The organism is Gracilimonas mengyeensis (genome assembly GCF_900182705.1).
GTDB lineage: Bacteria > Bacteroidota > Rhodothermia > Balneolales > Balneolaceae > Gracilimonas > Gracilimonas mengyeensis.
In genome coordinates, this window is record NZ_FXTP01000008.1 from 1 (window position 1) to 57,671 (window position 57,671).

Sequence of the window (57,671 nt, forward strand, 5' to 3'; positions counted from 1 at the left end):
CTCTGTTGGTACTGTTGAGGTTCAACGGCAGAAAAAACCAGCCTGGATATACCTGACGAAGTGCATCTGCCTGCAGGCAGTGCATAGACCAATACTGAAGGTGCCAGGCTGGCTCGATTCCAATAAAACAGGCAGAGAGTAAAGATCACAAGCTACTTATACAACCTTTTGCCTGTTGGTAAATAGTTCTCCCTCTAACATATGAGACCACTTCCTGCCTTATTTCTGCGGTATGTACCTCTACAATTTCTCAAACATGTTTATCCTGTTTGCCCTTTCAGTGGTCGGACGAGATTCCTCGGCCTAAATTTTTTTTGTAGCACATCAAAATAGAAATCTTCTCTAGTCAACCGTCACGCAACTGAGGTACTGTTGACTGTTTTTTAGCAGTCGGTTTCACTATTTTCGTATTTATCTTAGATGTTGCTAACCTTATTAACTATTAATGACTTTCAAGTACATTTCATCTGTATTTGCTTTTTTATTGTTGCTACTGCCCTTTGTTCAGTCAGCCGAAGCTCAGAAAAAAGGAAATCCGTTGATACGGAATTTCAGCCCGCAAGAATACAATGCGCATAACCAGGTTTGGGAAATCACGCAAAATGAGGACGGACATATTTACGCCGCCACCGGAACGGGTATCGTAATATTTGACGGTGAAATGTTTACGCCCGTGCAAGGCGCCCCATTGATGGTTACCAAGTTGTTTACTACCTCAAACGGCAAGATGTATTATGCGGCCAACAATGTTTTTGGGGAGATTGTTACTAACCAACAAGGGCTCCCTTCTTACTCCCATTTGCATCAAAAGCTGGATAGTGTCTCGCAAAATTTTAGTATGCCCTGGAACATGGTAGAGTATGAGGATGCGTTATGGCTTTCAACCCAAAGACGATTGCATCGTTATTCTGATGAACAACTTGAAGGTATAAATCCCATAGAACATTCTTTCAGGGGCGTATTTACCGTCAATAGTGGCCTGTTTGTGGCCGAGGCTAATACCGGTTTATTACGCTTAAATAAAAACAAAAGACTTGAGATGGCCGCGGGCGGAGAAGCTTTTGCCACCGACAAACGGCCTGACTTCCTGCTTCCTTTCGACGATGAACGCGTGTTGGCCGGTTCTGTGCAAAACGGTCTGTATTTGTACTATATCGAAGCTGCAGACGGTAAGCCGAGAGGAACACTGGAGCCCTTTTCGAATGAAATCAACGAGCAGTTGAAGTCGGCAGCCATCTCTGATGGCATCCAGCTAAAAAACGGAGATTATGCCATTGCAACAGCTACCGATGGAGTATTCATTCTTAATAAAGCGGGAGAATGGGTACAAAAAATCGACAAGCAGTCCGGGCTACAATCCAACGCCGTTCATTCTTTGTTTGAAGACCGGCAGGGTAACCTTTGGATAGCACTCGACTTCGGTTTTTCCATAGCAGAGACAGGCTCGCCCATAAGTTATTACAATACCCAAAACGGCCTGGACCGGGTGGTTATTGAGGCTCTTGAGGCGGATAACCAATTATATGCAGCTACCACCACCGGGCTATATCGGAAAGATGGGAATGGCTTTATCCCGCTGCCCGGAATAACGGCGGCTGTCTGGGATATTACCAAATTTACCGATCCAAGCTCTGGAAAGGAATCACTACTGGCAGGTAACAATTTTGGATTATTTTGGGTTGATGAAGGCAGAACCCGAGAACTTCAATCTACCTTTACCAGCAGTCTATTGCAGTCTTCTGTGAAGCCGGACCGTATTTATGCCGGTACTACATCCGGGCTTTATTATCTTGAAAAAAATGGAGCTACATTTTCTGCATCGAAAACTTTTTTGGAAGTAGGAAACCCGGTGCGCCAAATACTGGAAGATGAAAACGGAGGCCTGTGGGTAGCTACACAAAGCGACGGACTTCGTTATGTTTCCCCGGATTTTGACACTTCTTCGGTAAAAACGTATCGCAAAACGGAAGACTACTTTGTGGCCTATAACGCAAGCATGCAATGGATTGAAGGAGAGCTTTTTGTTTCTACGATTACCAATTTTTATAAGTATAAGAAAGCAGAAGATACTTTTGTAGAATGGAGAAGCCCCGGCCTGGACGAGCAGCAGATGTTGGGCATCTATCGCTTTCATTATGAAAACGGCACACTATGGGTTGGAGCCAATCGGCAGCGGCAGCATACCACCCGGATTGATTCTGTTTTTTCCACCTCGGCAAAAGCCTCAAGTGCGCCTTTTACGGCCCTACCGTCTGGCAACATACTTAGCATTAATGAAACTTCTAATGGCATCCTCTTTTCAGGCTTATCAGGGATTCTACAGTACTCTGAATCCGCCAATAGTACATCAAAAGTCTCTCTGCCATCGCCACAAATTCGATCGGTTGAGGTTTTTGCCGACAGCACCTACTCCATACCCCCGAATTTTAGCGGCCTACCAGAAGTGCCTTATAACCGCAAAACCCGCTTTCGCTTCAGCAATGCCCTGCCCTGGTTTGGCAGTCAAGGTGCGCTAGAATATCGCTATCGTATGCAAGGGCTGGATTCCGAATGGTCTGCCTGGACAGATAATCATGTCGTGGAATACACCTCCCTTTGGGAAGATGAATATACTTTTGCCGTACAAGCCCGCAACCGCGAAGGCGAGGTCAGTGCTGTTGCAGAATATGCCTTTGTTGTGAGCCCTCCCTGGTTCCGTACCACCTGGGCGTACATGGGCTTTGCTCTTTTGTTTATGGGGATGTTTTACGGGGCGGTTAAATCAGTGAATCAAATAAAAACCCGCCGGCTTGAAAGTTTTAATCGCGAATTGGAGCAAAAAGTAGAAGAGCGGTCGGCTGAGATCACCAAGCAAAATGAAGAACTGAAAAGGTTGAATGAAGAGAAGAGTGAGTTCATGAATATTGCCACTCATGATCTGCGGAGTCCGCTTACGGGTATACAGGGTTTGAGCCAGCTTTTGTCATCTCCTGAGCGTACTCTTTCGTCCGATGAAGTCCGCCAGTACGGGCAGTTGATCAACGATAGCTCCCGCCGTATGTCTGCCCTGATAAACAATTATTTGAACGTACACCGCATTGAGCACGGAAATATCCAGCCAAATCCGCAACCCATTTCGTTAGGGCACACCGCTGAAAAATCAACAATACGATTTAAGCTCCAGGCCGAAAAAAAGAAAATGGAGTTACAGGTACATCATGCAAAAGAAGAGGACCCAGTTATCCTTGCCGATCTATCATTGACCGAACAAGTACTGGATAATTTGATTTCTAATGCTATCAAATATTCTCCCCTCTCTTCTTCCATAAAAATTATAGTAGGGAAGAATGGTGAATTTGGAACCGTAACAGTGCAGGACCAAGGACCGGGAATTACTAAGGCAGACCAGAAAAAACTCTATCAAAAGTTCAGCCAAATAAATACCAAGCCTACCGGGAATGAGGTATCAACCGGACTGGGCTTATCCATCGTAAAGCAATTGGTTGAAATCATGGATGGAGATATTTGGTGTGAAAGCGAGCCCGGAAATGGGGCCGCTTTTACGGTGAAATTGCCTTTGGCATCTAAAGTGAGCGCCTGACTTTCTTAAGATTGTAACATTCTAAAAACTTTAGTCTTATTCTCGCTCTAATGATTCCAGAAATTTTTGAGAGGAACTGAAAATCTTTTCTTTATCCTCTTCTGATTTCTTATCAAGCATATTCACCATAAAACTGGAGCGCTGGTTATTGGCGAATGTATCTCTCTGCTTGTCGATAAAATTCCAATAGAGGTAATTAAAAGGGCAGGCGTCTTCGCCGGTTTTTTTACTGATCTTATAGTCGCAGTGTTTACAATAATCGCTCATCTTGTTGATGTAATTACCACTGCTTACATAAGGCTTGGAGGCCAATACGCCGCCATCTGCAAAAGTAGACATCCCCAGCACGTTTGGCAATACCACCCACTCCCAGGCATCCACGTAGGCCAGGTAAAACCAGCGATTCAGTTCCCGAGGATCGGTTTCGGTGAGATTGCTAAAGTTACTCAGTACCATCAATCGCGGAATATGATGGGAGTATCCTTCATTAATCACCGGTTCAACACATTGTTGCAGGCAATTCATTTTGGTTTCGCCCGACCAGTATAATTCCGGCAGAGCATTCTTGAAATCAAAATGATTGGCTTCCCGGACTTCCGGCATCATGGCTTCATAATACACCTTAACATACTCCCGCCACCCGATAATTTGCCGGATAAATCCCTCTACTGAATTCAGCCGGGCCTTTCCTTCCTGATACGCTTTCTCCGCCTTATCGCAAGCTTCTTTGGGAAGTATCAACCCATTATTCAAATAGAGTGATAATTGGGAATGGAAAAGCTCGTGTCGGCCATGTGCCATTGCATCTTCATACGGACCGAATTCATCCAGCCGTTGATCTATAAACTCGTTAAGGCGATATAAAGCCTGCCGGCGGGTAACCGCGTAGCTGAACCCTTCGCTTTTACCAAAGTGATCTTCATATTCTTCCTCAACCAAAGCAATTACCTCATCGGTAATATCTCCCGTTTCAGTTTCTGCAATTTCAGGTACCGGATGATCCTTGGGAAGCTTCTCCCGGTTCTGCTCATCATAGTTCCATTCCCCACCTTCCGGTTTATCTCCATCCATCAGGTAACCGGTTTGTTGGCGCATCTCCCGGTAAAAGTACTCCATCAGCCAGCCATCTTTTACCCGGTCTTTATAAGCTTCTGCATCTGCCAGAAAAAATGTGTTCGAGGTTTCATTTACACGGTCTTTGAACTCTTTCTTCAAATCACGAAGTTCTTCCCGTGTGCTCCACTCAGAAGGTGTCATGTAGGTTAGCTGAAGTTGCTTATTCGCCTTTAAAAGTTCATTCAGTCCACTGCCAATGTTTTCTTCTGTGGGGTGATAGTAGACCGGAAATCCCGCCTCTGGGCACTCCAGGGCAAAATGGCGCAAACTGCTTAGCAAGTAAATCAGCTTCTTTTTATGAAAAGGCAGCGAGCGCAGGTAGGCTTCGGATTCTACAAAAATGAGCACCGGTTTTTCATCCTGCACCCATTGTGGCCAGCTTTCCAAATTCAGCTGATCATGTAAAATGAACACCGCTTTTTTGTGATTGCTCAGATCTGCTTGATCTGTGCCTGATTTGATAAGGGATATAAAAGATTGTTTACTCATGTGCTATAAAAGTGATTTGAAGGGGTAGAGCGTTCCCATAAAGTGGTCATTGCCCTCTCACTGAAGGTGGCTATTAGCTGAAATCCTGGCCAGCCTCGACTCTTTCTTCCTGAACTGTTATAATCCGGCATGAAGAACAAAACCATTATAGGCATTATGGGGCCTGGAAGTGGGGCAACCAGCAGCGACCTGGATACTGCTTATATTCTTGGCAACGCTTTAGCACAGGAAGGCTACCTGGTTTTGACCGGCGGACGTGCTTCTGGAGTAATGGAATCAGCTATGAAAGGAGCTAAAGCAGCCGGAGGAACCACCATTGGAATATTGCCTTCACCGGATGGCGCCAATCAATCTGAATTTGTGGATATCGCAATTAAAACCGACACCGGAAGCGGACGTAACAACATCAATGTGCTAACATCGGATGTTGTTATTGCAGTGGGAGTAGGAGCCGGAACGGCGTCAGAAATTGCCCTCGCTATAAAAAACGACAAGCCTGTAATCCTGATGAATCAAACTGACGAATCATTGAAATTCTTCTACTCTCTTACTCATCCGCGATTGTATCAAGCCGGAGAAGTGGAAGCGACGCTGCAACTTATCAAACAAGTTTTGAAAGAAAAGTAAGACGTACAGCTTGTAAGCTTGCGAAAAGAGACATTACTTTTTGCGATTTACTCTAATACTATTATATTAGTACTAACTAATTCATAAGCCATGCGAAAATCACTGACACCACTTGGAGAATCGGAAATGGAAATCCTGCACCACGTGTGGGAAATGGGTGAAGCTACGGTAGCCCAGGTTAAGGACCGGATCCTTATGGACCGCAAGGTAGCCTATACCACGGTCATGACCATCATGAAGAATTTAAACGATAAAGGATATTTAAAGTACCGTAAAGACGGGAATACCTATGTGTATAGTGCCCGCAAAGATCCGGAAGAGGTGCAGTCGAGTTTGGTTTCCGGAATGATTGACAAAGTTTTTAAGGGCTCAACCTCTGCATTGGTGCAAACGCTGGTAAAAGGAGAGAACCTAAGTGAAAAAGAACTACAAGAGATACGAAAAATGATTGATGACATGGAGGATTAACGATGGCAGACCTGGTATTTACACTTAAGAGTTTAGGGAGTACAAGTCTGGATGTATTTTGGTTTCCATTGGGGATATGGACTGTATTTTGCGCGCTTACCTTTTTGATTTTACGCTATTGGGATACAATGAACCCGCTTTTTCACTACCACTTGCGGGTGGCAGCTGTCCTTTCTTTGCCACTTGGAATTGGTGCGGCCGCCTTGCTGCAAAAAGTACCGGAGTGGTTTTCCTCATCAAACATTGAAACAGCTTTTTTTGTAGTTCAAAATCCTATTGAAATAGTAGTAACGGCAAATAGTTCGGTAAGTGAAGCCACGACTATGGATTGGATAGACCCCTCGCTTTGGATAGGTATTGTCACTTTATGCCTTTTAGCAATCTCTTTGTTTATGACCGGACGGCTTATAAATAGTTATTTGGATCTTAGATCACTGTATAAAACTTTGTCCATAGTTGACCTGAAGGACATTCGTTCGTTACCCCAAAAAGCCTATCAGAATGTTAAAGTGGCTTTTCATGATCATCCGCTTGTGCCCTTTACCTTTGGATGGAAACAACCGGTGATTGTTTTACCCCGTGTTTTGCAACAGCAGCCAGACAAATTTGAAATGGCCCTTCAGCACGAGCTTACGCACATAAAAAGGGGCGATTACCTGCTACAATTGTTTTTATCTATGATTGAATCGGTCTTTTGGTTTCATCCGCTGATACAGTACGGGAGCCAGGAGATTGACACCTACCGGGAAATTTCCTGTGATCAGGAAGTACTTTCCAAATCCGAGTTCTCCATAAAATCCTACGCTTCCCTTTTATATGAATTAGTTCCTCTTTCAGGGAGTGCGGGACGGTTGTCAGTGAGCATGGCTGTTCAACAATCAACCTTAAAGAAACGGATTAAAACCATGAAGTATTATAAACTACACAAAGCTTCTTTCCGGCAAAGCATCGCTTTTCTATTGCTGATGATTGTGGGTATTACCTTGCCCATTGCCTGTTCTGATTTAAGAACACCGGAATCATTATCAATGGAAGAGCTGGAAAGCTCAACCTTACAATTACAAGGTCCTCAGATTAGTATTAATGGGTTAGCTATAGAAAACATAAAGGGAAGCGACCAAGTGGAAGTATCTGGCTTGGGAGCTTTGGTGCTAAATACCACAAAAGGAGTGTTTAAAATTGCTCCCAGAAATTTTGAAGGTAGCAAAAGGGCTGGTCAAGTGAGTGGTAATACATTAAGCTTCTCAATCAATGAGATGGATGTAACTGTTTCGTCTTCCGCAACCATTATTAACAACGCCGATGAGTCTCCACTTTGGATACAACATCTGCCTTATGAGGTTCAAACAAATACCATAACAGCCATACCGGATGCATTTAAACAAGCACCTCCTCCGCCTCCAGCGCCAGGAACTAAAAGCGATGATGGCGACTATTTTGTGGTTGTAGAAGAAATGCCCAAACTTATCGGTGGGATGCAAGCCATTCAAAGTAAAATTGAATACCCTGAACAAGCCCGCAAGGCAGGGATTGAAGGCCAGGTCGTGGTACGGTTTGTTGTGGATGAAAACGGAGATGTGATAGAACCGGAAGTAGTCCGTGGCATCAGCAGTGGAGCAGACGCAGAAGCCCTTCGGGTGGTAAAAGAAGCTCAGTTTGAACCGGGCATGCAACGAGGCAAAGCTGTTCGTGTGCAATACGCCATGGCTATTAATTTCAAACTGCAAGACTCTGATTTTGCTGCACCCAATCCTCCAGAAAAACAGCAAAGCAAATAAAATGCTTAGATAACAGCGACCTGATGTAGATCACTCCTACTGCAAATTTTTACCTAAGCGGAGCCTTGTCTCCGCTTTTTTATTTGTTTGATGCTGAAACATCTGCTATTCTCGGGCGTAGCAATCCACAGACTGTAATCTAAAAAGTTAGCACTATGTCATCAAAACTGAGAAAATCACGCACTGATAAAATGCTGGCCGGTGTATGCGGCGGCTTTGCCGAATACCTTGGCTGGGATCCCACCCTTGTTCGAATCCTTTTTGCTGTTATTCTAATTTCAAGTTTTGGAACGGCTGTACTGGTTTATTTCATTTTGGCCATCATCATGCCAGAATAAAAAGCGCTCTATTAGTACTATTCGCCTTCTTGTTTAATTGGCAGGTACTTAGCATCTTGGACACTCACAAATCTTTTGCTTATGAAAGTCGGAATTGTCGGAGATGCAAAACGTGCTGCTGCCTGGGAGCAACACTTGCGCCCGCACCGTATTGTGGAAGAAGTGGAGCTTTGCCCGAAAATTAACGAAGTAGGAAATGTAGACGCCTGCTTGCTAATTGATGATACACCCGACAATCTGGATATCCTGCTGGAAGGCATACGGCTTGGACTTAACTGTTTCCTGATTGCCCGGCAGCCTACTCACACCAAAAAGCTCGAAAACATACACCGGGCAGCCGAAGAAGCCGGCGTTTGCGTACAATTTTCTCACTGGCCTACCCTGGCACCCGCTACGCAGTGGATGATGGATCAAATCAATCGCCCTACCTTGCTAAGCATTACACGGGAAGTAAACTATTCCCAATTTTTAAACACCGAAGAAGAATTCCGGCATTTTTGGATTGATGAACTTGGCCTTTGCATGAAATGGATTGATAGCGGCATTCACCATGTGGAAGCCAAACAGATAACCATGGAACAAACTCTGCCGGTTACCATCCACATTTTTCTGCGGTTTGATAACGGCTCTACAGCAGATATAAAGATTTACACCGGGGCATCCGAGAACAAACACCTTCGCGTTGCCTCTTCCCGCCAACAGCTTCTGGAATGTGATGCCCCCTCACAAAAAGTTAGAGTAGGTAAAACCAACTCAAGCGGACGCCTTTATTTCGAGAAACAAAACTTCGACCCATCCAAAGCAGCCGAAAAGGCAGCTCTTATGTTTCTCAAAGCCATCCAAATGAAGCAAGAACCTCCCTACAATACATATGATGCCTACCAACTTGCTGTTCAGGTTGACCGTATTCAGCAAAGGCTAAAGCAATTTAGTTAATCCTCTCTCTTCGTTTGCAAAAAAATCACAAACTGCTTGTGTTAAGATCAAGGAACAAACATAGCTCTACACTGTTGCTATAGTTATAGCTTCGGGGACCGATAACACCATTCCGTAACAATAAATTAACAAGCAGGTAATAATAGATTTACTTTTTGTTAACAATTCCTTAACATTGGAGCAGAAACTGAACGGAGAGGACTATGAAAACAACGTTTTTTACCCTTGTATTTGCACTGATATTCTCATCAACACTTTTTGCACAACAAACAGTGACGAATGAAAAGCATGAGCGTGTTCTAACTCATGTTTCACAAAATATCTTTGATGTTACATTCTTCGATAGTAATGGAGATATCGTGCAGGAAGGACAATATTGGAAAGAAGACAAGAAATTTAAGCCACATGGTACGTGGGTTTTATACGGTTACCAATCAAATGAAGTGGTTACCGTTGCAGAGTTTGATAAAGGAAAACAACTCTCTATCCAAACGACCATTGATGGTGAGTTAATCAGTGCAAATAAATCTTTGCTAACAGCGAAAAAATAAAGGCTGTTAGTTTTTTAATTAATCAACAAAAAAATAGCACCAAATAAAATGAGGAGGTGCCGTTATGAGAGCAAAATTATATGAGAAGTATTACAAATTAGGATTTGATCACTACATCTTTAAAAACATCTTCGGGCTGAATAAACCCGACAGAAAAGTAAAACGATTTTATTACGCAGTAATGTTTACTGCGTTAATGATCGGCTTCCTGATTTCTTAAGATCATGAACCGGGCTTCATGGCTTTGAAGATTTTTTTTAGTTTACTTCGTGGCATTAAACCGTCAATGAAGTTAAACTGACCAGCCTGAAGTCGCTCACCTCCATCAATGACCACACATTCTCCGGTCATATAAGATGAGAGGTCAGACATTAGAAATACAGCAAGGTTGGCGAGCTCTTCGGGCTCGCCAACTCTTTTTAAAGGCACTTTTTTGATAAATTCTTTTTCCATTTTCTCTTCAGGCACCAGTCGAGACCAAGCCCCTTCTGTTGGAAATGGTCCCGGAGCGATGGCATTCAATCGTATCCCATATTCTGCCCACTCAAATGCCAGCGATTTGGTCATAGCCAATACCCCTGCCTTTCCACAAGCAGATGGCAACACAAACGCACACCCTGTTCCTTCGGCATAGGTGGTAACCATATTCAGGATATTTCCTTCTTTATCATTATCGATGAGGTAATTGCCGAATACATGGGTACAGTTAAAACTGCCATGTAGCACAATATCCACTACCGCTTTAAACCCGCCTGGACTTAAATCTTCGGAAGCTGATAAGAAATTTCCTGCTGCATTATTCACCAAACCTTCAACTGACCCGAAATCTTCAATCATATGTTTAAACATCGATGTGACCCTATCATAATCCCGAACATCACACTGATAGTATCTTGCAACAGCTCCAGCCCGTTCTTTCTCAATTTCTTTCACTGCGTTCTGGAGTTTCTCCTCTGTACGACCACAAATGGCTACATCAGCTCCAGCCCTGGCAAAAGCCTTCGCCATTGCCAAACCAAGACCACTTCCGCCGCCGGTTATTAATATAGTTTTTTCAGATAGCGTGTCTTCTTTAAACATGATCGATGTTTGGATTGATAATTTATGAATGTTGATTGATGATTTGCTTGATGAACGCAATCATTAACTCAGGTTTTCGAAGATTCCGGCTGCGCCCATTCCGCCGCCAATACACATAGTTACCAGGCCGTATTTGGATTTTCGGGCGACCATTTCATGCAATATTTGGGTAGTTAGCTTGGCGCCGGTGCATCCAAGTGGATGTCCCATTGCGATTGCACCGCCATTTATGTTTGTAATATCCTCATCCAAATCCAGTTCCCGAATAACGGCCAACGACTGGGAGGCAAAAGCCTCGTTCAATTCAATCAAATCAATTTCTGAAAGCTTGACGCCCGTTTTATTCAATACTTTTGGAACTGCTTCTACCGGACCTATACCCATGATCTCAGGAGCAACCCCTGCAACCTGGAAGCCTACATAACGAGCCATAGGTTCCAGTCCCAGTTTCTTCACCATGGCTCCGCTCATCACCACTACACCTGCGGCAGCGTCATTCATTTGTGAAGAATTCCCTGCCGTCACGCTACCTCCATTCTTAAAAACAGGTCTCAGGCCTGATAAAGCTTCTACGGATGTATCCTTGCGAGGCCCTTCATCTTGTTTAAAAGTAAAGCTTTCTTCCTCTACTTCTCCCTCAGCCGTTATTTTCTTTTCTTTGACCTCTATCGGTGTGATCTGATCATCGAATTTACCTTCTTCCCAGGCCTTGATGGCACGCTGGTGGCTGCGATAGGCAAAGGCATCCTGATCTTGCCGGCTCACTCCATATTTATCTGCCACATTCTCTGCCGTGATCCCCATGCTTACATATACACCGGGCTTTTCATCCATAAGCTGTGGATTGGGCTGAACCGACATGCCGCCCATGGGCACCAAGCTCATAGATTCAACTCCCCCCGCGATAATAACATCCGCACTGCCGGCCATAATACGCTCGGCGGCCATCGCGATAGTTTGCAAGCCAGAGGAACAGAAACGATTTACGGTGACACCGGGAACAGCATCCGGCAAGCCCCCCAATAGGGCAATTTGCCGGGCTACGTTCAACCCCTGTGAAGCCTCGGGAAAGGCGCAACCCATAATGACATCTTCAACCTGTTCAGGCTCCAGTCCCTGCGTTCTGCTTAAAAGATCTTTCACCACGGCCCCACCCATTGAATCGGGACGAGTAAAGCGGAGCGATCCCTTGTTAGCTTTTCCACACGCGGTTCTTGCTGCTGCTACAATATATGCTTCTCGATCATTCATAATCTTTAATCTTGAATTTTTAATTCCTTAGCGGTTTTCCCTTTTTCAACATATGCTCCATCCGATCCAGGGTGCGCTCGTCCTGCAGGCATTCCAGGATAGCTTCACGCTCCAACTTCAGCAGGTATGATTCGGGCACTTCCTGTGCTTCGCTTAAATCTCCCCCTGCCAATACGTAAGCCACTCGTTCTGCAACCACTTTATCATAATCCGTGATATAATTGCCTTCGTGCATCACATGCAACATAAGCTTCATAGCGGCCAGCGCTGTTTTGCCCAATACCTTGATCGATGTTTCAGCAGGCGACCGGTAACCGGCATGCACCAGGTTAAGCGCCTCTTGCTTGGCTGTTTTAATAAGCAGATCCCGGTTCATCACGATCGTATCTGAAGGCCGCAAGTACCCCAATTCTTTAGCAAGATGAGCACTTTCCGAAACCTTGGCCATACCAATGGTTTTGAACACTTCCCGGATGAAGGGCAATGGATCGGCCTCTCCCTCTAATTTATTCATGGCTCGTCGCAACAATTCTGTGGTACCACCTCCGGCTGGAATCAATCCAACTCCTATCTCAACCAGTCCCATGTAGGTTTCGTGATGGGCTACCACTTTATCTGAATACAGGCAAAATTCAACGCCTCCGCCCAGGGTTTTGCCAAAGGGAGCTGCGACCACAGGAAAAGGAGCATAGCGCAAAGCAACCGCTGTTTTCTGAAAGTTGTTGACGGCATCCACCACACTATCCCAGTCATCGTTCTGTTTGGCAACCAGTGCTTCTTTTAAATTGGCTCCAAAGGCAAAATTATCGCCATCGTGACTGATCACCAAGGCTTGAAAATCGTGCTTTACCTTATCAAGGGCTTTATACAGAGATTGAACCAACTCTCCACCTAAAGTTGCATTTTTAGTTTTAAACTCAAACAAAGCCACCCCGTCTTCCATATCATGCAGGGCTACACTGTCATTTTCGATAACGGGTACATTTTGTTTTCTCAGGTGCGATACTTTTAACTCGCCTTCGGCTTCTGGAGGAATATCCACCATGGTTTTAGAGCCTGGATGATATACCTCACCATCATCATAAAAAGAGTGGATTCCCGCATCCAGCATTTCCGTAATCAAAGGCGGCACCTCTTTGCCTTCTTTCTGAATTCGCTCGGCGGTTTCTTTAACTCCCAAAGCATCCCAACGCTCAAAAGGCCCCATTTCCCAATTGAAACCCCATTGCATGGCACGGTCAATAGAAAGGGGAGAATCGGTTATCTCAGGGATGCGGTTGGCTGCATACATCAACAAATCACGCTGCACATTCCAAAGAAAATCCCCAATTTTCCCATCCGAGTTTACCAAAAACTTCAGCCTTTTGGAGGTATCTTTAATCTTCCGGGCATCCTCCAACACCGGATCTTCCAGCGTCTGTTGGGATTCATACTCCATGCTTTCCGGATTGATCACCAGGTATTCGCCATCCTGTTTACTGTAAAAACCTTTGCCGGCTTTATTGCCAATCATTCCGTTCTCTACCATCTCTTCAAATTTATCCGGCAGATTGAAAGTTTCCTGCATCTCGTCATCAGGAATAGAGGGGTAGAGGTTTTTAGCCACATGATTGGTTACATCGAGCCCCGCCATGTCGGCCGTCCTAAAGGTTGCGGCTTTGGAATAGCCGGAAATGGTACCGGTAAGCAGGTCAATATCTTCAGCCCGGAAATCACCATAAAAGAAATAGGGCATAATATTAGCGATGGAAAAAATACCCACCCTGTTGGCAATAAAGTTGGGCGTGTCATTACAGATCACCACGCCTTTGCCTAATACCTGCTCACAAAAACGGCGCATATATTGGCTCACATCACTTGCCGTAGAATCGGTGGGTATTACTTCCAACAACTTCATGTAACGGGGAGGATTGAAGAAGTGGGTCCCAAGAAAATGGGTTTTAAACTCCTCACTGCAATCTTCCCCAATCTCTGAGATTGGCAGTCCGGAAGTATTCGAACTGACAATGGTTTTGGGTTTACGAATCTTGTCGATGCGGGCCATCATGTCTTTTTTGATGTCCATTTTTTCGACAATGACCTCGCAAATCCAGTCTGCCTCTTTCAGTAAATCAAAATCGTCCTCAAAATTACCAACTTGTATTCGATCTTTGAAAGCAGGCTTCGCAAAAGGCGCCGGATTCATCTTTGATGCTTTTTGCAGGCTTTCTTCAGCTGTTTTATTTGGACGGTCGGGATCATCGCTCTTCAGGTCCAGTAATATCACATCCAGCCCCGCATTTACGCAATGGGCTGCTATTTGACTGCCCATCACCCCAGAACCTAATACCGCAACTTTTCTGATCGAATACTTTTTCATAATCTTATCCTCTGATTTTCTTTAACCGCTAAGACACAAAAGAGCGCGCAACATATTTTTGTACTATTGCACTACTAGCATATTCGCGGTTTGTTAATCTTCATCTGCATAGATGGAGTCAATCTCTTCCTTATATTTTTCGTTGACGACATTCCGCTTCACTTTAAGCGTGGGTGTAATCTCCCCATCCTCAATGGAAAATTGTTCTTCTAACAATTTGAACTTCTTGACCTTCTCCCATTTTGACAGCTCTGCATTTACCTTATCCACTTCTTTCTGAATGCGTTTGATCACATATTCATTTTCAGTGGGGTTTTCTTCTGGAAATTTATGATGCGTGGTTTCAAACCGTTTTCTCATATTCTCCCAGTTGGGCACAATCAGTGCGCCACAAAATTTATGCTCATTACCTACCACTACGGCCTGTTCAATAAAACCGCTGTTCACCAGTGCATTTTCAATGGGTTGAGGCGCCACATATTTCCCGGTCGATAGCTTAAACAGCGATTTTTTACGATCCGTAACAAACAACCATCCATCCTCATCAAGGTGACCAATATCTCCGGTATGAAACCAGCCGTCTTCATCAATGGCCTCATCTGTTTTCTCGGGCATTTCATAATAGCCCTTCATGATATTCGGGCCTTTAGCCAGGATTTCCCCGTCTTCTGCGATTTTGATTTCAACATCCGCAATTGGCTTACCTGAAGAGCCAATCCGAAGCTCTCCAATAGGAGGGCCGGTAAGCACCGGAGAAGTTTCTGTAAGGCCATAACCCAGTCCGCAGTAAATACCGATACCATTGATAAACCGAGCAATGTTAGGTGATAAGGCGGCTCCGCCCACATTAAACCCAACCATACGGCCACCAAACAGTTCTCGAATTTTGGAATACACCAACATATCGGCAATTTTCCACTTCCATTTTGCAGGAGGATTTTCGGGATCATAATTTTCTGCAAGATGCACGGCCCAGTAGTAGAGCTGCTTCTTAATCCCACTCATTTCCTGTCCCTTAACTTTAATGCCTGTCACAATTTTCTCGAGCAAACGAGGAACCGTAACCAGGTAAATGGGTTTTATAGAAGCAAAATCATCACGTATACTTTCTACTTCTTCAATATAATATGGCGGCACCCCACAGTGGGCGTAAATATAGGAGGCTGTCCGTTCAAACATGTGTGCCAGCGGCAGGTAAGATATCACCTTGGGTGTTTCGTAATCTTCTGGCTCAAAGGGGAACAATTCATAGGCCCGCAGAGCATTACCGGCAATATTATCGTGCGTGAGCATTACACCTTTGGGTACGCCGGTAGTTCCCGAGGTATAAATCAGGGTAGCTAAATCATCAGGCTCAACTTGGTTCCGCATTTTTTCAAATAAAGTGGGTTCTTCTTCTCCCTTCTTAACACCCATTTCTAATACATCTTCAAAGGTGCGTAACTTTCCATGATTTGAACCGAGAATGGAGATAATAGTTTCCACGCTTTCAATCTCTTTAATCAAAGGCTTGGTTTCGGAGAAAACCTCATCATCAGAAACAAAGTGAATCTTAGCTCCTGAATTCTCCAATATGTACTTAATCTGCTCGCCCGGTTGGGTAGTGTATATAGGCACCAATACCGCACCCAATGAAAGCACCGCTTGGTCAATTACCATCCACTCGGTTGAGTTTTCTGCATGAAGCGATACCTTATCGCCTTTACGAACCCCCAGTTCATATAATCCAAGAGCTAAATCCTGAACCATCTGTTCAAAATCCTGAAGCGAGGTCTCAATCCATTCTCCATCTCGCTTTACGGCTGAAAATATCCCGGTTTCATTTTTCTGCATACCTTCAGAAACCAGAGATAAAATTGTAGTTGGTTCGTACTTCATAATATTTCCCTATTATGATTTATGAGAGTTTCGGATATTTTTGAGCCTGATTTTTATATCACAAGGCACTATCCACTTTTATATCTAATTTGAGAGGATGATATTATCCATAAAGCGTTCATCTGTTACTTTCGATACCAGAACAAATCAAGCTTTTAGCATCGCAGCAAAATTATCTTCATACCAACCTCAAAGCAATCTTACTTTCATTAAAATACTGAAAGCGATTCCACCCTTTATTTTAACAACTTAACACCGTTAATCAAACTGTAATTTTTTTATGTTTATTGAGGAAAGTCTAAAATCCAAAGCCGAAGCCTATTTCAATTTTTCTCACAAGCACATGGGACATGCTTTGGGAATTGAATTTACCCATATAGCTAAGAATAAGTTAACGGCTATCATGCCTGTAAATGAAAATTCCGTTCAACCTTTTGGGATACTGCATGGGGGCGCTTCGGTGGCCCTGGCCGAAACGTTGTGCTCTGTAGGTGGTTGGTTTTTACTGGATGACAATGAGAAAACAGTGGTGGGCGTTGAGATCAATGCCAATCATATCCGGTCGGTTAAAATGGGGGGAACCGTTACTGCAACGGCCAAACCGGTTCATGCGGGCCGTAAAATTCAGGTATGGGAGTGTGAAATCAGGGATGAAAAAGAGAAGCTCGTATGCTCTTCACGGTGTACTTTGGCGGTTATAAAGGCTGGAAAATAAGCCTGAACACCTGCCAAGCCACTCTTACACATTTACCGCTACTTGAACACATCGCGAGAGCACGTTTTATTTGTTGATCAAAAGTAGCACCCCGAAAACCCAATCTGTTTTATAAAAAAAAAGATGCAGCTGTATAACTTCTCCAGCTACATCTCTCAGATATGAAATTGAATAAAGGCTACCGAGAACCCGGTATCATATCATCAATGTAGCTTCTGCTACCAAGCTGTAATGCCAAATGAAGTTACCCCAAATGACCCTTATTGATGTATGCGAATTCTCTTGCGACAGTACTGTTTGAAATTCAGAGTCCTGCCTGTTGAAATAAAAACTTACCTGTAAGTTAGGATATCCACAAAATTTTACAACTGACTTTAATCCCCCATTTGTGCTTTTTCTTAAATAGAAATATCAGCTAAAGATGCTGAAAACAAGTTCTCCTGATGTACCAATTCTTGCGGTGCCCCTTGAGAGGTTATTTTTCCTTTTTCGATGATATAAATCCTGTTAGCAAGCTTGGCGCTTTGCACACGATGTGTCACTAAAATAATGCCCATTTCCTCTCTCCTTTTCATGAGCATTTTCAGCATCTCTTGTTCTGTATCCCGGTCCATGGCAGAAGTAGCCTCATCCAGTAATAATAAATCCGGTTTTTGATAGAGTGCCCTTGCAAGGGCTACTAATTGTTGCTGCCCCCCCGATATATTCACTCCTTCTTCGCCCAGCAACGTACCATATTGTTGCGGAAAGTTTTCGAAATACTTACTAAAACCAAACTCTTTGCAGAATGCCACTACCTTTTCGGCATCTTCTGCATTGCCCAGGCAGATATTATCCAATAAACTACCGTTGAATATTTTAACTTGTTGGGAAACTGCCGCCATGTGACCTCTCCAGGATTCCAACGACAGGTCTTCCATCTCAAGACCGTTATTGGCAATTATTTTCCCTTGTTCAGGCTTATAAAATCGCTGTAAAATTTGCAGCAAGGTAGTTTTACCGCAACCACTTTCTCCCAGTAAAGCTATCATTTCTCCCTTTTCAACACTAAAAGTTACGTTCTGTAATAACTGGGAGCGGCCCGGAAAACGGAAGGAAAGACCTTTCACTTCAAGGCGGTTAAATTCTTTAAGTGATTGTACTTCTTCTTTGATTTCTCCTTCAGGATCCAGAGAAGTAAATTCATACATGCGATCGAAAGCAACCCTCGCTTCCTGTATTTGTATGTTGGTAAGCGCCAGCCGGTTGGCCGATGGCATAAGCTGATTGGTCATTTGAAAAACGGCTACCAGCACGCCAATCATAATATCTCCGCTTAGCACCAGCATGGCGCCAAAAAGCAGTACGCAAACGGTGAATACCACTTCTATAATATTGGCCCAAAAGCTAAAATGAATGCCAATTTTACCTAGATCAAAAATCTGATCCTGGAAAAACCCATATACCGTTTTCGTAAGGTTGGAAAAGAATGACTGCCGGTTTCCTGTTTTGATAGTGGCTATGCCCTGAATAGTATCCACATAATTGCTTTCATTGGCAGAATGCGCCGCCATCACCTTCTTCTGTCCATCCAGAATAGAATCATGAAAATACCAGGTGAGCAGGAAGTACAAAGGTACACTGAGTAACACAAAACCACCCAATAAGCCCGAATGGTAAAAAATGTATCCGGACGCGACTATTATCATCAGCACATCAATCATCACATCTGCAAAAAGATAGGTCACCGTTTGCTGCAGCCTTCGGGTATCGTTCATGCGGGCAATCAAATCCCCGGTTTTTCGGTTGAAAAAAAAAGGCACGGGCAGTTGCAGAAGAGCATCGTAAAAGTTATTGATTACGCGGTTGTTAAAGTCCCGGCTTTGGCGAATCAAAAATAGCCGGCGAATGTAAATCAATCCGCTTTGAGCCAGCAGCAAAAAACCCAAAAAAGCCACCCCAATAAATAGACGGGTAACATCCCGGTCTGGTAAAATATCATCAATCAAAGTTTGGGAAAATATAGCTGTTGACAGGCTCAAAGCGGTAATAAAAATACCCAGCGCCAAAGCCAGCCCCAATATTTGAACATCTTCTTTTACCAATCGCTTAATCCAATTCCAGCGATCCTTATCCCTTTCCCTTTTTACTACCAGCTGCTCTGTAGGCTTTAACACTAGCAGCGCCTTGCTTTGCCACTGTTCTTGTAGTTTCTCTTCCGGCATCCACTGGACGGTACCTTCAGCCGGATCCCCAATTAGCAGCTGATTCCCTTCACAACCATAATACACCACATAATGCTGAAGTCTTTTATCTTTTACGATGTGAAGTATGGCAGGGTGTTCCAACTTCTTCAGGTTTTCAAGGTCGCCCTCAAAAGCCTGCGCATCCAGGCCAATCTCGCCGGCCGCCTGATATAACCCCAATAAAGTAGTACCCTGCTGGTTAGTTCCGCTCATTTCGCGCAGCCTTTCCAGCTTGGCCTCACTATCATAAAAGTGCATAACGGAAGCAAGGCATGCTACGCCACAATCAGACTGGTCTTTTTGCCTCACAAAGCCTTTATCTGCTTGTTTATGAATAGATGAAATCGTGCTGTTATCTGCCATCGTGGCTTTTATGAAATTCGAGAAGTTAGATTAGAATGGTATATCTATTTTATGAGGCTGTACAGAGCGTCTGCCCTTACCTGCCCTTTAAAGCGCTCCGTTAGCGTACTATCTGTAGTATACACCATGGTAGCCGGCACCACTTCTACGCCAAAGAAGTCCCTAACGCTGCCGGAATAATCCCTGGCAATAGAAAAACGTGTGGTATCGATAGGAAATGACTCTGTGAATTCGTTGATTGCTGAACTACTCTCGTTAGAAACTAAAATGATCCAAGCCTCTTTAGTAAGATCAGCATGATCATGCATATCTTTTATTTCTGCCTGACAATATTGGCATCCCGTATTAAAGTAATTGATGATTATGGGACGAGCTTCAGCTTGATTCATTGCATGAGGGCTATATAAATATTCAAGCTGCATATCTTCAGGCAAGGTATCGGTCCGGTCTCTTACTTCTTGCTCTTCAATCATCCCCTGAAACAGAATATATCCCATCACACCAATGGCAACCAGCACCAGGATTACCATAATAAAAGCAATTGTTTTCTTCATTGTAGTTAGCTTACCTGAAAGGTTAAAAATGCCACGAGAACCAGCCATAACAGAAGTCCTAATCCATAAGAAGGAATAACGATATTAAGACTGTCCACAAAACTAGGCTTCCATTGTTTAGAGAGCAACCAAGCTATTAATCCAATATACATTACTTCAAATACATTGATGATTTGAAGCGGATATACGGCCCATTCCGCATTTATATTTTCGATACCTATCAAGCTGAGTGCGGATAGCGGATAATACCCGGCAATACTTTCCACCGTAAGGGTATCCAGGTTTTGAAGCAGACTATACAAGAATATTATCTGCGCACATATAAAAACAACCTCGCCTACCAAAGCCATTTTAAAAACCCTGTTGAATTTAAGATCTACCGATGCCAACACTGCCCCTATGCTTATACAAACAGCAGCAAACGATGCTTTTAGAGCAATCATCAGAGGCGTGAGAAGATAACTTAGCCACCAGTATTGGCTTTGGGCATCCAGGAAAGCCTGGAGATTTTGCTGTCCTAATTGTTCAGAGAAGCTGCGGTAGTAGAGTTCATCACTAAAAATGTATTGCTGGGATATGAAATCAAATATCATATAAATGATGGATATGATGACAAACAAAACCCAGCCATTCCACTCATTAACAGCAAAACCACTTTCATTTTTCTCACTGTTGCCAGCATCAATTGCTAATTCATGAGCTGCCATATATTTATCCTGCAAACCATTTTGCAACGGTAACAGCAGATACATAGACTGCCGTTGTAATTATGGTAAAACCAAGGGAAAAAAGGATATGCTGAAAAGAAGTTTTTTGAGGATGCCCTTTTTTGGAAGCATACCAGCCATAGGCACCAACAGATAGCATACCCAACACGCCTGTTGTACTCAAGGTAAAGCCTCTATATTCGAGCAATGTGACGGAATGATCAACAAGAAAAAAGATGCACATAAAAATAAGAAAAGAGATACTAAGCCAATACGCCATTTGCGTGGATGTAATCGAAAACTCAGACTTTGTAGTGTTCATAACCCTGTCTTATCATTTTGTATTAATTATAATAACTGAACATGGGATATTCCCACATTCAGTCACTTATCAGATTAGATATAATTAGCTAAGTGCATAGCAAACACCGCCTGCAATGGCACCGCCTACTGCTCCTACGACTAGTCCTTTAACACCTAATCTCCATGTTAGTTTAGCTCCGTTTGCAACAGCACCCCCCACAGCAGCTGCCCAGCCTCCGCCAGCAGCTCCTCCAGTGACCACAGCGCAAACATCTCCACCTTGAATATGTTCCATTTCGTTGAATTCTAATGCGTTCATAGCTATACCTCTAATGATTAGTTATGATTTTAACTGAAAAATGGCTGAATTGGAGGCATTGGAAAACAATCTTTAATTGCTTTACATGCTTCGATATAAACAGCCAAATTTCAATATTAAACTATAGACTAAAGCAAAAAATCCAATATTTTCTATTATCCAATTTGTGACATAAACCTGATTTTCCAAACCTCCTAAAGTTTTACACCTTAGCTTTTCTAACTGCAACTAATTCAGCCATTCCATAGAACTTAGCTCCCTTTTCTTCGTGATAAGGTTTTTGAGGCTCTCTTCCGGGGTAACATCTTCGGGCAAATCTGCTTTTTTAACATCATGAATGATGCTGCCTTCATCCAAAATTACATATCGATCGCAAACATCCGCACATAGCTTCAAAGAGTGCGAAGTTACCAGTAGCGTTTTGGAAGAGTTTAGCTTTTGAAGTATTTCCTTAAGCAGTTCACGCGAATCAGTGTCAAGATGTACAAAGGGTTCATCCAGCACCAGGAATACCGGGTTATGGATCATGGCCGCAGCCAGGCTAATTTTAATGCGGTTACCGGTTGAATACTCACTGAGTTTTTTGTTTCCATCTTCGACTTCAAAAGTATGAAGCAAGTTATCAATCCGATCTTTCACTTGTTGTTTATCCTCTAGCCCATGTAAACCGGCCGCAAACTGCAGGTATTCCCTTGCTTTCATTTTCTCAAAAAAATGAGGCTCGCTCAGGCTTAAACCTATCTTATGTTTATAGCTATGATCTTCTGCTTTAACTTCTTTGCCCTTAAATTTCAGCAACCCCTCAAAAGATATCAGGTTACAGATTATGTGAATAAGAGAGGTTTTACCACTTCCGTTGTTCCCGATCAGAGCCACCTTTTCTCCCTCACTGAGCTCCAGGTTCAAGCCCTCAAATAACAACAGGTTTTTATACTTTTTGGTGATGTTTTTGAGTTCTAAAAGCATTGTATTAACTCCAAAGAATCAAACCATTTTCAATACATAAAAGTACAATAAGCAGTATGACTTTGGTGCAAGAAAAATGCAGCTTATTAATGTTATGCATTTTAAAAAATATTGAATGCTGCTGATAACTTAGTCTCATAAAACCAAAGACCAGCACCACGTTTATAAGAAGCAAAGCATTTAATAATGCACTATTTAACCAAAAGGCCAAAGCGAAATAACTGCCTAACAAAAACAGGTTTAAAGGTAAGGTGCCATCCAATATCAGTAATCTAAGGATGAGGCGGGTTAGCATCACTTGTTTATGTAGCGCAGTTCCTTTCTCCATAGAAAGTAGGTTCCATATAAACTAACTATAATAGAACATAAGGCAAGAGCCTGTACAATAGGAGCCCCAAAAAGTACCATCAGAAAAGCGGAATTAGGCATAAGAGCATAGATGATGTGCAGAATACTCTCATCCACCAAATAGGTGATATCCAGCTGCAGCATGATGGCAAAAAATGCGACGATAATAACATTCTTAAATTGCTCTTCATACCGGTATTTGATGGTATTTGCTACCACTAATAGCAGCAGCATTAGCAGACAGTAAAGAACTTGAATAGCCATCACATATAAAGTTTCCACCTCAGTGGCAAGGCTGGTCCACGTAATGGCGGCCAGACAAAGCAAGACCGGTACCAGAAAATGTGGGTCTCTTAAAGTATGTCTCAGTTCTTCTTTCAGTAAATCCCTTGGGGCGACAGGAAAATTTTGAAACCGTCGCTGAGATTGATATCGGTAGTCTTTCTCACGGTTTATACTGAATATATAGAGTATAGGCGTGGTTGTTGATACGATATAAATAGCTCGTAAAAAGTCGTAGGTATACAGTTCTTCCGCATCTATGAATATCACAATGACATACATCATTGCGATCAATAAGGGGATAAGGTATGTCCAAAGTCTGTTTTTCATGAGCTTTTAATATAAAGCAAAGCCACCACAATGTAGGATGGCTTTGCGTTTATAATTTAGAGTAGATGTATTAATTGGCACAAGCATTAATCAAGCCGGCTGTACTTACAACACGGCTAAAAGCCCAGGCTCCAAGAGCCAGACCGGTGCCTCCTGAAGCCACCAAGAATGCAGTACTGCCAATTGCAGCAACTGCAAATATTGCAACACCGGCTGCACAACTCCCGGCTTGTATTTCTTCCATTTGATGAAGTTCTAACGTTTGCATAATTGTACCTCTAATGAATTAGTTAGGGTTGGGTGTACCTTTGACTCCTAATTGACAGCATAGAAGAATTTATAATCCAACTTTTAATCTTCCGGCAATCAAAAGTACACGGCACAATTAATTACCGCGGCGCATTAAGTACAACAACATCTATTCTCCCATTTGTGCCAGCTACAAATTCATTCAGGAAGCTCATATTTGCATTTTTAAGCCCTTTTATACTGGTAAATCTGTGACTTTGCAATGACCTTCAAATAATCTTCTCTCCACCTTATCAGGATCTCCAATAACTAAAAATCTTCAGGAAAAATCCTCTGTTCTCTCAAGAATAATTCCAGTATAAATGAGTAGCTAAAACAACAAACCGCCGGTTAAAATAAAAAGGGACAGGAACCGCAGGTGTCCATTACCCATACGCTACCTGACCCCATTAGTGTTTTGGAATTATCACTCCGTTAAAATTTTAAAGTAATTATCCTTTTTTAGGAAAGTGATATAAAGCAATGGCAAAAAATACACCAGTAAGGCAGTTAGCATAACTCCCGTGCCTACAAACTCAAAAAATGTAAGAACGGATAGTATTATAATAACTGGTATTCCTAACAGGTAAAAAGCATCAGGAATGCCATGCTTAACTTTGATGACTGAATTATTTGCCAATGCCACATTAACCTTTTTCTTGATCCAGTAGGAACTTGCTATGATTTCATATTCGCCTGATTCGGGAAGGGTTATTTTTTTTAACTCTCCCGGACGCAGTTCATAGTCTCCTAGCCCCACTGTCAGGAAGAACCTTGTAAGTGGGAATGTGCTTCTTTCTACTGTTACGGTTATGTCATCCATATGAGACAGATCTTATCTGTATCAGGAATATGCACAGCTACAGCGCTACTCCCATACCAAGTGCCGTAGGACCGGCAATAGCTAAACCAATGGGACCAAAGCTGGCTCCGATACTAGCCACTAACCCAACAGTTGCGATGAATTTCTCGGCATCATCACACCGGTCGCCACCATTAATTTTTTCCATCTCTGTTATATCCAAAGCATTCATAATTGTACCTCTATTTGTTGATATTTTATTTTCAGGATACACTCTCTATCAAAAAGAGACTCATTTATAAAACCTGGTAAATGTAGTCTTTTCCTTTATATAGAAATTGCATCTCCCTTTATTGTGGAGAACATGGTAAGATATAAAGGGTTTTCAATATCTAATCTGTGAGGTTTTCAAGCCGCCTGATTTTCTTCCCGAAGTATCGTCAGGTTTTTATCGAAGTGATTGGCCAGGAATTTATGAAGGGCTTTCTCATCAGGCAGGCCGGTTGATACTGCTATCTTGTAGCCAATTGCTTCAGGGTCTTTCTTGATTTCATTTTTAATCAGACGCAGCCGGTACAGCTTAAGATGATCTTTAGGATTAATGCCAAACTCTTTGGTAAAACACCTGCAGAAATAGGACCTCGAATACCCCATACACGTAGCCCAGTCTGACACTGTTCTTATTTCGAGGTAATTTTCTTCCAATATTCGAATTGCTTCTGCAACATCACACCGATCAACTGCTTGCCCCATAGTAGTAGTATTTTATATGATCTGTTATATCTCTTCCTACATGAAAGAGTAAACAAATCACTATTTGTTACAAGAAAGGCAGATCAAATCAATTTGATAACTTTAAATGCACTGAATTATTCGAGTATATAAACCTTATTTTCTTCTATTGAATAAGCAAAGAAAAAATCTGAATTTGCTGTAAGGCGCTCTATCGCAAATGGTAACCTTGTTACTAATTGGGGCGATTTTTCGGATGAAAGAGTATCCGAAAAATAGTAAATGGATTTATTAGAATATTTTAAACTTCCGCTATTATCTTCCAAAACCAGATACACTTCCTCACTCCCCTCTCTTTTCGCCATGTCTTTGGCAAGCATTAATTCCTGTGGATTTAAGCGATAATTAGAACCACCATTTGCCGTAGAAACTGATTCGAGCCCCAGGTCCTGAGGTTCCTCAAAAGCCGTAGTACGTACCTCTACTTTCTTTTGCTGCTCACCAACTTTGAACCGTGTTATCGCATTTTGATACTTCGAAAGGTGCAGTAGCCCATCACTACTTAAAAGTAAATTTCCTTCCCGGTTAAACATGCGTTCCATGCCTTTGACCTTGTTAAAAAATCCATCTCCAATATCCAGGGTTTGTTGCTCTCCTGTCTCCAGGTTTAGTTTCGAAAGTGGCTGCTCCATATGCATCCCCTGTATAAACATTTCATAATCATTTCCTGCTATTCTGAAAGGAGGAGAGTTTAGTACAATATCTTCTTCAAATTCAGATTCTTTCACATCCCAAACCAATAGCTTAGCATTAGGATAGTCGGCCAGGTAAATTTTATCATTTTTGGTAATGTACAAATCTGATATCATCTGAAACTCTGCTGGACCGCGTCCCCTTGCCAGTTTCATTTGCTCTAGTTCATCTGTTCTTAAATCATAGGTAAATAAAATTCCTCTAGTGTATTCAAACCAAACCAGGTAATCATCATTAGCATCAAAAGAATCGTAGGTATTCTCAGTCTTGAAGGAGTAATCTATTTCTCCAATTACCTCAAAATCATGCGCTTGTTGGGCAAATAAAGAAGTGCTTATTAAACACAGTATAATAATTGCTCTCATGCCAAGTATTGAATAAGGGGAGAGGTAAATCCTCCCCCTGTTATTGTTTTTTTAGTTACCTATTTGAAGAAATTCTATAGGCGGATCAGGAAAAGTAGGAGAAACCCCGAAGCTAATAGTACCACCAGGGCCTACTGATACGCAGCTCATTGTTGGACTCGCCATACAACTGGCTACCATACTGCCATCAGCCATTTCTATAGGCTGGCAAGCATTGAGTGCTTCAGCTTCCGGCGTTTTTTTAATATCGGCATCTGTGCTCCCCATCGTCATAAAAGCAACAACGATTGGTAGTAAAAACATCTTCTTAATCATAGTAATCTCTCGTTTGTTAGGGTTTTGATGATGCTTTTGAAGTGCCTTTCAAAAACATTTTATCTAACAAATAAGAATTACGCCTTCCCTTCAACCCTGAATACTATCCGATTTGTGTGGTTTATTTCAGATAGTTTTTCTGTCAAATGCACACAACAGCAACCCCATTTTAAGCCTCTTCCTGTCATCCCTTAAAACAAAAAACCCGAAAGCTACTGCCTCCGGGTTTTGATAAAACTTAACTAAATAAATCAGAAGGAAAACTATTTTCCTTTTGCCTCAATAATCTCCACGGCTTTATCCATGTCCACATCCTCGGGCGCTTCGCCTTTGGGCAGACTGATATTCTTTTTGCCGTGCTTGATATATGGGCCATATCGACCAGTCATAACGCGTACTTGCTTATCCGTATCAGGATGCTTGCCAAGATCTTTGATCTCATTGCTGCCGCGATTAGATTTCTTTTTCTGTTTCAGTAATTCCACGGCTCGGTCTAGTTCAATATCCAGTACACTATCGCTTTTGGGGATGGACTTGAACTTGCCATCATGTACTACATAGGGACCATAACGTCCAACACCGGCTTTAACCACTTTGCCATCCTCAGGATGTTCTCCCAATTTGCGTGGAAGTTCCAGTAGCTGCAGTGCCAGATCGAGGTCTACATCTTCCGGCTTCATATCTTTCAACAACGAAACCCGCTTGGGCTTTTTGTTATCGTCGGTTACCTCACCGAGTTGTACATAGGGGCCATATCTTCCCGAAAGTAAAAATACCGGCTGACCGCTTTCAGGATCTTCCCCAATCGGCTCATCTTCTTCTTCAGACAGCTTAATCAGCTCTTCCAGTTTTTCGGAGGTGATATCGCTCGGATCCATATCATTCGGCAAGGAAGTGGTTACCTCTTCGCCATTGCGTTGCACTTTGGCATAAGGGCCAAATCGACCTACCGCAACCTGAATGCCATCCAGGTTATCCAGCGGAAGATCCAGTAGTTTTGCTTCCTGTGGATCAATTTTATCTTCCTGGGTGTCAACCTTCGACTTCAGCCCGTTTTCGCCGTTGTAATAATCTTCGAGGTATTTAACGGGATCTTGCGTACCCTCGGCTACGGCATCCAGCTTATTTTCCAGCGAAGAAGTGAAATCACTATCCACTAAATCCGGAAAGTGTTTTTCAAGCAAGGTTGAAACGGCAAAAGCCGTAAAAGTAGGTATCAGCGTTTTCCCTTCGCTTTTAGCATAGCCGCGATCCTGTATCGTACTGATAATGGAAGCATAGGTACTTGGTCGACCCACCCCTCGTTTTTCCAATTCTTTCACCAGCGTAGCCTCGGTAAATCGGGCCGGCGGCTTGGTTTCGTGGCTTACAAAGTTCAGATCATCCAGTTCTGTGGAATCGCCTTCGTTCATCGCCGGCAGGAAGTTTTCCTGGTTCTCCAGCGCTGCTTCCGGATCATCGCTGCCTTCTACATACGCGCGGAAATATCCGGGAAAAAGAATCTTTTTACCGCCCGCACGGAAATCGGCGTCGGTGCCGTTATTGGTTGCGCGGATAGTCACGTTAGTGAACTCGAGCTCGGCTTCCGCCATCTGGGTGGCAATGGTACGCTTCCAGATTAAATCGTATAGTTTGAACTCCCGTCCGCTAAGACCCGCTTTTTCCGGTTTCACAAATCTGGAACCCGCGGGACGGATGGCCTCGTGAGCTTCCTGTGCGCCTTTGCCTTTTTTGTTGTAATTACGGACGCGCTCAAACAAATAATCTTCACCGTACTCTTCCGTAACCGCATCACGGGCCGCTCCAATGGCTTGTCCCGAAAGACGTGTGGAGTCTGTACGCATGTACGTGATGAACCCTTTTTCGTACAGCTTTTGAGCTACGCTCATGGTGTCTCGTGCAGAGAACCCAAACTTTCGGTTGGCTTCCTGCTGAATGGTTGAGGTGATAAACGGAGGCGCCGGATTACGCTTCTGTGTTTTCACATCCACATTAATAACCGACCAGGATGCATTTTTCAGGTCATCCACCAAGTCACTGGCTTTGTCCTCATCCAACAGCACCACGGATTTCGGCTTTTTCAGCTTGCCGGTGTTTTCATCAAAATCTTTACCGCTGGCTAAACGCTTCTCATTCAGGTGTGTGAGATCGGCTTCAAACTCATCATTTTCGCCGGCCTTGTGCAGCTTGGCTTTCAAATCATAGTAGGTTGCGCTTTTGAATTTCATGCGCTCTCGTTCGCGCTCCACCAAAAACTCAACGGCTACTGACTGTACACGTCCGGCGGAGAGGCCGGGCGAAATCTTCTTCCATAATAAAGGAGAAACGGTGTAACCGGCCAGGCGATCCAGAATGCGACGTGTTTCCTGGGCATGAACCAGGTTCATATCGATGTCGCGGGTATTTTCCAGCGCGTTTTGAACGGCTTCCTTGGTAATCTCCCGAAAGGCCATTCGTTTCACCGGGATTTTCGGTTTCAGGATTTCTTTCAAGTGCCATGAAATAGCCTCGCCTTCACGGTCCTCATCCGTCGCCAGAATCAATTCGTCGGCGTCCTTCAACAATTTTTTGAGCTTGGTAACCACCTTTTTCTTCGAGGAAGGAATCACATACAACGGGTCAAAACGGTCATCTACATTGATGCCCAAATTGGACCAGCTTTCCTTTTTATACTTGGCCGGAATTTCTTTGGCCGAGGAAGGCAGGTCACGAATGTGCCCCATGGAAGAATCCACTGTGTAGCCTTTGGGAAGGTATTTTTTGATGGTTTTAGTTTTTGTAGGAGACTCTACAATTACGAGACTTTTCATGCAGTAAAAATGATATTAATTCAATTGTTCGACCAGCTCTTTTAACTCTCCGGCGTGGTCTTTGGTATTCACTTTTTGGATAGTCCCCAAAATAGTACCATCTGTATCAATAACAAAGGCCGAACGTGAAGGGGCTTCATACTCGTTTCCGAACATCTTTTTTTGCACCACAGAATCGGTGGCTTCGGCAAATTTGTAGTCCGGATCAGAGACCAGGGTAAAGTCGATGCCCTGCTTTTTTGCATAGCGTTTGTGCGAGCCACAAGTGTCTTTACTAATAGCCACCAGATTGTATCCTTTTTCTGTGAACCATTCAGATTCATCAGCGAGATCTTTAGTTTGTAGGTCGCACCCGCTGGTGTTGTTTTTCATATACACCGACACGATGGTAGGCTTATCCAACAGGTCTTTAAAGTTAATTTCTTTTTCTTCTCCGTCTTGCACGGCTTTTACGGTAAAATCAAAATCCGCTTTGGCTCCGGTCTCAATCATTTGGCTAATCTTTTTTGTTTGGGTTGATGTTGGAGTGGAATAACTGAATTTACGGCTGTTATCGTTCGCTTTCAGTTAATTCTGGTTGAAGAAGTGTTCACTACTGCAAACTTGCTCCATTAGGAGCATTATGTTTATACATAGTCATTCAACATAAGTTATTCTTGCCGTAGGTACGATATTGTGGGAATGAAAAGCATGTAGTGGACCTCTGGCACTCAAGCTCTTCCTATATACTCTTTTACAAACATACTGTCTCTGATGGGAAAAACTGATATCCAAATAACCCAGAACCAGTATGGACGCATGGAAATACACTTTACCGTATCACAGGCGCTTTGCAGAGTACATTCTTTATTTTAACAAAATCATCCTACCAGATTTAACTGTTTCACCCGCCTTCACACGGTATAAATAGACACCACTTGACATATTACTACCATCAATACTCAACTGATGAGTTCCAGCAGATTTAAAAACATTTTCGACAGTTTTCACTTTTTGGCCAATCATGTTATAAATATTCACTCTTACTTCCATCGCTTTAGGAATAGAGTATTTTATTGTAGTTGAAGGATTAAACGGGTTGGGATAATTTTGATAAAGCTGAAAATCATTGGGAATATGATTAGATACATTTTCTTCATTAGATACTACAACAGCATTCCACTCTGGTTTAATGTGTACAAAATTTGAAGCTTTAATGTAACCTATTCTTGAAAAATCACCTCCAGCATATACCCCATTATCAGTAACGATCATAGAATTCAAACATTGATTATTATCGCATTCAGAGCTTTCAGAAGAATATTCACTAAATTGATATAGTTTTGTTGGGCTTTCTTGCCAATGCCCGTTGTTCCATGAAGCGATTGATGATTGATTCTCAACAACAGGATAGCCAGATTCAAAATACCCCCATCCCATCAAGTAGCCTCCATGACTTACCAACCCTTTTACATGCTTGGCATCACTACTAGAGCTAGGATTAACGAGCCTCCAAATTCCGTTTGATAATACTGCTATTTTTTCAAAACCGGCTATTCTAACGGCTCCATATATATCCCCTTGATGCTCAAAAACAGCTGTTAAGCGTGGCGCTATGCCATGGTTATTGAAATCATAATCCAAAAAATCTGTAGACATCTGTTGCCAATCTTCTCCATCCCATTGATATATACATGAACCATTATCCACCAAACCATCCCCACTAGTAATTAAATTACCACCACTCTTAGAAAGTGTATTCAAAGAACCCAGCCCTACCTCAATTTCTCCTTGTCTTTGCCAAGTCTCTCCATTCCATTTAATAATATTATTAAACTCTCCATTTTTTCCCTCGATTCTACCTACCGCACTTAAAGTATCTTTGTATGATATAATTTTATTGATTATATCTGTATCGGCAATATTCAAACTTAGTTCTTTCCATTGGTCATCAATAAGTTCAAAAACTTTTTCTTTTTCTTGTACCGCTACCAACCTTCCCATGTGTATCGCAATATCACTTACGCTACCGTTGAGTCCATTACCAAGCTGGCTCCATGTTTCACCATCCCACTGTGCGATATGATTTAATTCTTGAGTGGCAGTGCCTGAAAATTTTCCTCCAACTATTATCTGGTCTTTAAACTCAAGCACTTTAGCTACTGTGTTATTTAGACCTAACCCATTTTCATCATCTTTTCCTAATGTACTCCATTGACCCTCTTTAAAAACATGTATTCTTAAATGATTTGGTCGTCCTGAAATTATTTCTGCTGCTACAAAACTATTTTTATAGCTACTCACTACAGCAATTCTGCCCCTAAATTGTTTGCCAATTTGTTTCCACTGACCTTCACTCCATTCTGCAATAAAATTCTCAATAGGTCCATCTTCTTTTTTGAATGAATAAGAAGCAATCAGACGTTCATTTACCTTACTTAGAAAACCTACCTGTAAACCTATTGTTGAATCGTCAGGCTCAATTGTAATATCTTTTTTTGTTTTACTTTCATCATCCCATTCAAAAATTCTCCCAAAATCTGACTCATTTCCTTTTGAACTATAATAAGATTCATAACCGTATAATTTTTCATTGAAAGAAACTAAATGATCAATCCGAATCGTCGTTGAATCTATCAAATTAGAATGGAGATTAATCCATTTTTCCCCATCCCAAGCTTTAACTGCTTTTTTGTAATAGGCAAACTCGCCTCTATAAAAAACATTAGCAAAGCCAGATGCCAATAACTGTCCCTTAAATACCTCTAAATCAATTACATTCATATCATCAAAACCATCCCCCATTCTATGCCAATTATTTCCATCCCATCTGGCTACTCTATTTATATACGTATCACCAATCCTATGAGAAGTACCCCCAATATTAAATCTCCCTCAAATGACTCTGTGTCACGAAGCCACCCGTAATAATTATCTGAGTTTACTACCTCCCATTCTTCACCGGTCCACTTAGTTAATCCCTCATTATTATCTAAATCACTATAAGAAATTTTATGTATTTCATCATTATAGAGAAATAGAAACGAAGTATTATCTAAGTTCTGCTTTTTTCCGGCAGAAACCCACCGCTCCCCGTTCCATTTAAGGAAATCGCTAATTGAATGATCACCTCGATAAGTATGAAAACGGCCGGACATGTATAGCTCTCCATCAACCTCAAAAAGGTTTTCTACACTTCCACCCAATCCTCCCCAATAAAACCGATCATCATAATAACTTTCGTTTTCTCCTACCTGAGCAATGGCCATTGTATGCAACACGAAAAGGATGATCAATCCACTAAAAAGAATTTTTTCTCTCATAATTTCTCTCAGCTTTTTGTTTGAATAATGATTAGAAACTAATAGTTAAAGTTTAACTATTCCACAGCAAATACTTAGCCACCGCCGCTACCACCAGAGAGTGATGCACCGTACCGCTCTTCACCAATTCCAGAAATTCATCCATCGGCATCAGGTGCACATTGATGCGTTCGTTGCCGTCCAGTTCCTGCTCCTGAATTTTACGGCAGCCCTTTGCGAGATACATGTGTGTTTGATTGGTCAGGAAAGCCGGATTGGAACTTACGCTGCCCAAAGAAATCAATTCTGTTACATCGTATCCTGTTTCTTCCAGCAGCTCACGTTTGGCTGTTTCCTCCGGCGTTTCACCGGGATCTACCATGCCGCCGGGCAGCTCCAGCGTGGGTTCTTCTATGCCGTAGCGATATTGTTCTACCAGCACCACTTCATTATTATTAGTTAGAGGGATGATATTCATCCAGTCGGGCGCCTCAATAATGGAGAAACTGACCTCGTGATCTTCTGATTCCAGCCGCATATCACGACTTAAAAGTTTGAAGATATTCGTCGTATATTTGAGCTCTTCATGAGTGGTGCGCCACGGCTCAATTGTAAATTTAAAATCTCGGTTATTCATAGATGTCAGATACGCTCAAATTAGTTAACGATCAGTTTTCTTCGCAGGCAGAACTTAAAAAAGCTATCGATAAAGCGTTGGACCTGATGGAGGAAATCTACCGCGGCGGAAAATATCCCCAAATGATAGTAGAGCGCAGCTGGAGCAAACATAACCCTGTGATCGATGGTGAACTGGCTCAACCAGCCGCTTATCGCTGGTACCTGAGACGTGAGATGCAGCGCTTAGTAGAAAATGACGCTACCGTCTTCATCAAACCCTCTAGAGACGTACTGCCCCTTAACAATCCCGATTTATTTGATAACCTGGATGAAAACGACTGGGACATCACCCAAAAAAAACTGTTCCTGTTCCGAGCCGAGCGTATTGATATTTCTCTGGACCGACTGCAACATTACACCGGTACCAAGCCAGAAGATTTCCAGCGTTATATCCTTTTTACCAACTACGACATGCACGTAGAGGTTTTCCTGGAAATGTTTCCTGATTGCGAGAAGCCGATCCGCGAAGGCGTGCAGATGCCGGCCTATCACCATAAAATAAAAAATAACTCCGGCATCACTTTGGTGAACATCGGGGTGGGGCCTTCCAACGCAAAAACCATTACCGATCATGTGGGAGTGCTACGTCCCGATGCCATGATTATGGTAGGACACTGTGGCGGCTTGCGCAACCACCAGGATATCGGGGATTTTGTGCTGGCCAATGGCTACTATCGTGCTGATCGTGTGCTGGATGATCTTTTCCCCATCGGCATACCCATTTCCCCAAATTATATTTTAAACCGGTACATGCAGGAAGCCCTCGATCAAAATGATATGAAACACCGCATTGGCACGGTGTATACCACTTCAAATAGAAACTGGGAGTTCTCAAAAGCTCGCACAGTGGAGGAAATTCACATGAGCCGGAGTGTGGCTATCGATATGGAATCTTCCACGGTAGCTACCAACGGATTTCGGTATCGCATCCCACATGCCACCTTACTTTGCGTGAGTGACAAGCCCCTGCACGGAAAACCTAAGCTTACCGATGCCGCTCAATCTTTCTATCAAAATTCCAAAGAGATGCACCTCAAATTGGTAGTAGATGCCTTACAAATGGTTAAAGACAATTACCCGGAAGGTCTGCCCAATTCCAGCATCCGTGCGTTTAATGAACCTCTTATGAGCGGGACAGAATAGGGAATATCGAACAAGGAACATTCAACATTGAATGTAGAACTTGTTTGAGCTTTTTATCTTCTATATTCGATTTCTCTAGTTTATCCTGATTCAAGCGTCCGCTTGGACCAAACCTATAGTTTTTACTATACATACACTTCGCCACTAAGAACAAGATTCCTTCCCGCCTCAGACCATTTCCCAATAACAATTAACCAGATTTCTCTGTCATATCAGAATAACCTTCTACCCAAATAATTAATTACTTTACGGCAATTATTTATTGTTTATCAATAAATTTTAGTTGATGTTCGGTAAATATTTTATAAATATTACATGCGAATCGAAGTAAATACTTAGATCTATGAGATTAAAAAAGGACTGGTCAATAGCATATTTCTTGTATTACATCTCTCAAATAGGAATCTGGCTCACCGTAATTAACATCGCCGTTTTGTTTTTTGTGAATGGCAGCAGTTATATCGGGTCAGATAGCAACTACCTGATTCATGATATCCCCGTTACTTTAACTATGGGAGGAAGTGAATCACCTGGCGCCTTCGAGCAAGATAATTTCAGCGTAGATATTTATCCAAATTTGGAAACAACGGCGGTTATTCAGGGCAACTTTAATGATCACCTTTCTTCCTTTTTCTTCTACAATAGCTTAAGGCTATACCAGGCAATACTGATAATTGTGGTGTTGTACTTTTTTGGCAAAGTATTGAAGAATGTAGCGGAAGGGAATCCATTCGAACGGTCCAGCTCCACCTATTTCTACATTATTGGGTGGACACTACTGGGAGCATCAATACTGAATATTATGATTCAATTTATCCCCTTACCACTTCTTAATGAGCTTACACTGCCAAGCGGGTATACCTTTAGCTCTATTCAGCCTCACTACGATTATCTCCTGATTGGATTATTCGTCCTGGTTCTGGGATATGTATTTAAGGAAGGCACCCGCTTCTATGAAGAACTAAAACTGACGATTTAGTTATGGATCTTCAAAAGAAATTCATGAGCGAATCACTTTTCCAACGAACAATCATCGGATTGATGACAATACTCGCACTTTTTATGATTTGGACGGGTGTTCATGAAATCCGTCAATTTCATTCAGTGCTCCAGGAAGCACCTGCTGAGGTTGAAAGTCAAAATACCTTTGAAGTCGGGCCCCTTATGCTTACCAAAACCTCCGCTGGGGATGATCTCTATCGCTACGTCACTGTAACTGATTTAAAGCATACCCCATCACCAACAAAAGCGGACGAAATGCTAACTACCGCTAATTCAGATAGAAAAGTGCTTGGCCTGGTAAGCTCGCCTTCATTCAAGTTAAGCAAGGAGCATCTTGGATTTTGGAAATCACAGTTTTACCTGGAATTGGGCCTCAGAGTCGGAGGCTGGCTAATGATTCTGCTTTTCTTCATCGGAATGACCATTACCAACTTCCGACAAAAAAAGAAACTTTTCACCCCAGCCATATACCGATGGTTTTTAGGATTATATTTTTTTACTTTTGCCGGCTTTTTGGCCAAAGCTATTCTTTATGGCAGGCTCATGTATTTTCTGAATCATGAATTTTATCTTCAGGAATCCCTCACCGCCGGAATTTCAACAAACATGGCATTAGGACTTGCCCTGTTTTTCTTTTTGATACTATTTCTTCAAAAAGCCATTCCCATGCAAAAAGAACAAGACCTGACGGTATAATTATGGCCATTATTGTAAACCTGGATGTGATGTTAGCCAAACGGAAGATGAGCCTGACCGAGCTGTCTGAGCAGGTGGGGATTACCATGTCGAACCTATCTATTTTGAAAACCGGCAAGGCCAAAGCCGTTCGGTTCTCCACCCTTGAAGCTATTTGTGAAGCCCTCGATTGCCAGCCGGGCGATATCCTTGAATATTCAGAGGATGGCGATATGAGTTAACCAATATTCTCTGGCCCGCTCCATGACCCGGCTCATCTATAAGCCTACATTTTTTACCTATGCCGGCCGAGCCAAAAAATGGAACCTCCTTTTCAACATATTGCCTTATTACCATATCACCTATTCAACTATCCCGAAAAGGCTGGTTGCAACACTCGCTCAATATTAATCTTCTTGCCCGTCATTTCTTTTAAAAGCTGACATTTCCGCTCGGCTCCCCAGATTTCCAGGTAGGGTTCACCTTCTGTACGAATGTTTATCTTGATTTCATTCTCCTCTGAAAAAACATCCAAATCCTGCACATTCTGGTAGTGGCTCCGATCCAGTCCATCAGCCACACGTAAAATACCCGATAGCTTTTTAATTCGCTTTCGGATGGCCGGTTTCAGCTTCCAGTATTCACCATGACGTTTTTTGGGAGTTGACCGGCGGTGGTAGCGGGCCACATTGGCAATAATCTCAATTTCTTCTTCTTTAAAACCCTTTAAATCTGCATGACGGATAATGTAGAGCGCATGTTTGTGATGCTTGGAATGGGAAATATAGTATCCTATATCATGCAGGTACGCCGCATATTCCAGCAACTGCCGGTCCCCTTCCTCAAGCTCCATTTCTTCTTCGAGGGCATCGAAAATTGTTAAAGCCATATTAGCCACATGACGGGAATGCGTTTCATGCCAGTCGGTTTTGCGGAGCAGTTCAAACACACTGCGTCGGCGCGGATCGGCAAAAGCACCGCTCCAAGGCAGGCCAATCATTTCCTTTTTCAGATAACGGATCACAATGCCCTCACGAAGCGCTTGTGATGAAATCCGCACATTTTTAATCCCAAACTTCCGGATCATATAATCCAAAAGCACCACGCCGGTGTTAATAAACCCAATGCGCTTGGTATCCAGCCCGGACACTTTTTTACGCTTTTTCCGGTCCAGCTTGATGAAGTAATCATAAAACTCGCGAAATTCTTCTGCCGAAAACTCCAGCTCGTTCACCGTCACATCAGTGGGTTTCTTCTGGCGATTTGCGATCATCTCGGCGATATTCTCCATGGTGCCGGATGATCCGATAATGGTATCCGTCCGATGTTGGGCAAAAGCCTGGGCCACATCCTGCAGCTGTTCTTCGTAGTGGTTTTCCAGGGTTTCAATGTCTTCTTGGGTGATAGGGTCGGCCGGCTTGTACACCTCGGTCATCCGCGACACCCCAATCTTTTTACTGGTCGTGAAAAAGAATTCTTTATCATTCCCCAAGATAAACTCCACACTGCCACCGCCGATATCTGCAACCAATACCGGTTTCTCTGTCAGCTTCACCCCGTGACGTATAGCATGACCAATTAACTCCGCTTCCAGTCTCCCCGGAATAGCATTGATCTTGATGTTCAGGTCATCAATGCTTTTTTGGATAAACTCCCCCCCGTTTTCTGCTTCACGAATAGCGCTTGTGGCATAAGCCAGAATCTTTTCGCATTCGTAACTATCCGCCAGCCGCTTGATGTTACGTAAAGCTTTCATTCCTCGCTTAAAAGCACCTTCTGACAAACGTTTCCCTACCCCCCCTTTGGCCAGTTCTACCATTTCCTTGAGTTTGTCGAGGGTTCGAAAACTGCCATCGGAATACACATCTACAATAATGGCGTGAAAAGAATTAGTACCAAGGTCGATGGCAGCAATTCGTTTTACTGGGACGACCTGGTTGGCGGAGTTGCTTATTATCACGGACTGAAATTTATTGGAATTTCTCCAAGCATAACGAAAAGATGGGAGTTATGACAGAGGAACTCCCAGCGCAAATCGTTCTATCGGTCCCTCGGTTATTCGCATTTCTGCCTAACACAGCATTTGATAACCTTTTGCCATAATCACACAGTACGTTCCAACGCAGAGCGTGTGGAACGAGCGGCTCGGAAAGGTCTCGAAAAAGCCAAATCCTATACATGTATCTCGAGGACCGGGTGGTCCTCAGTAGCGTTCCCAACGAGGACGTTGGGAACGAGAGGGGGGATGTTTATCCTTGCCAAAGAAAACAATTCCTGTCCCAGATGGGACAGTATGTTTATAGCTGATAGTTATCAAAAACCAGTGTGCCGTAGGTACACGACCCTATTCCGCAAAATCAGGCAGCAGCTCGAAGAAACGGGCGGAGGTTTTGATACCGCGGTAGAAGTCCTTAACCGAGAAGTTCTCATTTGGGGAATGGATCGCATTGCTGGTCAAACCAAAGCCCATCAGGATAGATTCCACACCCAGTACACGCTTAAAGTCAGCAACGATAGGAATGGAGCCGCCTTCGCGAGAGAAGAGTACTTCTTTCTCGTAGACCTCTTCAAAAGCCTTGGCGCCGGCTTTCAATCCGTAGAATTCCAGGTCGGTTACTGCGGCATAGCCTCCGTGATGTTCGGTCACTTTAACCGTCACGGTATCAGGTGCAATGGAGAGCACATAATCTTTGAACAGTTTTGCAATTTCTTTGGGATCCTGATCCGGCACCAAACGCATACTCACTTTGGCATTGGCTTTGGAAGGAAGCACCGTCTTGGCTCCTTCACCCTGATATCCGCCCCAGAGGCCGTTCACATCCAGTGTAGGCCGGCCGGCAGCTCGCTCAAGGGTAGAGTATCCCTTCTCTCCGTGAACCGCCTTAATATCCAGTGTTTCTTTGTATTCCTCTTCATCAAAAGGCAAAGCAGCAAAAGCTTCGCGGTCGGCTTCGGTAAGCGGAACTACCTTATCGTAAAATCCGGGAATTTGAATCACGCCGTCTTCATCTTTCAGCTTGGCAATAATTTCACATAATACATTAGCGGGATTTTCTACCGCACCGCCGTACACTCCGGAATGCAAGTCACGGTTCGGACCAACTACTTCCATCTCCATGTAGGCAAGTCCGCGCAGACCGTAGGTGATGGAAGGCTGGTCTTCAGCAAACATAGCGGTATCGGAAATCAGCACCATATCGCATGCCAGCATATCTTTATGTTCTTCGATGAAAGGCACCAGGTTAGGCGAACCAATTTCTTCTTCTCCTTCCAGGATAAACTTTACATTTACCGGCAGCTCACCTTTGGTCTTCAGCAGCGATTCCACTGCTTTCACGTGCGTAAAAGCCTGCCCTTTGTCATCGCTGGCACCGCGTGCATAAATCAGTCCGTCTTTGATGGTGGGCTCAAAAGGAGGGGTATCCCAAAGTTCTTCAGGATCCGGTGGTTGCACATCATAATGTCCATATACCAGCACAGTAGGCTGATCTTCGTGCGGAGCATGCTCGGCAAATACAATAGGATTACCCGGAGTTTCAAAGACTTTTACCGTATCCAGCTCCATTTTTTTAAGTTGATCGGCCAAAAAACCAGCTGCCGATTTAATGTCTTCTTTCTTTGTAGAATCGGTACTGATGCTTGGAATCCGGAGCAAATCGAACAATTCTTCTAAGAAATGATCTTTATGCTCATCAATGTAATCTTGGGGCGTGCTCATTATAAATCCTCTTTAAATGTTAGGCTGTTTCCTCTTTAAAATCGGCCTCGGAAAAATAGGAAAGATGCGCTTAAACTTCTTACTGCATTTAGCACATAAAACTCGAAAATCGCATATCGCTAATCGATCATTCGTATACCTGTTTGAACCGGCATTCAGTACCCATCTGTTGATTATTCCTCTCCAGCCCATATTATATCACGACATTCCAATGCAGAGCGTGTGAAACGAGGCGTGTATGGGAATAATCAATTTCAACAGAGGATGGAGTTTTGGAATAAGCAGGTACTTTTTGACCCACTTCCCCATCATCCGGCTCGTTTATATTGATGCATTTATACCTATTCCAGGGGAGTTACAGCACTTCTTAAAGCACTTTTACGCCTTCTTGAGGAATCCATCCGTATTGACCGTTCCCCAACCTGATATAGTACCAGTTCTCTCTCTCTTCGCTTAGAAATTGATCTATGGTCAGCTCATATCCCTCATAGGCAATACTTACAAGAGCGGTCTCAGGATCAGGGGACTCATACACGCGACTTGAGCTGTGCGTGAACACGGCCTCATCATACCGCTGATCTACATAATCGGCATAAAAGGACAGCAGAGCGATAGCTGAACCGGTCACAAGAAGGGTAGCTACTACGGCCGGAAGTTTGGAAAAATTTAGTTTATTGAACCATTTCAGGTACACCATCACCAGACCGCTCAGCGTGATAAAAAAACCAAGCAGGAAAAGGCCTGAGGTCTGAGGCACTTCAATAATCCAGTCTACCGCCCGGTCCCAGGGCAGCTTTGGTAACATCGCCGATTGCCGGCTAAACTGACTGTCCACATATTCGAGCGCCGTAGCCGCTTCCTCGTAGGTTGCTTCAAACTCCTGCGCCTTCATAAAATAGTATTTAGCCAGCCCCATAGAATCAAGCTGCACAGCTGTAATGCCCATATTCAGGTACAACCCGCCGGATACAGCCCCGCTTTCTACAATGCTCCGATATTGAGCCATGGCAGCATTAAGCTCACCCTCTTCCAGCAAATTATTTGCTTCATCAAACATGGCTTGAGGTGCCTGCCGTGCAAACAACTGTCCGGCTGTGGCTAAAAAAAGTATCAGAAGGGTAAGCGTTAAACTTTTCTTCTTCATGCTCATATCAGCTTGCCAATTTTTTTAATCAAATCCCTTGTTTTTTGGATGTCACTATCCAGCGTCTTTTGTGTGGCATTGGGCGCATAAGCGATGGTCTCACACTTATCCAGCAGACGTTTCAACTCTATAGCAATGCCCTCATCACCATGGCTTTTTACTTCTTCAATAACTTGTTGGTGTGATAATCCTGCGGGGGGCAAGTTCAGCTTATCGGTGATGTACTGCACCAGTGCTTTTTCAATCAGGTAATAGCCCTCTTTAATATCGGATGCTTCATCTGCTTGCTTCAGAGTCGTTTCAGCTTTATCGGCTGCCGTGCGAGAGCGCGCAAAAGCCACATCAGTTTCCATTCGGTTGGCGTACACTTTATAGCCATATACGCCTGCTGTGATCAACAGTGGAAGTACGATAAACACCCACACCCAAAACTTTTGATACAAAGGACGGCTGCCTGCATTATGCCAGGCGGTTAAACCCGTCACCGGCTCCACATTAAGGCGCAAATTATTATGTGTGATGGCTTCGGCATTCGGATCACGCTCTACGTCTATGGCAAGCTCCTCAAGTTCTACAATTTGATATTCATCCCCGGAAGGATCATAAAAAGCGAGACGTGCAGCGGGGATAGTGAAAGTGCCTTCATTCCGGGCAATCAGCACATCTTTAAAAGTTCGGGTTCCAGAAATCCGACTGCCGGTTCGAGAGATGTTGGAGCTTTCTTCCGGGCTGTACTGCTCCAACGATTCGGGATATTCATACTCGGGTTTATTAACAAGCGGTACATTGCCTCGGCCCCTAACCGTTGTCGTTACTTCAATGCTTTCACCCACCAATGCCTCTGTAACCGACACCTCCCGTGTGATAGTGAAATCACCAACCGCCCCAATGAAATTGGCATCATCAACCGGCGGTGGTGAGTCTACATTAATGGTGACAGGTATTGTTTGCAGGTTCATACGTTCCTGTCCAAGCCCAAACCCGAATGGATCACGGGAACTACGCTGTTTGCGTACCGCTACCGTAATTTCAAACGGACTCAGCGTCAATTCTCCGGATTTGGTGGGAAATAATGCATATTGCAGCAAACGCGCTCGCTGGTATCGTACGCCGTTTATAATGGATGAGCTGGTTTGGGCGCGCTGCGGATATTCAAGCTCTTCTTTCCAAAAACCCTCCGCTTTCCAGCCAGGGGTAGGTTGATAGGAAGATACCTCCACGCCCCTTTTAAAATACAGCACTACGTCGGCGATAACCTGTTCACCCACCACGGGATTTTTAGTGCTTGGCTCAATCCGCACATAAATATCCGGCGAACGGTCAGCTTCTCCCCGGTCAATAGTAGCCGGGTCCAGCACCTCAAAACTCAAAGCCTGAGTTCGATAAGTAGTACCATCCACTGATACATCAAAAGCGGGCACCCGATAATTACCAGGATCCTGTGCAATCAGTACATAACCAAAAGTGTAGGTAACCGAAGGCTTGCCATTGATGAGCGAATACTGTGTACCGCGCTGGGTGTTGCCTCGCAGCCATCGCAAGCCATCTATTTCGGGCAGTTCAGGTTGGGTTACCGAGCCCATAGATGTTCCGGAAATGCTAAGCTCAAGCCGGACCTGTTCTCCTGAAAAAATTTTGGTTTCAGAAAGATCTATCTCAACTGAAATATCCTGAGCCGATGCGGTAACCGATAATCCACCAGCCAGAAAAATCACCCATATTAACTGAAGCCAGCCTTTACCAGTCTTTGTCATGCTTGGCGCTTCCTTGTGTTCTTTTCTTTTTAAACTCTTTCAACAGTTCTTTCTCTTTCTGAGCCAGAGCCTTGAGAATTTTCTCGGCTTCTTCCTTACTAATTTGTTGAGATTCCAGGGCTTCAGCATCTACCTCTTCGGGCTGTTGTTCGCCTTGTTGCTGGCCTTCACTTTGCTGCTGTTCCTGCTCTTTCTCTTGTTGCTCTTGGTCCTGCTGGTTTTGCTGTTGATCCTGGTTTTGCTCTTGCTGCTCCTGATCCTGTTGTTGCTGATCTTGCTGATTCTGGTTCTGATTTTGATTCTGCTGCTGTTGCTGGCGCTCCTGCTCTTTTTGCAGCTGCTCCATCAATGCGTTCAGCTTGGGATTGTCGGGGTATTGATTCAATCCCTCCTGCACTTGCGAAATCGCATTTTGCAGATCATTATTAATAAAAGACTGTGCTCCGCCGTGGAAATATTCCTCGGCCTGTTGCTGGGCCAGGGCCGACCCCATCATACACAGAACAAATAAAAAAGCACTCAGAATTTTCATGGCATCAATTTTCGTTTATGTCAGAAACATTTTTAGTGCGTTCGATAAAATCATTGAAAGCCCGCACGGTCTCATCGGCTTCCAGCGCTTGCTGCATCAGGTTGTAGGCTTGATCGTATTTGCGTTCAGCAATTAGTTTTTCAGCTTGCTTCTTCATCGCCAGCGCATACTGAGAGGGCTCGGGTGGCGGCTGATTTTCCTGATTCTCTTGCTGATCATCGCCTTCCTGTTCTTCTTCTTTCTTCTGCTCAGCCATGGCCCGCTCAAAATTATGCTTGGCCTCAGGGTCTTCAGGATTCAGCTTTAAGGCATTTCTGAAGTGGGTTACCGCTGGCTTCCACTGTTGGTTCTCTGCCAACATGGTACCGATGTTGTATTCGGCTTTCGCTTTTTCGCGGGGTGATGATGAAAGGCCACGGAATTCCATAAAAGACTGTATGGCTTCTTCCACCTTTCCTTGCTTAGCCTGGGCATTCCCCAGATTAAAATACAGCCGTGCATCTTCCGGCGTCTGCTCTATAGCCGCCTGATAAAGCCGTTCGGCCTCTTCATAATTACCGGCTTCATACGCCTTATTGGCTTCGCGGCCGTCATTGGCTACGGCAGCCACGCTAATCATCAAAAATAATATGTAAACAAAAAGTTTTTTCAATGGTTTAAAGATCTTCAGCCAATGCAACGGTTTCTTCATCCATTAGCATGTTGGTAAACACGTTGTTGACATCATCATTGTCTTCAAATTTCTCCATCAGCTTTAAATTCGACTTGGCCGTGTCCTCATCCACCTTGGTTTCGGTAACCGCCTCACGAATCAGCGTAGCCGATTCAATCTCATAATCATTTTCTTCCAGCTTCTTACGAACATCAAAAAGCTCTTCGCGCGCCGTGTATACCACAAACATTTCGTCGTCGGTATCCACATCGGTAGCGCCGGCGTCAATAGCTTCCAGCATAAACTCTTCATCGTCCAAACCTTCAGACGGCACCTGTATCATGCCCTTCTGCTCAAACATGTAACCAACGGAACCATTCGTGCCCATATTACCCCCAAATTTGGTAAAAATGTGACGGATCTCTCCAACTGTGCGGTTGTTGTTGTCGGTGGTTACCTCAATGAAGTAGGCGATACCACCAGGTCCATATCCTTCAAAGGTGGTTTCTTCATAGCTGGCTCCGCTGTCGTCTTCACCGGTTCCGCGCTTAATGGCACGCTCAATGTTATCCTTGGGAACATTATCAGCTTTGGCATTATCAATAGCCAGCGACAGGCGGGGATTTCCCTCGGGATCACCACCACCCTCGCGGGCTGCTACGGTAATCTCTTTAATATGCTTACTGAATATTTTGGACCGCTTTTTATCTTCTTTAGCCTTCTTATGCTTTATGTTGGCCCATTTCGAATGTCCTGCCATAAGTGTTCCTGATAAATTACATTAGGGTTATTGGGGTAAATATAAAAAAATGATACCACGGTTGGTAAACGTGCTAATATACTGAGATCGCATGTTTTAGTACCATCTAAGATGCAAAATTATTAAAAGCCTTACCCCGTCTTCAAATTTCACCTTTTAGGCTGAATGCAAACCTTTCAACAACCGACTTCAATTCAGCTTTATCTCGGTTTGAGAGCTAAACGCCACATCTTCATCAAATTTCTGATTTCCAAAGGATTCTTCCATCTCAGCCCGCAGTTTCTGAATGGTGAGTCCGCTGGTCAGCGCCCCGTTGCGTGCCACTGAAATCCGGCCGGTTTCCTCTGATACCACCACTACAAACACATTATTGGTTTCACTGATACCTACCGCGGCCCGGTGACGGGTTCCAAATGAAGTGGAAATATTGGGGTTCTGGGAAATAGGCAGGTAACAACTGGCTGCCACAATTCGGTTGCCGCGAATGACTACAGCGCCATCATGTAGAGGAGTGTCTTTTTTGAAGATGGTGACCAAGAGTTCATTTCGCACTTCGGCGTCAATATTTACCCCGGCATCCACCAAATCCTGCAGGGAAGAGGTGCGCGCAAATACAATCAGGGCCCCAATTTTATTTTTGGACATATCCTTCACTGCATCAATCACCTCATCTATCGTCCTATCGGAATTCGAGGTGGAGAAAAAACGATCCAGGCTGGTATTGGTTCCTAACCGGTATAATAATTTTCTTATTTCGGGTTGAAAAAGAATGATGAGTGCAATTACCCCAACATCCAGAATCTGACTGAGAATGGAATTGATGGTATTGAACCCCAGCAGGCCAATCACCACATTTATAATCACCACAAACAAAATCCCCAGTGCCGCTTGTATGGCAAAGGTACCCTTCACCCACCGATACAGGTATACCAGGACGAGCGCAATGATGAGCGTCTCGACGAAATCTTTAATTCCGAACTCGAGAAAACCGATAGGAAACAAGGCCGCCTTATTTTATTGTTGGGATTGAAGTGCCTGAAATATACGAATTGAATCGTAAGCTTCCCGCACATCGTGCACACGTAATATCCGCGCCCCTTTCATCATCGCGTGATAATGCAAAGCGACGGTTCCGGTAAGCCGGTCATCTGCAGAGCGGCCGTCTAAGACCGAGCCAATTACGGACTTACGGGAAGCACCGATAAGTATAGGGAAACCAAATTTTTGAAATTTGTCAAGATGAGCAATCAACTTAAGATTGTGCTCTGTAGTTTTCCCAAAGCCAATGCCTGGGTCCAGAACTATACTGTGAACGCCTTTTTCCTGAAGGGTGACAATCTGCTTTTCCAGAAATGCCGATACATCCTCAACCACATTATCATATTCAGGGTTTTTCTGCATGGTTTTGGGATCTCCCTGCGTATGCATGAGCACATAAGTAGCCTCAAATTCGGCGCATAACTCGGCCAAACGCGGCTCTTTCTGCAGCCCGCTTACATCATTAATAATGGAAGCACCAATCTTTAACGCCTCTCTGGCCACCTTATATTTGGTGGTATCTACTGAGAAAATAGCATCAGAAAAAGTATCAACAGCTCTTTCAAGCACCGGCATCACCCGGTCAACCTCTTCCTGTACACTGACAGGATCTGCGCCCGGACGAGTAGACTCTCCTCCTATATCAATAATGGAAGCACCGTTTTCCAGCATAATGTGGATGCGGTCCATAGCCCGCTGCACTTCCATGTATTGCCCGCCATCACTAAAAGAGTCAGGCGTAACGTTTAGAATCCCCATAATTTGGGGTACACCTGACGAGCTTATGATGTGTGAGGTATCGGGCAAATTTTCAATAATTACAGGATTGACAATTGAGAATTAGCGAACTCAAACGTGACTTGGGTACCGCAATGCAAATTATGTGGTATACCGCTCAATATATTTTTTAGCTAATGGGAGAAGGACTTACCAGTCTTCTTTCAGCTGATCGCGCTTATCATCCTTCGTGGCCCATTCGTCGGCATCGGGCAGCGCCTCTTTTGTTTCGTTGATGATATGATCCGCCCACATGTCGGCCAGACGTTCGTTGAGATCGATATAATCTTCCCATTCTTCGGGCACTTCATCATCTGGATAAATTGCTTCAACCGGGCATTCCGAAACACAAGCATCGCAATCGATACACTCCATAGGATCGATGGTGAGGAAATTAGGGCCTTCTCTGAAGGCATCTACCGGGCACACCGCCGCGCAGTTGGTATATTTACATTGAATGCAAGGTTCGGTTACTACGTAAGCCATATTTTCTTGGTGTTATAAATCTTGTGTTACAAAGTAAGTGAGACGGTTTTTGCAGGCCGGAATATCCCCTCACTTTTGGACAGATGCAATCTTAATAAGTACTCAGCCCGAATTTTCTACTTTTTCAGACATTATTACCCAACTCAACAAACCCGCTCTTTTGTAATACCTGCTAAAAATAAAAAGCCCCACTTTTTGAAGCAGGGCTTTTATACTAAATCTTATGTCAGCTTAGCGATCTTAGTTTTCGCCGCCATTATCGTCTGAGTTTTGCTCGGCAGGAGCATCAGACTGCTGTTGTGGAACCGCAGATGGGGTTTGAGCCGGAGCTTCAATAGGAGCATTTACTCCAGGACCGCCTTCCTGCAAAATACTTCGATCAACGGTTTGCCGGTCAATAGCAAAGTTAGCCAATACACAAAGCACCAGGAAAGCGGCAGCCAGTACAGAAGTTGATTTTGAAAGTAAATCAGCTGTGCGTCGGGCACCAAGTCCGCCTCCGCCACCACCGATGGCGCCGGCTCCTCCCATTCCAGAAATTCCCTGACCTTGACCGGGTTGCAATAGCACTACCACAATCAATAGAAAACAAATAATCGCAATTACTGCAACAATTATATTATAAAGCATGTTTGTAAGATTCTTAACTTTTCAAAGGATGCAAAGATATCCATTTTTGCCTACTATCCCAAGTTAAGAGTTCTAAAATAATTCACTCTTTTATGGAAAGCCTCCAAGACCAAATTGCAGACGTCATCAGCAACTCCCCTTCCCTTGCCCTGCAAATAGTTGAAACCCTCGCCGTAATTTTCCTGCTTTGGGGATTACGCCTGCTGGCCGTCAGGCTAGTTCAAAAAAATGTAGAAGACCGCCGCACTCTGTATAAGTGGAAAAAGAACCTCACTTACATTGCATTTTTTGTTGGTTTGTTGGTGATAGGCCAGATATGGTTTGCAGCAATTGGCTCATTAGGCACGTTTTTGGGATTACTGTCTGCCGGACTCGCCATTGCTTTAAAAGATCCGGTTTCAGATATGGCCGGTTGGCTTTTCATCATCTGGCGCACTCCATTTGATGTGGGCGACCGCATTCAGATCGGAGATACCAAAGGGGATATCATTGATATCCGGGTATTTAAATTTACCATCCTTGAAATTGGGAACTGGGTAGACGCCGACCAAAGCACCGGTCGTGTAATCCATATCCCCAACCATATGATTTTCAACCAAAATATTGCCAACTATACCGCCGATTTTGAGTTTGTGTGGAATGAAATTTCTGTGTTGGTAACTTTTGAAAGCGACTGGAAAAAAGCGAAGAACATTCTGCAGCAAACGATAGACGATAAGACCAAAGAGTTTGTTGAAAAGGCCCGGGAAGAAGTTAAAAGAGCAGAAAAATCCTACCTCATTCAATATCGCTACTTAACGCCTATTGTATATACGGATGTAAAAAACAGTGGCATCAATCTGACCGTGCGCTACCTGTCCAATCCCCGAACCCGCCGAAGCACAGCCCAGGCCCTCTGGGAATCTGTCCTTGATGAATTTGCCAACCATGACGATATCGACTTTGCCTACCCAACCATCCGCTATTTTGATAATACCACGGAAGGCAAACCGGGCGCTTCTGCCAATCCAAAATCATAGCGAAAAAAATTAGTTACTTAAGGATAAAAAACGAAGGAATAGCTATTAATCTCAACTAATTTGTAACAACGTGTAAACTTTTCACTCTTATATACACAGAGGCAGTTAAAAAAGATCGGTCTGAGAATTTAGCTAAATACTTAATTGCTGTTAAATAATAGAACAACAATTAAAAGAGGTTACGTATGTCAAGTAACAACATGAGAAAGTATTGCTCATTCCTGATAATAGCTGCAATAATAATAGTTACAGGATGTGAGCCATCAACGAGTGTAGATAAAAATAAAGATCAACTCACCAAACAAGAGAAGGCCGAACAAATATTAGCGAAGAACGGCCAGCCTATAGAAGGCCAATACATCGTGATTCTAAAAGAATCCGATCAGCAACAAGTGGACCGTGCACAAAAAGCGAAAATGGCCGATCTGCAAATCAACGCCATCGCACGTGACAACCAAATTGAAGAAACCAACATTAAAAGCCGGTACCGTTATTCCGTCAGTGGTTTCTCGGCAAAACTGGATAACCAGCAAGTTCGACAACTATCCAACGACGACCGGGTAGAGTATGTTGAACAAGACCGGGTTGTGATGTTATCACCACCGGTAGCCACCCAGTCTTTCTGGTGCGTCTATTTTGGTATTGGCTGTGATTACGGCGGAGGCGATCCCCAGGTAACGCCCTATGGTATTACCCGTGTAGGAGGAGCCTCTAACGGTTCTGGTCTCACTGCCTGGGTTATTGACTCCGGAGTAGACCTGGATCATAACGACCTGAATGTAAACACCCAATTGAGTGCGTCTTTTGTATCAAACGAAAGCACAGCTGACGATGGTAACGGACACGGCACCCATGTAGCTGGTACCATCGCTGCTCTGGATAACGACATCGACGTAATCGGCGTGGCTGCCGGTGCTACCGTAGTAGCCGTTAAGGTCTTGGACAGTAACGGAAGCGGAAGTTACTCCGGTGTCATTGACGGCATCGATTATGTAGCTGCTAACGGTTCTGCTGGTGATGCCGCTAACATGAGTCTTGGTGGCGGAACTTCTCAAGCCGTTGATGATGCAGTTCGAAATGCTGCCGATCAAGGCATTTATTTTGCCGTAGCTGCCGGTAATGACGGCGATGACGCCAACAATTACTCCCCTGCCCGGGTCGAATACCCCAATGTATGGACTGTTTCTGCCATCGACGACAGCGATGCTTTTGCTTCCTTCTCAAATTATGGCAACCCGCCTGTTGAATATGCCGCACCGGGTGTAAATGTACAATCACTCTGGAAAGAAGGAGGTGTGAATACCATCAGTGGTACTTCCATGGCTTCCCCACACGTAGCAGGTGTACTTTTAGTCACAGGGGGAAATCCTTCATCCGGTGGTACTGCTTCCGGCGATCCGGATGGAAATGCTGATCCCATCATTACACAATAGGGTTAAACATTAGTGCTTCATAGTAGCTAACAAAGAAGCAGTTCGGATAAGGGAAAGCACCTGCTAATGCAGCAGGTGCTTTTTTTGTATCTGTTCCTTCACCAGCACATAAGTCAGATGGTGTTACCTGTAAATATTCCCCATTTTTTTGCTGATCGTTTCTCCTGATAAGTAACTAGGCGAGAGTAGAAGTTACTAAGAACTTTGGCAGACCATGTAAGGTTGTCCCTCTCGGACGAACTCAGCACATAGTCTTCAGTAGTCTGCTTGTCGGATTCATCCACAGCAAAAGTGTCCTTTTCTTTTCCATAGTGTATGTGGCACTGCAGGCGAACGCCAGAAATATGATTTAGTGCTTCAATCACCTGTTTTCCCAAAGTAGAATCAAGGTAACCTTTATGAACCAATTCACGAACCCTGTCAAAAGAATTGGTAGATTTCAACCCGCAAACCTGCGCCAGATCTCGAAGAGCAAGAGTTGGCATTCGTAAAAATTGGGTTTTAATGTTCATAATACCTTCGAGTGATGGAGGAGGTCCGAACTCGTTGAGGATTTCCTTCAATTGCGCCAATCCGTAACTCTCGTTTATAAGCTCATCCCTTGCCTTAAAAAACCTGTCGCCAAGCCCCTTTTGTTTTCCTCCTGCGGTATGGGTAAGAAATTTTGCATCCTGCCCCGTATTTTGCAGGTTTAAGCTATGTTTTGCAAGTAATTCGGGAGAGTTTTTAAATCCAAAGACGCCTGTATCTGGTCCAAGGCCCACCTCATCTGATGTACGGCTGGTTAGCTTATGAGACATCACCTGCACCGTCAACTGCAGGATTTTTTCTACTTTCTGCATGAAATCAAATACTTCTACAACATCTTTACGTTCTTGAGCCTCGGTAACAGCCGCTAAATCAAGATCTGAGCCAGGAAACATTTCACCTCTTGCACCTGAACCCGCTATAAGTACGGTTAATGGAACGGACGGCAGCCCAAAAGCATTCTTTGCTGCACGCATAATAGCCACTGCGAATTCCCTTGTCTTGCCTGTAAACCATTTAAGTATTTCTTCGGGTTCTGCACTTCTTTTTTTTACCATATCTGAAAGATCACGATATACTTCACCCATCCAACGTGCCTGTCCTTTTATCTCTGAAGCCAACACACGCTGTGCAACTGCCGGCAAGGGAACTGATTCCAGCATTTTTTGAAACTTTGGATCCAAAATAATTTCCGCGTCCTCGTCTTTAATAAGAATGCTGCCCGTTTCTGGTTCTTCTTTGCGAACATCCATATCCAGCGTGACGGCGAGATCGACTATATCATCGAACACCCGATCATCCTCATCATAATCATCCAGTAAATCGATGATATACCCGCGGGTTTCTCTCGACAAAGAATCATATCGGATTATTGGATGCAGCCGTTCCAAGATCTGTTCCACTTCCAGATCTTTAGGTAGCCCGGATGGAGGCGTACCAAGGTGAATCTGTCGCTGAATTACCGCATTGCCCGGGGCCACCTGAAACAATGTTTTAAATTGAACCGCCGGACCTATCCCACCATTTGTTTCTAAATCTTTAGAAGAAAGAGAGGTGCTCTTTTCTTTTTGGTTATAGTCAGCAACAGCTTGAAAAGCCTTCCTTTGGATGGTCCTTGAATTATCCACTATCAGCCCTTGTAGATTTCTTTGGGCAGTTGCTGCTGGTCGATTATCTTCAAATTGAAATACAGAATCGTTATTACCTTGTTCTTTTGAATGCCCCCTTGCACCCGATGTATTTCTGCTTACTGGTTTTTTGGAAAGATGCGTATTCATATTCGAATTTTTTTGCCGTTGGCATATATACGGCATGAAATGCACATGACCCCTGAATAATAAAATGTGCACGGATGAAATAACTGTAATTTCTAAATACTCAATGAAGGGATAAAAAGCTACATAGCTTTTATAATTTACCTCTGTGTCTCACCCCTTCAAATCCGTTATTTTTTAATTGAATTAAGAACTGCTGATATACAATTCCAATCTGCTGTTACCCCGAACTTTCTGTTTTTTCCTCCCAATTGCTGCAAGAGAATATTGGCCTCATATATAAATCATAATCACTGTTAGTAGCAATCCTGCCAGCGCAAAATATAACCCGTTCTTAAAAGGCTTCGCTTTGGGCAAATACATCCAAAAGGAAGAGACTACAAAAAACAGCAAAGACAGCCCGCAAAATACGTTCAGATAAAATAGCGGATCACCGGCTTTTGCCTTGTGTAAATCATTCATTTTTTCCAGGATTACCGGGAACTCCTTAACGTTATACCGGGCAACTCCACTCTGTTTGTTGTATGAGCCCTGCTCAAAAACTATCAGGTTTCCTTTTGTCTCTTGTGCCTCAAAACCACGAATCCTTAGCATGTCTCCCAATTCATTTTCCGATAGATTGGGTGGGAGCTGCCGCTCTATTTCAGTTTCAACTTTTAGAAAATCCGTATTCCGGAAAATTAAAACCGTCCCGCTAATTGCATATACAGCCATGATGCCTGCCAAAAAGAATCCCAGATAGCGGTGGATGAGGCGTACGTAATATTGAAGTCTGTTCTTTTTTGCCATAATTCTGATACCATTTTATTAATAGGCTTTGGCTAAAGCACCCAAAAGATTGCTTTATCTATAGTATCAGATGTCGTCAGCAGAACGAACTTGCGATAAAATTCCTGGAAACAGAAATTTTGAATCAGTCTGGATAAAAAGAGAATAGGCCTGCTATGAATCAGTGGATTGAGCAGAAGAGACGATACAACTTAATCCTTCACCAACGCCACAATTCGCAGCGGCGCACCGCTCCCGTTTTTGATTTTCATAGGTAAGGCCACCACGTAAGCACCGGTAGCAGGCAACTGGTCGAGGTTGGCTACATTTTCGAAACCGGGGATATTGGCTTCAAATAAAATCTGGTGGGTTTCAAAAAGAGTAGATTGGCCGTAATCGAGGCTTGGGGTATCCAGTCCCACCGCTTTGATGTTGCGGTTTTCCACCAGCCAGCGGGCCGTTTCGGGATGAATGCCGGGAAAGCTGAGTTCGGCCACCCCTTGTTGTCCTCGCGTGGTGGTGCCCAGATATTGTTCGGCATCGGGCCAGTAGGCGCTGAGTCCGGTATAAAAGAGCAACATGGCTCCGTTGGGAATTTCACCATATTCGGCTTCCCAGCTTGTGAGGTCTTTGGGAGTGATTTGGTAGTCACGGTTGGCTTCGGCTTTATCAGAAACATCAACCACTACCGCCTGACCTGTTAATTGATCTACCTCAAGTTCCTCCACGGATTTCTTTCCTTCCGAGAAGTGAATGGGAGCATCCAGATGCGTACCTCCATGCTCGGCCGTACTGAATTTGTAGGATTCGTAATAAAAGCCGGAGTCGGTTTGGCCCACAAATACGGTATCTAGTTTAAAAGTATCAGAAGTCGGCCAGAACAGGGTTTCTTCGGAGTAATCGTGGGTAAGATCAACCCACGTACCTTCCCCTATTTCATATTCCTCCACCGGAGTGCACATGGTAAAAAGTAAAGTCCCGAATAAAAGTAGAATCGCAGTCGTCGTTTTCATTTCATCCCCAGATTTGTTTTGTGATGTTTGCATAAAAAGAAATCCCGGGATGATTGTAAAGGGGAAATGGAGAAGCTCATTCCAAGATCCATTTCACTTAATTACTTTCCAATGCAGAGCGTAGGAACGAGGGGCTTGCCCTTTTTAAGCTAATTAAATAGAAATTTGAATGTGTTCACCCAAAAACTATATTTATTCAACTGAAATGATAGGTATAAGACCATGAGAAAAAATCTCATTAAGGAACTAAAACAACTTACACCGGAAGAGAAACTTACGGTGACGGAAATATTATGGGATAGCTTGAAGGAAGAAGATGTTCCAATAAGTGAGACCCAGCTTAATATAATTCGGGAACGGGAAGAAGAATATAAGGCAGGCAAATCAACACTTTACACTTGGGACGAAGTCAAATCTAACAAAACAGCAAAATGAAGCTTCGATTTACTGAAGCCGCTAAAAAAGATTACCAAGAAGCTAAAAGTTGGTATGAAGAAATTGATCCTGATTTAGGCTCCTATTTTGAAGCAACGATCGATGAAGCTTTAGGCAGGGTGAAAAATAACCCGATGCAGTATCAAGAAATATCTGGTGATACACGCAAAACCGTGATCTTGAAATTCCCCTACAATTTATTCTATTTAATCTCTGATAATACTATTGTAATCACTGCTTTATTACACCACCGGCGAGACCCAGAACAATGGAAGCGATAGCTTCTAATTACGTTCCAACGCAGAGCGTAGGAACGAGACGTTTCATTGATACTGCTATTCTATTCTCGCAGCACAATCTCAGCGTTGAAACGCTTCTCCAGCATCAAAAACTTCAATATTCAACATTCCTTGTTCAATATTCGATGTTCAAAAGAAAAACCCTTACCTTTTAGGGCTTTTAAAAGTGCGCTGGTGCGAATTGAGTTTCGCCAGGCGATTAACTTCCAAAACTATTATCAAAAAGAACCATGGCAAAAGAATTTGATGTATGTGTAATTGGGTCAGGCCCCGGCGGATATGTAGCCGCCATTCGCGCTTCTCAGCTTGGCTTTAAAACCGCAATTGTAGAAAAGAGACATCTTGGCGGCGTTTGTTTGAACATCGGATGTATTCCCACCAAAGCCCTGTTGCGTTCGGCAGAAGTATATGAGTCGATTGAACATGCTTCGGACTACGGAATCAACGTAAAAGATTATTCAGCCGATTTTGAAGGTATTGTAAAACGGAGCCGTGGTGTTGCCAATAAAATGAGCAAGGGCGTTCAGTTCCTCATGAAAGCCAATAAAATTGACGTTTTCATGGGTACGGGTGTATTTAAGTCTAAATCCGAGCTGGCCGTGAATGACGAAGACGGTAAAGAGCAGGACACCATCAAAGCAAAACATTTTATCGTAGCTACCGGTGCCCGTCCGCGACAGCTGCCTAACCTGGAAATTGACGGTGAGAAGATCATCGATTCCGAAAAGGCCATGCAGCTCGAAAAGCAGCCTAAGAAACTGGTGATTGTAGGAGCCGGAGCCATTGGCGTTGAGTTTGCCTATTTCTATAATACTATCGGAACCGAAGTGACTCTTGTGGAACTTCAGGATACCCTGGTACCTGTGGAAGACAAAGACGTGGGTAAAGAGCTTGGCAAAATTTACAAGAAGAAAGGCGTCAACGTGATGACCGGAAGCACGGTTGAAAACGTGAAGAAAAAAGGCAAAGGCGTTGAAGTAACCGTTAAGACCAAAAAAGGCGAAGAGAAAATTGAAGCCGACGTAGTGCTTTCTGCCGTGGGTGTTACTGGTAACATCGAAAACCTCGGCCTGGAAGACATTGGTGTAAAAACTGAGAAAGGCGCTATCGTTGTAGACAAGAAAACTTACAAAACCGACGTAGACGGCATTTATGCCATCGGTGACGTAATCGGCGCTCCCTGGTTAGCTCATAAAGCTTCGCACGAAGCTACGGTACTGGCCGAGCAACTGGCTGGCGAAAACCCACATCCCGTGAATTACAACAACATTCCCGGCTGTACCTATTGCGAGCCTCAGATTGCTTCTGTTGGTCTCACCGAACAGCAAGCCAAAGACGAAGGCTATGACATCAAAGTGGGTAAATTCCCGCTGTCTGCTTCAGGTAAAGCTACTGCGCTTGGCCATGAGGAAGGCTTCGTAAAAGTGGTATTTGATGAGAAATACGGTGAATGGCTCGGATGCCATATGATCGGATTCGGCGTAACAGAAATGATTGCCGAAGCGGTTGTAGCCCGTGATCTCGAAACCACCGGACATGAAATCATCAGTGCAGTGCATCCACACCCAACCCTCTCAGAGGCCGTGATGGAAGCTGTGGCTGAAGCTTACAACGAAGGCGTTCACTTGGGAACTCCCGTTAAGAACAAAAAGAAATAAGATCACAGATTTAGCTGATCATTGGATTGGCTCAGATTGTGACTAACAAAATTTGGCTCCTTCGGGAGCCATTTTTGTCTGGTTTTGGTTTTTTTAATGATTGAAAACCAGCAATGTGACTTGCTCATGCGGAAGTTTGCACAAGTTAAGTTAAGCCAATAAAGCAAGAATAGTCCTCCCTTGAGGGAGGTGCCGACCGAATGGGAGGCGGAGGGTGTTAGCCAAGGGCAATGAGGTTTAACTCAAACACAATTCACCTTGGCACCAACACCTCTCACAATAAATGCGGAGCAACCGCATTTATTTATCTCTCCTCAAGGAGAGACTCCAATTGCCTTAAACTACATTTTAGTGCTTATTCGGTCTGACGGCTTCGAGCCCGTCAGATGGAATCGATATAGTTTAAACACATGCCAAATAAAAACATTGAACTTTACGATTTAGGCCGCGCCTCTTACCAACCGGTATGGGATCTGCAGCATGCGGTGCAGCAGCGGCTCATCGATGAGAAGCGTGCTGAGCAAAAGGGAAATTTCGAAGGTACTCGCCTGGATGATTTCCTCCTTTTTGTGGAACATCCGCATGTGTACACCTTAGGCAAAAGCGGGAAGGAAGAACACATGCTGCGCACCATGATGGAGCTACAGCAACTGGAAGCTGAATTCATCAAGATTGACCGGGGCGGAGACATCACGTATCACGGTCCTGGACAGATTGTGGGTTATCCCATTCTGGATCTGGATCGGCACTTTACCGATGTGCATAAGTACCTGCGTTTTCTGGAAGAAGTGATGATCCGGGTATGTGCCGATTACGGCTTTGAAGCCGGACGCATTGAAGGAGCCACCGGCGTGTGGGTCGATAATGCCAAAATTTGTGCCATGGGCATTCGTTGTTCACGGTGGGTCACCATGCACGGATTCGCGCTCAATGTGAATACCGACTTGAGATATTTTAACAACATCGTACCCTGCGGAATCGACGATAAAGCGGTCATCAGCCTGCAAAAACTGTCTGGTAAAGAAATTGACACCGAAGAGGTTAAAGAACGAATTATTCATCACTTTGAAGATGTTTTCGAAGTCTCCATTTCACACAAAGGTTCCCTGCAAGAAGTGGAGCAAATTATTTCGTAAGTTTTACCTTTGAAAAACTGTCATCGTGAGGAGGCAATAGAATCGAATTCTATATAGAAATTTTTACGACGAAACGATCTCTCCGAACCAGCATTTTGCTTGTTTAGAGAGATTGCCACGGGACTTGCCCTCTGCGTTCGCTTAGTCCCTCGCAATGACAAGTTTGTAAACCACTAAAAAAGCACCATGATCAAAGAACTTCAGGTTGTT

Annotated in this window: 58 protein-coding genes (1 of these 58 running past the window's edge); 20 read left to right on the forward strand and 38 right to left on the reverse strand. The window is 43.7% G+C overall.

Annotated features, from left to right (window positions below; genetic code table 11):
• Positions 1–445 precede the first annotated feature (445 nt).
• The gene (locus tag FN815_RS09840; RefSeq protein WP_142454470.1) at positions 446–3,580 is read left to right on the forward strand and encodes a sensor histidine kinase; all 3,135 of its coding nucleotides are present in this window, start codon (positions 446–448) and stop codon (positions 3,578–3,580) included.
• Between the two features lie 36 nt (positions 3,581–3,616).
• Here the strand turns inward: FN815_RS09840 and FN815_RS09845 are convergent, their stop codons facing one another.
• Positions 3,617–5,185, reverse strand: a complete 1,569-nt coding sequence (locus tag FN815_RS09845) for a cryptochrome/photolyase family protein (protein WP_142454471.1) — start codon at positions 5,183–5,185, stop codon at positions 3,617–3,619.
• Positions 5,186–5,314: 129 nt separating this feature from the next.
• Here FN815_RS09845 and FN815_RS09850 point away from each other — a divergent pair, with 129 nt between their 5' ends.
• The 7 genes from FN815_RS09850 (at position 5,315) to FN815_RS18885 (ending at position 10,103) form a co-directional block, all read left to right on the forward strand.
• Positions 5,315–5,812 carry a TIGR00725 family protein gene (locus tag FN815_RS09850; protein WP_142454472.1) on the forward strand — a complete coding sequence of 166 codons (498 nt, stop codon included), beginning with the start codon at positions 5,315–5,317 and terminating at the stop codon, positions 5,810–5,812.
• Between the two features lie 90 nt (positions 5,813–5,902).
• The gene (locus FN815_RS09855) at positions 5,903–6,280 is read left to right on the forward strand and encodes a BlaI/MecI/CopY family transcriptional regulator (protein ID WP_142454473.1); all 378 of its coding nucleotides are present in this window, start codon (positions 5,903–5,905) and stop codon (positions 6,278–6,280) included.
• 2 nt (positions 6,281–6,282) lie between these two features.
• Entirely contained in the window at positions 6,283–8,058 is a 1,776-nt protein-coding gene (locus tag FN815_RS09860; protein WP_142454474.1) for a M56 family metallopeptidase, read from the forward strand.
• 155 nt (positions 8,059–8,213) lie between these two features.
• Positions 8,214–8,396 carry a PspC domain-containing protein gene (locus tag FN815_RS09865; RefSeq protein ID WP_142454475.1) on the forward strand — a complete coding sequence of 61 codons (183 nt, stop codon included), beginning with the start codon at positions 8,214–8,216 and terminating at the stop codon, positions 8,394–8,396.
• A gap of 81 nt (positions 8,397–8,477) precedes the next feature.
• Complete coding sequence (locus FN815_RS09870) at positions 8,478–9,332, forward strand: Gfo/Idh/MocA family oxidoreductase (protein WP_142454476.1); 855 nt, start codon at positions 8,478–8,480, stop codon at positions 9,330–9,332.
• A 203-nt stretch (positions 9,333–9,535) separates the two neighbouring features.
• Positions 9,536–9,883: a hypothetical protein gene (locus tag FN815_RS09875; RefSeq protein ID WP_142454477.1), complete on the forward strand. Its 348-nt coding sequence runs from the start codon at positions 9,536–9,538 to the stop codon at positions 9,881–9,883.
• A 64-nt stretch (positions 9,884–9,947) separates the two neighbouring features.
• The gene (locus FN815_RS18885) at positions 9,948–10,103 is read left to right on the forward strand and encodes a hypothetical protein (RefSeq protein ID WP_185957249.1); all 156 of its coding nucleotides are present in this window, start codon (positions 9,948–9,950) and stop codon (positions 10,101–10,103) included.
• Between the two features lie 2 nt (positions 10,104–10,105).
• Here the strand turns inward: FN815_RS18885 and FN815_RS09880 are convergent, their stop codons facing one another.
• The 4 genes from FN815_RS09880 to FN815_RS09895 all read right to left on the reverse strand — a co-directional run bounded on the left by FN815_RS09880 (position 10,106) and on the right by FN815_RS09895 (position 16,451).
• Positions 10,106–10,963 carry an SDR family oxidoreductase gene (locus tag FN815_RS09880; protein ID WP_142454478.1) on the reverse strand — a complete coding sequence of 286 codons (858 nt, stop codon included), beginning with the start codon at positions 10,961–10,963 and terminating at the stop codon, positions 10,106–10,108.
• A gap of 63 nt (positions 10,964–11,026) precedes the next feature.
• On the reverse strand, positions 11,027–12,214 hold the full coding sequence (locus tag FN815_RS09885; RefSeq protein ID WP_142454479.1) for a thiolase family protein: 1,188 nt from the start codon (positions 12,212–12,214) through the stop codon (positions 11,027–11,029).
• 19 nt (positions 12,215–12,233) lie between these two features.
• Positions 12,234–14,573 (reverse strand): 3-hydroxyacyl-CoA dehydrogenase/enoyl-CoA hydratase family protein, encoded by a 2,340-nt coding sequence (locus tag FN815_RS09890; protein ID WP_142454480.1) that lies wholly within the window; start codon positions 14,571–14,573, stop codon positions 12,234–12,236.
• A 93-nt stretch (positions 14,574–14,666) separates the two neighbouring features.
• Positions 14,667–16,451 (reverse strand): AMP-dependent synthetase/ligase, encoded by a 1,785-nt coding sequence (locus FN815_RS09895; RefSeq protein WP_142454481.1) that lies wholly within the window; start codon positions 16,449–16,451, stop codon positions 14,667–14,669.
• Positions 16,452–16,794: 343 nt separating this feature from the next.
• Here FN815_RS09895 and FN815_RS09900 point away from each other — a divergent pair, with 343 nt between their 5' ends.
• Positions 16,795–17,166 (forward strand): PaaI family thioesterase, encoded by a 372-nt coding sequence (locus tag FN815_RS09900; protein WP_425461076.1) that lies wholly within the window; start codon positions 16,795–16,797, stop codon positions 17,164–17,166.
• Between the two features lie 398 nt (positions 17,167–17,564).
• Here the strand turns inward: FN815_RS09900 and FN815_RS09905 are convergent, their stop codons facing one another.
• The 19 genes from FN815_RS09905 to FN815_RS09990 form a co-directional block, all read right to left on the reverse strand.
• Entirely contained in the window at positions 17,565–19,754 is a 2,190-nt protein-coding gene (locus FN815_RS09905) for a peptidase domain-containing ABC transporter (protein ID WP_142454483.1), read from the reverse strand.
• 44 nt (positions 19,755–19,798) lie between these two features.
• Positions 19,799–20,308, reverse strand: coding sequence for a TlpA family protein disulfide reductase (locus FN815_RS09910; protein ID WP_185957250.1), 510 nt, complete (start codon positions 20,306–20,308; stop codon positions 19,799–19,801).
• A 5-nt stretch (positions 20,309–20,313) separates the two neighbouring features.
• A complete protein-coding gene (locus FN815_RS09915; RefSeq protein WP_142454485.1) occupies positions 20,314–21,060 on the reverse strand; it encodes a hypothetical protein in 747 nt (248 codons plus the stop codon).
• Positions 21,020–21,337 carry a hypothetical protein gene (locus FN815_RS09920; protein WP_142454486.1) on the reverse strand — a complete coding sequence of 106 codons (318 nt, stop codon included), beginning with the start codon at positions 21,335–21,337 and terminating at the stop codon, positions 21,020–21,022. The genes FN815_RS09915 and FN815_RS09920 overlap by 41 nt, the downstream gene beginning before the upstream one ends.
• A gap of 84 nt (positions 21,338–21,421) precedes the next feature.
• Complete coding sequence (locus FN815_RS09925; protein WP_142454487.1) at positions 21,422–21,637, reverse strand: ComC/BlpC family peptide pheromone/bacteriocin; 216 nt, start codon at positions 21,635–21,637, stop codon at positions 21,422–21,424.
• A 228-nt stretch (positions 21,638–21,865) separates the two neighbouring features.
• Positions 21,866–22,603: an ABC transporter ATP-binding protein gene (locus FN815_RS09930; RefSeq protein WP_142454488.1), complete on the reverse strand. Its 738-nt coding sequence runs from the start codon at positions 22,601–22,603 to the stop codon at positions 21,866–21,868.
• A 4-nt stretch (positions 22,604–22,607) separates the two neighbouring features.
• A complete protein-coding gene (locus FN815_RS09935; RefSeq protein ID WP_142454489.1) occupies positions 22,608–22,931 on the reverse strand; it encodes a hypothetical protein in 324 nt (107 codons plus the stop codon).
• The gene (locus FN815_RS09940; protein WP_142454490.1) at positions 22,898–23,563 is read right to left on the reverse strand and encodes a hypothetical protein; all 666 of its coding nucleotides are present in this window, start codon (positions 23,561–23,563) and stop codon (positions 22,898–22,900) included. The genes FN815_RS09935 and FN815_RS09940 overlap by 34 nt, the downstream gene beginning before the upstream one ends.
• A gap of 70 nt (positions 23,564–23,633) precedes the next feature.
• Positions 23,634–23,831, reverse strand: coding sequence for a hypothetical protein (locus FN815_RS09945; RefSeq protein WP_142454491.1), 198 nt, complete (start codon positions 23,829–23,831; stop codon positions 23,634–23,636).
• Positions 23,832–24,278: 447 nt separating this feature from the next.
• On the reverse strand, positions 24,279–24,674 hold the full coding sequence (locus FN815_RS09950; protein WP_142454492.1) for a hypothetical protein: 396 nt from the start codon (positions 24,672–24,674) through the stop codon (positions 24,279–24,281).
• Between the two features lie 37 nt (positions 24,675–24,711).
• Positions 24,712–24,885, reverse strand: a complete 174-nt coding sequence (locus FN815_RS18890) for a hypothetical protein (RefSeq protein ID WP_185957251.1) — start codon at positions 24,883–24,885, stop codon at positions 24,712–24,714.
• Between the two features lie 176 nt (positions 24,886–25,061).
• Positions 25,062–25,406, reverse strand: coding sequence for a helix-turn-helix domain-containing protein (locus FN815_RS09955; protein ID WP_142454493.1), 345 nt, complete (start codon positions 25,404–25,406; stop codon positions 25,062–25,064).
• A gap of 116 nt (positions 25,407–25,522) precedes the next feature.
• A complete protein-coding gene (locus tag FN815_RS09960; RefSeq protein WP_142454494.1) occupies positions 25,523–26,503 on the reverse strand; it encodes a 6-bladed beta-propeller in 981 nt (326 codons plus the stop codon).
• Between the two features lie 51 nt (positions 26,504–26,554).
• Entirely contained in the window at positions 26,555–26,818 is a 264-nt protein-coding gene (locus tag FN815_RS09965; RefSeq protein WP_142454495.1) for a hypothetical protein, read from the reverse strand.
• Positions 26,819–27,081: 263 nt separating this feature from the next.
• Complete coding sequence (gene topA, locus FN815_RS09970; RefSeq protein WP_142454496.1) at positions 27,082–29,628, reverse strand: type I DNA topoisomerase; 2,547 nt, start codon at positions 29,626–29,628, stop codon at positions 27,082–27,084.
• 15 nt (positions 29,629–29,643) lie between these two features.
• Positions 29,644–30,120 (reverse strand): peroxiredoxin, encoded by a 477-nt coding sequence (locus FN815_RS09975; RefSeq protein ID WP_142454497.1) that lies wholly within the window; start codon positions 30,118–30,120, stop codon positions 29,644–29,646.
• Between the two features lie 354 nt (positions 30,121–30,474).
• On the reverse strand, positions 30,475–32,412 hold the full coding sequence (locus FN815_RS09980; protein ID WP_142454498.1) for a T9SS type A sorting domain-containing protein: 1,938 nt from the start codon (positions 32,410–32,412) through the stop codon (positions 30,475–30,477).
• A gap of 38 nt (positions 32,413–32,450) precedes the next feature.
• A complete protein-coding gene (locus FN815_RS09985; RefSeq protein ID WP_142454499.1) occupies positions 32,451–32,930 on the reverse strand; it encodes a hypothetical protein in 480 nt (159 codons plus the stop codon).
• 52 nt (positions 32,931–32,982) lie between these two features.
• Positions 32,983–33,546 (reverse strand): NUDIX hydrolase, encoded by a 564-nt coding sequence (locus FN815_RS09990; protein ID WP_142454500.1) that lies wholly within the window; start codon positions 33,544–33,546, stop codon positions 32,983–32,985.
• Between the two features lie 2 nt (positions 33,547–33,548).
• On the opposite strand from FN815_RS09990, the gene FN815_RS09995 reads away from it, so the two are divergent.
• The 4 genes from FN815_RS09995 (at position 33,549) to FN815_RS10010 (ending at position 36,649) form a co-directional block, all read left to right on the forward strand.
• The gene (locus FN815_RS09995) at positions 33,549–34,730 is read left to right on the forward strand and encodes a phosphorylase family protein (protein WP_142454501.1); all 1,182 of its coding nucleotides are present in this window, start codon (positions 33,549–33,551) and stop codon (positions 34,728–34,730) included.
• Between the two features lie 343 nt (positions 34,731–35,073).
• A complete protein-coding gene (locus tag FN815_RS10000; protein ID WP_142454502.1) occupies positions 35,074–35,709 on the forward strand; it encodes a DUF2975 domain-containing protein in 636 nt (211 codons plus the stop codon).
• Between the two features lie 62 nt (positions 35,710–35,771).
• On the forward strand, positions 35,772–36,428 hold the full coding sequence (locus FN815_RS10005; RefSeq protein ID WP_185957252.1) for a hypothetical protein: 657 nt from the start codon (positions 35,772–35,774) through the stop codon (positions 36,426–36,428).
• 2 nt (positions 36,429–36,430) lie between these two features.
• Positions 36,431–36,649, forward strand: a complete 219-nt coding sequence (locus FN815_RS10010) for a helix-turn-helix domain-containing protein (RefSeq protein WP_142454504.1) — start codon at positions 36,431–36,433, stop codon at positions 36,647–36,649.
• 128 nt (positions 36,650–36,777) lie between these two features.
• On the opposite strand, the gene FN815_RS10015 is transcribed toward FN815_RS10010, so the two are convergent.
• The 11 genes from FN815_RS10015 to secG form a co-directional block, all read right to left on the reverse strand.
• Entirely contained in the window at positions 36,778–38,367 is a 1,590-nt protein-coding gene (locus FN815_RS10015) for a Ppx/GppA phosphatase family protein (protein ID WP_142454505.1), read from the reverse strand.
• Between the two features lie 384 nt (positions 38,368–38,751).
• Entirely contained in the window at positions 38,752–40,125 is a 1,374-nt protein-coding gene (locus FN815_RS10020; protein WP_142454506.1) for a dipeptidase, read from the reverse strand.
• A 367-nt stretch (positions 40,126–40,492) separates the two neighbouring features.
• Complete coding sequence (locus FN815_RS10025; protein WP_185957253.1) at positions 40,493–41,269, reverse strand: SH3 domain-containing protein; 777 nt, start codon at positions 41,267–41,269, stop codon at positions 40,493–40,495.
• A 2-nt stretch (positions 41,270–41,271) separates the two neighbouring features.
• Entirely contained in the window at positions 41,272–43,023 is a 1,752-nt protein-coding gene (locus FN815_RS10030; RefSeq protein WP_142454508.1) for a BatD family protein, read from the reverse strand.
• The gene (locus FN815_RS18895; RefSeq protein ID WP_185957254.1) at positions 43,007–43,555 is read right to left on the reverse strand and encodes a hypothetical protein; all 549 of its coding nucleotides are present in this window, start codon (positions 43,553–43,555) and stop codon (positions 43,007–43,009) included. Before FN815_RS18895 ends, FN815_RS10030 begins: the two co-directional genes overlap by 17 nt.
• A 4-nt stretch (positions 43,556–43,559) precedes the next feature.
• Positions 43,560–44,207, reverse strand: a complete 648-nt coding sequence (locus FN815_RS10040; RefSeq protein WP_142454510.1) for a tetratricopeptide repeat protein — start codon at positions 44,205–44,207, stop codon at positions 43,560–43,562.
• A 4-nt stretch (positions 44,208–44,211) separates the two neighbouring features.
• Complete coding sequence (locus tag FN815_RS10045) at positions 44,212–44,967, reverse strand: YebC/PmpR family DNA-binding transcriptional regulator (protein WP_142454511.1); 756 nt, start codon at positions 44,965–44,967, stop codon at positions 44,212–44,214.
• A gap of 189 nt (positions 44,968–45,156) precedes the next feature.
• Positions 45,157–45,969 (reverse strand): diadenylate cyclase CdaA, encoded by an 813-nt coding sequence (cdaA, locus tag FN815_RS10050; protein WP_142454512.1) that lies wholly within the window; start codon positions 45,967–45,969, stop codon positions 45,157–45,159.
• A gap of 12 nt (positions 45,970–45,981) precedes the next feature.
• Positions 45,982–46,764 carry a dihydropteroate synthase gene (folP, locus tag FN815_RS10055; protein ID WP_142454513.1) on the reverse strand — a complete coding sequence of 261 codons (783 nt, stop codon included), beginning with the start codon at positions 46,762–46,764 and terminating at the stop codon, positions 45,982–45,984.
• Positions 46,765–46,932: 168 nt separating this feature from the next.
• Entirely contained in the window at positions 46,933–47,268 is a 336-nt protein-coding gene (locus FN815_RS10060; RefSeq protein ID WP_142454514.1) for a ferredoxin family protein, read from the reverse strand.
• 240 nt (positions 47,269–47,508) lie between these two features.
• On the reverse strand, positions 47,509–47,898 hold the full coding sequence (secG, locus tag FN815_RS10065) for a preprotein translocase subunit SecG (protein ID WP_142454515.1): 390 nt from the start codon (positions 47,896–47,898) through the stop codon (positions 47,509–47,511).
• Positions 47,899–47,990: 92 nt separating this feature from the next.
• Here secG and FN815_RS10070 point away from each other — a divergent pair, with 92 nt between their 5' ends.
• The gene (locus tag FN815_RS10070) at positions 47,991–48,917 is read left to right on the forward strand and encodes a mechanosensitive ion channel family protein (RefSeq protein WP_142454516.1); all 927 of its coding nucleotides are present in this window, start codon (positions 47,991–47,993) and stop codon (positions 48,915–48,917) included.
• Positions 48,918–49,102: 185 nt separating this feature from the next.
• On the forward strand, positions 49,103–50,350 hold the full coding sequence (locus FN815_RS10075) for a S8 family peptidase (protein ID WP_221930300.1): 1,248 nt from the start codon (positions 49,103–49,105) through the stop codon (positions 50,348–50,350).
• A 113-nt stretch (positions 50,351–50,463) separates the two neighbouring features.
• Here the strand turns inward: FN815_RS10075 and FN815_RS10080 are convergent, their stop codons facing one another.
• The 3 genes from FN815_RS10080 to FN815_RS10090 all read right to left on the reverse strand — a co-directional run bounded on the left by FN815_RS10080 (position 50,464) and on the right by FN815_RS10090 (position 53,933).
• Positions 50,464–52,155, reverse strand: coding sequence for a putative nucleotidyltransferase substrate binding domain-containing protein (locus tag FN815_RS10080; RefSeq protein WP_185957255.1), 1,692 nt, complete (start codon positions 52,153–52,155; stop codon positions 50,464–50,466).
• Between the two features lie 270 nt (positions 52,156–52,425).
• On the reverse strand, positions 52,426–52,941 hold the full coding sequence (locus FN815_RS10085; protein WP_142454518.1) for a hypothetical protein: 516 nt from the start codon (positions 52,939–52,941) through the stop codon (positions 52,426–52,428).
• A 191-nt stretch (positions 52,942–53,132) separates the two neighbouring features.
• On the reverse strand, positions 53,133–53,933 hold the full coding sequence (locus tag FN815_RS10090; protein WP_221930301.1) for a cyclase family protein: 801 nt from the start codon (positions 53,931–53,933) through the stop codon (positions 53,133–53,135).
• A gap of 222 nt (positions 53,934–54,155) precedes the next feature.
• On the opposite strand from FN815_RS10090, the gene FN815_RS10095 reads away from it, so the two are divergent.
• From FN815_RS10095 to lipA, 5 genes are all read left to right on the forward strand, one after another.
• On the forward strand, positions 54,156–54,368 hold the full coding sequence (locus tag FN815_RS10095; RefSeq protein ID WP_142454519.1) for an addiction module protein: 213 nt from the start codon (positions 54,156–54,158) through the stop codon (positions 54,366–54,368).
• Positions 54,365–54,649: a type II toxin-antitoxin system RelE/ParE family toxin gene (locus FN815_RS10100; RefSeq protein ID WP_142454520.1), complete on the forward strand. Its 285-nt coding sequence runs from the start codon at positions 54,365–54,367 to the stop codon at positions 54,647–54,649. Before FN815_RS10095 ends, FN815_RS10100 begins: the two co-directional genes overlap by 4 nt.
• 248 nt (positions 54,650–54,897) lie before the next feature.
• Positions 54,898–56,325 carry a dihydrolipoyl dehydrogenase gene (lpdA, locus tag FN815_RS10105; protein WP_142454521.1) on the forward strand — a complete coding sequence of 476 codons (1,428 nt, stop codon included), beginning with the start codon at positions 54,898–54,900 and terminating at the stop codon, positions 56,323–56,325.
• 410 nt (positions 56,326–56,735) lie between these two features.
• Positions 56,736–57,461 carry a lipoyl(octanoyl) transferase LipB gene (lipB, locus tag FN815_RS10110; protein WP_142454522.1) on the forward strand — a complete coding sequence of 242 codons (726 nt, stop codon included), beginning with the start codon at positions 56,736–56,738 and terminating at the stop codon, positions 57,459–57,461.
• Positions 57,462–57,647: 186 nt separating this feature from the next.
• Positions 57,648–57,671 carry the start of a lipoyl synthase gene (gene lipA, locus FN815_RS10115; RefSeq protein ID WP_185957256.1) on the forward strand. It continues 858 nt past the right edge of the window, so the window shows 24 of its 882 coding nt (coding positions 1–24); it begins with the start codon at positions 57,648–57,650; the stop codon falls past the right edge of the window.

Excerpts from the sequence above, each read along its gene's own strand:
- FN815_RS09885 (WP_142454479.1), bottom strand. The coding sequence starts at position 12,214 with ATGAATGATCGAGAAGCATATATTGTAGCAGCAGCAAGAACCGCGTGT.
- FN815_RS09935 (WP_142454489.1), bottom strand. The coding sequence starts at position 22,931 with ATGGAGAAAGGAACTGCGCTACATAAACAAGTGATGCTAACCCGCCTC.
- FN815_RS10075 (WP_221930300.1), top strand. The coding sequence starts at position 49,103 with ATGTCAAGTAACAACATGAGAAAGTATTGCTCATTCCTGATAATAGCT.
- FN815_RS10090 (WP_221930301.1), bottom strand. The coding sequence starts at position 53,933 with ATGAAAACGACGACTGCGATTCTACTTTTATTCGGGACTTTACTTTTT.
- FN815_RS09910 (WP_185957250.1), bottom strand. The coding sequence starts at position 20,308 with ATGAAGAAAACAATTGCTTTTATTATGGTAATCCTGGTGCTGGTTGCC.
- FN815_RS10045 (WP_142454511.1), bottom strand. The coding sequence starts at position 44,967 with ATGGCAGGACATTCGAAATGGGCCAACATAAAGCATAAGAAGGCTAAA.
- FN815_RS09980 (WP_142454498.1), bottom strand. The coding sequence starts at position 32,412 with ATGGGGGATGGTTTTGATGATATGAATGTAATTGATTTAGAGGTATTT.
- FN815_RS09930 (WP_142454488.1), bottom strand. The coding sequence starts at position 22,603 with ATGCTTTTAGAACTCAAAAACATCACCAAAAAGTATAAAAACCTGTTG.
- FN815_RS09940 (WP_142454490.1), bottom strand. The coding sequence starts at position 23,563 with ATGAAAAACAGACTTTGGACATACCTTATCCCCTTATTGATCGCAATG.
- FN815_RS09920 (WP_142454486.1), bottom strand. The coding sequence starts at position 21,337 with ATGAACACTACAAAGTCTGAGTTTTCGATTACATCCACGCAAATGGCG.
- FN815_RS09850 (WP_142454472.1), top strand. The coding sequence starts at position 5,315 with ATGAAGAACAAAACCATTATAGGCATTATGGGGCCTGGAAGTGGGGCA.
- FN815_RS09905 (WP_142454483.1), bottom strand. The coding sequence starts at position 19,754 with ATGGCAGATAACAGCACGATTTCATCTATTCATAAACAAGCAGATAAA.
- FN815_RS09955 (WP_142454493.1), bottom strand. The coding sequence starts at position 25,406 with ATGGGGCAAGCAGTTGATCGGTGTGATGTTGCAGAAGCAATTCGAATA.
- topA (WP_142454496.1), bottom strand. The coding sequence starts at position 29,628 with ATGAAAAGTCTCGTAATTGTAGAGTCTCCTACAAAAACTAAAACCATC.
- FN815_RS09845 (WP_142454471.1), bottom strand. The coding sequence starts at position 5,185 with ATGAGTAAACAATCTTTTATATCCCTTATCAAATCAGGCACAGATCAA.
- FN815_RS09855 (WP_142454473.1), top strand. The coding sequence starts at position 5,903 with ATGCGAAAATCACTGACACCACTTGGAGAATCGGAAATGGAAATCCTG.
- FN815_RS09860 (WP_142454474.1), top strand. The coding sequence starts at position 6,283 with ATGGCAGACCTGGTATTTACACTTAAGAGTTTAGGGAGTACAAGTCTG.
- folP (WP_142454513.1), bottom strand. The coding sequence starts at position 46,764 with ATGGGGATTCTAAACGTTACGCCTGACTCTTTTAGTGATGGCGGGCAA.
- FN815_RS10000 (WP_142454502.1), top strand. The coding sequence starts at position 35,074 with ATGAGATTAAAAAAGGACTGGTCAATAGCATATTTCTTGTATTACATC.
- FN815_RS10010 (WP_142454504.1), top strand. The coding sequence starts at position 36,431 with ATGGCCATTATTGTAAACCTGGATGTGATGTTAGCCAAACGGAAGATG.
- FN815_RS09870 (WP_142454476.1), top strand. The coding sequence starts at position 8,478 with ATGAAAGTCGGAATTGTCGGAGATGCAAAACGTGCTGCTGCCTGGGAG.
- FN815_RS10095 (WP_142454519.1), top strand. The coding sequence starts at position 54,156 with ATGAGAAAAAATCTCATTAAGGAACTAAAACAACTTACACCGGAAGAG.
- FN815_RS18890 (WP_185957251.1), bottom strand. The coding sequence starts at position 24,885 with ATGAATGCTTTGGATATAACAGAGATGGAAAAAATTAATGGTGGCGAC.
- FN815_RS10070 (WP_142454516.1), top strand. The coding sequence starts at position 47,991 with ATGGAAAGCCTCCAAGACCAAATTGCAGACGTCATCAGCAACTCCCCT.
- FN815_RS09990 (WP_142454500.1), bottom strand. The coding sequence starts at position 33,546 with ATGAATAACCGAGATTTTAAATTTACAATTGAGCCGTGGCGCACCACT.
- lpdA (WP_142454521.1), top strand. The coding sequence starts at position 54,898 with ATGGCAAAAGAATTTGATGTATGTGTAATTGGGTCAGGCCCCGGCGGA.
- FN815_RS09895 (WP_142454481.1), bottom strand. The coding sequence starts at position 16,451 with ATGAAGTACGAACCAACTACAATTTTATCTCTGGTTTCTGAAGGTATG.
- FN815_RS09950 (WP_142454492.1), bottom strand. The coding sequence starts at position 24,674 with ATGGATGACATAACCGTAACAGTAGAAAGAAGCACATTCCCACTTACA.
- FN815_RS09880 (WP_142454478.1), bottom strand. The coding sequence starts at position 10,963 with ATGTTTAAAGAAGACACGCTATCTGAAAAAACTATATTAATAACCGGC.
- FN815_RS09945 (WP_142454491.1), bottom strand. The coding sequence starts at position 23,831 with ATGCAAACGTTAGAACTTCATCAAATGGAAGAAATACAAGCCGGGAGT.
- FN815_RS10020 (WP_142454506.1), bottom strand. The coding sequence starts at position 40,125 with ATGAGCACGCCCCAAGATTACATTGATGAGCATAAAGATCATTTCTTA.
- FN815_RS10005 (WP_185957252.1), top strand. The coding sequence starts at position 35,772 with ATGACAATACTCGCACTTTTTATGATTTGGACGGGTGTTCATGAAATC.
- FN815_RS10085 (WP_142454518.1), bottom strand. The coding sequence starts at position 52,941 with ATGGCAAAAAAGAACAGACTTCAATATTACGTACGCCTCATCCACCGC.
- FN815_RS09865 (WP_142454475.1), top strand. The coding sequence starts at position 8,214 with ATGTCATCAAAACTGAGAAAATCACGCACTGATAAAATGCTGGCCGGT.
- FN815_RS09900 (WP_425461076.1), top strand. The coding sequence starts at position 16,795 with ATGGGACATGCTTTGGGAATTGAATTTACCCATATAGCTAAGAATAAG.
- FN815_RS18895 (WP_185957254.1), bottom strand. The coding sequence starts at position 43,555 with ATGAAAATTCTGAGTGCTTTTTTATTTGTTCTGTGTATGATGGGGTCG.
- FN815_RS09995 (WP_142454501.1), top strand. The coding sequence starts at position 33,549 with ATGTCAGATACGCTCAAATTAGTTAACGATCAGTTTTCTTCGCAGGCA.
- FN815_RS09925 (WP_142454487.1), bottom strand. The coding sequence starts at position 21,637 with ATGAACGCATTAGAATTCAACGAAATGGAACATATTCAAGGTGGAGAT.
- secG (WP_142454515.1), bottom strand. The coding sequence starts at position 47,898 with ATGCTTTATAATATAATTGTTGCAGTAATTGCGATTATTTGTTTTCTA.
- FN815_RS10030 (WP_142454508.1), bottom strand. The coding sequence starts at position 43,023 with ATGACAAAGACTGGTAAAGGCTGGCTTCAGTTAATATGGGTGATTTTT.
- FN815_RS09965 (WP_142454495.1), bottom strand. The coding sequence starts at position 26,818 with ATGATTAAGAAGATGTTTTTACTACCAATCGTTGTTGCTTTTATGACG.
- lipB (WP_142454522.1), top strand. The coding sequence starts at position 56,736 with ATGCCAAATAAAAACATTGAACTTTACGATTTAGGCCGCGCCTCTTAC.
- FN815_RS10100 (WP_142454520.1), top strand. The coding sequence starts at position 54,365 with ATGAAGCTTCGATTTACTGAAGCCGCTAAAAAAGATTACCAAGAAGCT.
- FN815_RS09840 (WP_142454470.1), top strand. The coding sequence starts at position 446 with ATGACTTTCAAGTACATTTCATCTGTATTTGCTTTTTTATTGTTGCTA.
- FN815_RS18885 (WP_185957249.1), top strand. The coding sequence starts at position 9,948 with ATGAGAGCAAAATTATATGAGAAGTATTACAAATTAGGATTTGATCAC.
- FN815_RS10080 (WP_185957255.1), bottom strand. The coding sequence starts at position 52,155 with ATGAATACGCATCTTTCCAAAAAACCAGTAAGCAGAAATACATCGGGT.
- FN815_RS09975 (WP_142454497.1), bottom strand. The coding sequence starts at position 30,120 with ATGATTGAGACCGGAGCCAAAGCGGATTTTGATTTTACCGTAAAAGCC.
- FN815_RS10025 (WP_185957253.1), bottom strand. The coding sequence starts at position 41,269 with ATGAAGAAGAAAAGTTTAACGCTTACCCTTCTGATACTTTTTTTAGCC.
- FN815_RS09985 (WP_142454499.1), bottom strand. The coding sequence starts at position 32,930 with ATGAGAGAAAAAATTCTTTTTAGTGGATTGATCATCCTTTTCGTGTTG.
- FN815_RS09890 (WP_142454480.1), bottom strand. The coding sequence starts at position 14,573 with ATGAAAAAGTATTCGATCAGAAAAGTTGCGGTATTAGGTTCTGGGGTG.
- FN815_RS09915 (WP_142454485.1), bottom strand. The coding sequence starts at position 21,060 with ATGTATCTGCTGTTACCGTTGCAAAATGGTTTGCAGGATAAATATATG.
- FN815_RS10060 (WP_142454514.1), bottom strand. The coding sequence starts at position 47,268 with ATGGCTTACGTAGTAACCGAACCTTGCATTCAATGTAAATATACCAAC.
- FN815_RS09960 (WP_142454494.1), bottom strand. The coding sequence starts at position 26,503 with ATGAGAGCAATTATTATACTGTGTTTAATAAGCACTTCTTTATTTGCC.
- FN815_RS09875 (WP_142454477.1), top strand. The coding sequence starts at position 9,536 with ATGAAAACAACGTTTTTTACCCTTGTATTTGCACTGATATTCTCATCA.